The sequence below is a fragment of the Shewanella waksmanii genome (assembly GCF_043643685.1).
GTDB lineage: Bacteria > Pseudomonadota > Gammaproteobacteria > Enterobacterales > Shewanellaceae > Shewanella > Shewanella waksmanii_A.
The window spans coordinates 1-57,671 of record NZ_JBHZSN010000013.1; the positions used below are offsets into that span (position 1 = coordinate 1).

The window sequence follows — 57,671 nt, forward strand, 5'->3', positions numbered from 1 at the left end:
GCAGCGCTGCTTGCCGTGTCAGTGGGAGCGCATTATAGGGAGCTGAAGTTTTTGTGCAAGCGCTTTTTGAAAGAAAAGTGATAATTTAACCCTGTTTGGCTATAAATCACCCTGACTTGCTATTTTTTACGCTTTATAATGGCAAATATCGCTATTTATAGGACTTTTACCATGTCGCAATCATTAAGAACGTACAAAGGCATTCGCCCAACCTTACACAATAATGTCTATATTGACCCAGCTTGTGTATTAGTCGGCGATATTACTATAGGTGACGATTCTAGTGTGTGGCCACTTGTTGCTGCACGAGGTGATGTTAACCATATAACTATTGGACAGCGTACCAATATACAAGATGGCACAGTTTTGCATGTCACCCGAACATCAGCTGCAAACCCTGTAGGTCACCCGCTAATTATTGGTGATGATGTCACCATTGGACACAAGGCCATGCTGCATGGTTGTCAGGTTGGTAATCGTATCTTAATCGGCATGGGCGCCATTATCTTGGACGGTGCAGTTATTGAAGATGATGTGATATTAGGCGCAGGGTCTTTAGTTCCACCAGGGAAAACCCTAGAAAAAGGATTTCTTTATGTGGGTAGCCCAGCAAAAAAAGCCCGCCCGCTTACCGATGCAGAAAAGGCCTTTTTGCCAGCGTCAGCTGAAAACTACGTCAAACTTAAAAATGAGTACATTGAAGAGACATTGGCTGAGCAACCAAGCTAATGACTATATTGGTAGTTGAGTGCACTCTACCTACTGAATAATTATTTGGCCTTTTTGATTGAACGCTTCTTGATTGATGAGGCGTTCAGCAAGCTCTTCCACATCAAAACGGCATTGTTCAAACATAGCCAGTGGCTCTTGGGTATTATCTATACCGCTTTGGGCAATCCATTGAGCTAGTTTAGTAAGAGCGACATAACACTCAATCTTCATCCCCATTTGTTGTGCTGTGAACATCACCAGTTGTTGGGCCTCAAGCCACTGCGCGTCATCATTAAACAAAATACTCTGGTTCATAACCTCTCCCAGTTAACTCAGCTGTAAACGCAATGACTGTAATACAGGATCAACTTCAGGCATCACCCCACGCCAAATTTCGAAGCTCTTTGCTGCTTGACCAACTAACATACCTAACCCGTCTGCGATTTTTTTTGCTTGGTGCTGCTGTGCCCATTGGTTAAATACCGTCGGTTCTTTGGCATACATCATGTCATAGCAGCATGTCTGCTTAGCAATAACCCATTGAGGTAACGATAATGACTGACCACTTAAACTGGCCGATGTTGAATTAATGATGATATCAAATGCGGTTCCAACCTCAGATAAATCATTGGCGCTCACCTCACCATAAGCAGAAAAGGTAGTTGCTAAATCTTCAGCTTTGCTCATTGTGCGATTATTTATCGTTAACGTAGCAATTCCAGCATTTAACAGCGCCATCACAGAGCCGCGAGCCGCACCTCCCGCCCCTAGCAATAATACTCGCTTGCCACTTATATCACCAAAATGGCGTTGTAGATCCATGACCAAACCATAACCATCAGTGGTGTCGCCAAGAATGTTACCGTCAGGCAACCGTACCAAGGTATTCACAGCGCCAGCCAATTCTGCTTCTTTGGTCAACTGGTCGCATAGGGCAAAGGCTTGCTCTTTAAAAGGTACCGTTACGTTAGCACCACAGCCACCAGCTTGCCAAAACTGGGCTAATGCGCCAGCAAAGTCATCAACAGGCGCGGCAATCTTGCCATAATCTAATTGCTGCTCAGTCTGTGCAGCAAACTGCATATGGATATCAGGCGATTTACTATGGGAAATTGGATTACCGAAAACGGCATATTTATCTGTCATTTTGATGCAGGCTTTAATGAAGAAGTGCTAGCGAGTCTACTGTGGTTTGATGACAGAAACAAACCCATATAGCGTAATTCAACCGCAGTTTTTTTCACTCGATAAGTTTGCCTCACAATCAAGATTCTTATACGGTGGCATCCATATCAACAAGGTCAGTAGTTAGACGTCATCATGAAATTGTTAAGCAAATTATTTAAACCAAAACCCACTTCGAAAACCGATTTGAATTCACAAAGAGACCCACAACAGTCTAATGCCTACGATCGTATTGGCGGAGAAAAAGTGGTTGCCGCCTTGGCTAAGCAATTTTATCAGCAGATGCAGACTCGCACCGAGGCCCAAGCCTTATTGGCGATGCATAAAGGTCCCATTGCTCATTCGGAACAAAAACTATTTGAATTCTTGAGCGGTTGGCTAGGCGGCCCACCACTATTTGAACGAAAGCATGGTCACCCCGCCCTAAAAGCACGGCATATGCCTTTTGCCATTGATGAACAAATGCGAGACCAATGGCTACTTTGTATGAAAGCCGCTATCGACATTGAGATCAGTGACCCGCAACATCAACAAGCTATTTATCAAGCCATTGCGCAGCTTGCCGATCATATGCGTAACCAATAAACCAGAATCCTGGTTTATTGGTTAGATTTTTTAAACAATTATGAGTTAGCCAACCAATCCTGAGGCTTTAGGTACTCTTCATACAACAACGCCTCAGGGCTACCCGCTTCGGGAGTATAGGCGTATTGCCAACGCACCAATGGTGGCATGGACATTAATATTGATTCTGTACGGCCACCGGTTTGTAAACCGAATAAGGTGCCGCGATCATAAACCAGGTTAAATTCCACATAACGGCCACGGCGATATAATTGGAACTCTCTTTCTCTGTCACCATAGGGAGTATCTTTGCGTCGCAGCACAATATCTTGGTACCCCGGCAAAAATCCATTACCAACCGCCTGCATGAACGCAAAACTGTCTTCAAAACCTAATTGGTTAAGATCATCAAAAAATAACCCACCTACACCTCGTGTCTCTTTACGGTGAGGCAAATAAAAATAGTCATCACACCATTTTTTATACTTGGGGTACACCTCATCGCCAAAAGGCTGACATAGGTCCTTGGCTTTTTGGTGCCACTCAATGACATCTTCTTTAAAAGGATAATAAGGCGTTAAATCAAACCCGCCACCAAACCACCAAACAGGATCAGCGCCCTCTTTTTGCGCAATAAAAAATCGTACATTGGCATGGGTTGTTGGAATATAGGGATTATTGGGGTGGATAACCAGTGACACCCCCATGGCTTCAAAGCTTCGCCCTGCAAGTTCTGGTCGATGGGCGGTCGCCGATGCAGGCATCGCAGCACCTTGAACATGGGAAAAGTTAACCCCTGCTTGCTCAAACACTTTACCTTGGGTCAGGACGCGACTGGTACCACCGCCGCCCTCTTCACGCTCCCATGAATCGGCAATAAATGTTGCCTCACCATCGAGCAGCTCTAATCCGGTGCAAATATTTTTCTGTAGCTGTAATAAATATGCTTTTACTTGTTGAATATCCGGCGCGCTCATAGTTTTTCCTTTTTCTAGCGTGCTGTTGAAATGCTTAACGCAGAACTTTACCTGTTAATACATCAATAATGGTGGAAGGTTTCGCTTCTTGACCTAACTCTCCAACCACAACCCCGTCAATAACGGCACCTAACTGCTCTATCACTTGTTGTTGTGATAATGCAGGGTCTTGGCCCGACAAATTTGCACTGGTAGACACCAAAGGTTTGCCATAAACACGGCAAAGTTCTGCGACACCTGGATGAGCAGAAACTCTGACCGCAATTGAGTTAAATTCACCACACAGCAGTGAATTGACACTAGGATTAACCGGCATGATAAACGTGTAGGGCCCAGGCCAGCGCTGCATAGCAGTCGCCAATCCCGCTTCTGGAATCGCATCTAAATCAACATAGGGATGCAGTTGCTCAAAGCTGCTAGCCACCAAAATTAAACCTTTCTGCCATGGGCGTTGCTTAATTTCTAATAATTTTTCAAGTGCATGCTGATTATCAGGATCACAGCCAAGACCATAAACTGCTTCTGTTGGGTAAGCGATAACACCACCCTGTTTTAATGTCTCGACTGCCTGATTCGGCTGCTGCAATAACATTATAAGCTACCTTCATGTGTGGTGACGCGTGATTGACGTCTTATTCGTTGAGGCAAATTATACAGAGATCACTAATACTCACAACGGTAGTTAGACTAAGGCGCTCTGTGTATGGCTTGCCCAGTTATAACGGACGCTTATATTTGCACTGCTTTTTGGGGCATTCAAGGCGGCTGCCAGCAGCCCCTTTGCGAATAACCAACAAACCAAACCCGCAATCGGGGCATGGCTCAGCAACTGGAGGGTAATTAATCAAGAACTTGCATTTAGGATAAGCACTGCAAGCATAAAAGCCTTTACCATAGCGACTCGTTCTATGCTCAATATGGCCTTTTTTACAGACAGGGCAATCAATCGCATCTGCATCACTTTGGTCGTGCTTTTCAATGTGTTTGCATTGCGGGTATTGAGTGCACCCAATAAAAATACCAAAGCGCCCAGACTTTACCGCTAACTCACTGCCGCATTCAGGACACTCAGATCCACCTATCACTTGGGTTTCAATAGATTCATGATGTACCAAAGGTCGAGTGTAGTCACAAACGGGGTAGTTATTACAACCAACAAAGCCACCATGTTTGCTATTTTTTACCGACAATTCACAGCCACATTTAGGACACAGCTCATACTCTTTTTCAAGCGCATGCTCATGGGAGCTAAACAGTTCATGATCAATTTTAGACATGGCGGTAATCCTAGCAACAAAGCCGTTTGAGTATGGCATTGATGATATTTTATCAAGCAATAACCCACGAGGGAACGAAATAGCACTAGGTTTCTTTTTTATATAAGGATATATTGTATACAAAAATAAAAAGGAGTTCTTATGTTTCGTCGTTCATTGCTCGCATTAGCGATTTGCAGTCCATTGATACTCTCAGGCACAGGTTGCAGCGCTACCGCTAACAAAAATGATGTACTGGTGAAAGCCGATGCCAACGTGCTCAACAGCGTTAGTCAACTATCACCAGAAAAACTATTTAGCAGTCAACAAGCCCTGATTAATAACACCACTTTCGAACAGATGTTATTAGTCATTAATGATCCTAGCAGCACCTTAGCCGAGCTAGATACAGCTCTGTATTATTTACGAGCTCATAGTTACTTTGCAGATATGGAAGCCATCACCACGCCCCAAGCAGAGCAATTAACTCAAGGGCTAGCTGCATTAATGGCCAAAAAGAATGTGGACGCCAGAACTCAGGAACACATCGCAGTAACGATTTACCGTTATTACGACAATAATGAACGTAGTGAACTACTGGCAACACTATTGCCAGCACTTGGTCTGCAACTTCAAGAGTTGGCAAACAGTGACAGCAATCAAGCCAATGATTACGCCCTTTGGGAGACGATACGCACTTATGGTTTGCTACTTAATACCGCCAGAAAAGATGCTGATGGCAGCTTAAATGCGCTACTCACTCAAAATAATGTTATCCAACCACTATTACGCTTTGCTGGCAGCGATTTGAGCATCAGACAACAGCAGGACTGGCCAAAAGCCAATAGTTATTGGGCATTAGCACTATATCGACTGGCATTGCCCGCTAGTGAAACCGAACAGCCCACAGCAGCAGAGAAAGCGATTGATGATGCTGTAAGGGAAATAGCCTTAGCCGACATCAAAAACCGTGGAAAAATAGCTAAAACCACTTACACGTTAGGCTTTCACGTCAACACATTTGCGGGGCAAGAAGCCTGCCTAGCACAAGATGATATCTGCGCTATTCCAAAGCAAGAGGCGGTTTTGCCTATTGAGCACCACTGTTCAGATAGCCTGTTTATCCTATCGCAAGACCTCAATGAGCAAGAGCTAGCAATCAGTTGTAAAAAACTCACCTCTCAAGAAGGTGATTTCCACCAGCTACTGCAAACCAATATGCAACCCACAGCCAATGACTTTAATGAAGCACTACGAGTCATCGCGTTTAAAAACTGGAGCCAGTACAACGCCTATGGTCAATTGCTGTTTGATATTCAGACCGATAATGGTGGTATGTACATAGAAGGAACACCGTCTAAACCAGGCAATCAAGCAACCTTTTTTGCCTTTAGACAGTTTTGGATTGCCCCCGAGTTTGCCATTTGGAATCTCAACCATGAATACGTCCATTACCTCGATGGCCACTTTGTAAAATATGGCGGCTTTGGCCATTTCCCATCAAAAATGGTGTGGTGGTCAGAAGGACTTGCTGAATACATTGCAAAAGGCGATGACAACCCATCGACTTTACGTGTGATCAAAGACAACATCGAACAAGCACCAGATCTTGAAACTATTTTCGCCACTGAATATAAAGATGGCGTTGATAGAACCTATAAGTGGAGCTACATGGCAGTGCGTTTTCTTGCAGAGCATTATCAACAAGATCTGATAAAGCTGAGTCAGTACTTAAAAACAGATTATTTTGAAGGATACGAGTTACTGCTAAAGGATCTCACCGCGCACCAAGACCAGTTTGCTAGCTGGTTAAAAGTGCAGGTAGACAACTTTGAAGATGCAGAGCAAAACAAGCCAAAAATTAACAAGATTAATCGCTATGCCTACCGCGATTACTTGATGCCAGAGCACTTAACAATTAATCCGCAGCACCAGCACTTCTAGAGCCGCAATGTTATAAGTAACGGGTCAACGACATCAAAAAAGGAGGCATCAGCCTCCTTTTTATTGTGTTAACTATGAGTGTAGCCTGCCATCAGGTTGCTCAAAAATCAGATCTTCCATTTGTTCATAGGCGGATTCATTACCTGGTGCATTAAACAACACCATCAAAATCACCCATTTCAGATCTTCTAAAACCAGGCTTGGCTCATCGAGCTCCATAACTCGGTCGATCACCATTTCGCGGGTCTCAACACTCAGCACTTTAATTTGTTCTAAGAACAACAAAAAGCCTCGGGATTCGACATCTAGCTTATCCATCTCAGCTTGAGTGTAAATACGAAATGAATGCTGATCATGATTACACAGATAAGGTTGATCGCTCTCTTGCAACGAAGCTAAGTGCTCCAACCAAGATAACGCTTTAATGATTTCCGATTGATGAAAGCCTGCCCGCGTTAACTCTTGGGTTAGCTCATCTTCATCTACCAGAAGTTCAACCTCACTATGGACATAGTTTTCAAATAGATACATGAGGATATCAAACATGGCTAGCTCCTCTTAAGTCTTATATAACCACCGGGTACAGCTGAAACCCAACCTTGTAGTTCAAGTTCAAGCATTTGCTCTAGTACTAGCTCTATCGTTTTTCCACTATGCTCAACTACAACATCTAATGGTGTAGTCTCATATCCTACACTAGCTAACAGCGGGGCAAATGGCAAATCAGAAGCTATTTCCTCCCCTATATGGTGACGCCGATGCAACTCTTCAAGGTGGGACAATGATAAAGTGTCGATCTCTTCAATAATATCGGCCACACCATCAACTAACTTAGCACCTTGCTTAATTAAATCGTGACATCCTTGGTGATAACCATCAAGAATATTGCCCGGCACAGCAAACACTTCCCTACCCTGTTCCATCGCCAATCGCGCTGTGATTAGTGAGCCACTCTTACGATTAGCTTCTATCACTACCGTGCCCAGACTCATGCCACTAATAATGCGATTGCGCTTGGGAAAATTACCCGCAAACGGTTTGGTACCTGGCCAAAACTCGCTAATAATACATCCCTCAACTTGAATGCCTTGATACAGGCTTTGGTGACGTTTGGGATATACCACATCTACCCCAGTCCCCAGCACTGCGGTGGTTGAATTGTGACTGTCTATGGCCGCTTGATGCGCGGCGCCATCAATACCAGCAGCCATTCCACTGGTTATTACAAACCCTTCAGCAGCTAAGCCTTTAGCCAGTTGATAACTGGTTTCACAACCACTGTGGCTTACCGCACGACTGCCGACAATAGCAATAGTTGGCCGAAGTAATAGCTCAGGATGGCCAATAACAAACAACATGCTTGGCGGGTCGGTAATTTGATTGAGTAAAGGTGGATAACAAGGGTGTGTAGGATAAAGAATATGGTGATGTGCATCACTAGCTTGCCAATCTAACGCCAATTGCTGACGTTTTTCATCAGGCACTAAGCCACGTTTGAGCAAAGATTCTGGCACCGGTAACGCATGTTGTTCATGCAATATTCGGTGCCTTAACTCAGCAACGTCCATGTTATGTAAAAGCTGTTTAATCCGAGCAGGTCCTAGCCCAGAAACCGATGAAACAACTAGCCAATCGACCAGTGGGTCAGTTATCTATTCACCTTGTAAGAAAGTAGGTTGTATGAGTTTGTCTTGCACTCGAACCGGTTTTTCGTTCACTAAAATCAAGCCTAAGCTAACGTTGTCAAATACCTTAAATACCATCAACTCACCACGATAAATGTCTGGCATCTTGATCGCATTGTCAGAAGAAACATAAGACAACATATCTTCGTAGGTGCTTCGGTCTTGAGGCTGAACGGGCTGGCCATCGCCATTGATTACCACGCCGACACCGTCACGATAGATGGAAAAAACATGTCCAGGTTGCACACCATCTTGAGTGCCGCGATCTAAATAAACAACATCTAACTTGCCCATTTCACGAACGTCTTTCTCCGATGCGAGCACGCTTGCTGGTTCAGCTAAATTCGCCGGCGTTGGCATAAAGTACGCCGACATTAACGCTTCATCTTCAATAGGTAACACTCGGTAACCTGCTTTGGTTTCCCTCAAGTTACTCAACAGCTTAATTTTCGACACAGGGCCAGACTCAATCACGCGTCCGCTTGCTGTCAACACGGCTTCTTGACCTAAGGATGCACCATCAGACTCTCGGGTGAATTCTCGCCCTGGGTAATAGACGCCCACTTTTTGGCCTAGCAGCATTTCACTTTGTACGTAAATAATGTCACCCATAACATGGTGTTTAGAGGGGCTTTCACCCCCTAACACCATAGGTTGCTCCGCCAGCCACTGACTATCTAACACACGGTTTTGCACAAGGTATGGGCTAATAAGTGATAAATCTACAGCGGGAATCGCGCCGCCTTTAGGCATTACCCGACCTTCCGGGCTTTTACGTATATGTGGTTTTACGACTAATCTTGGCTCACCATCGATAAACACAAGCGTTAGTACGTCGCCAGGGTAGATTAGGTGTGGATTTGCAATTTGAGGGTTAACTCCCCAAAGACTTGGCCAACGCCAAGGGTCATTGAGAAAATGTCCTGAAATATCCCAAAGTGTGTCACCTTTTTTCACCACGTAGTGATCAGGGTGACCAGACTTGAGGGTTATGGTATCAGCGAACAAGAAAGTACTATTGAGTATCAGTAAACCGAGTAAAAGTAGTCGTTTCATCGGGGTATCCATGCTGTTTGTTCCTTCCTCCTAAACCACTTTCCTAACAGAAAGCACACTCTTGATAAAACTAGTTTAGGGTTATATGGAGCTTTTGCTGTTATTGATAGCCACTAAGGATTAAAATTAACCTAATAGCTTAAGTCAGTATAACCAACTGGCACAGATTTGACAGACTTGTTAAGAGTTTATATATGAGTTTACTAAAAGTATTAAGATTTCCAGATGAGCGATTGAGAACCGTCGCTAAACCGATCACCGAGTTTAACGCTGCGTTACAAACTCAAATCGATGATATGTTCGAAACCATGTACGAAGAAAAGGGGATTGGACTAGCTGCATCGCAAGTCGATTATCACCACCAATTAATCGTAATGGATCTACAAGATGAAGTAGAACGTCCAAAAGTTTTCATTAACTTAGAAATCATTGAAAAGCGTGGCGAATTCACCAACGAAGAAGGCTGCCTTTCTGTGCCGGGTATCTATGCAAAAGTAGATCGTGCAGAGTTTGTGACCATTAAAGCGCTCGATCGTGATGGCAATGAATTCACCCTTGAAGCTGGCGGGCTATTTGCCATTTGCTTGCAGCATGAACTGGATCATCTTAACGGTAAGCTGTTTGTTGACTATTTATCGCCTCTTAAGCGTCAACGCATTAAACAAAAGCTCGAAAAAGCTGCACGACTAGAAGCCAAACAAGGGTAAGCGATTTGAAACCACTAAATATCATCTTTGCCGGTACACCTGATTTTGCAGCTCGGCACCTACAGGCGCTTATTGAATCAGAGCACAATGTTATCGGAGTCTATTCACAACCCGATCGCCCTGCTGGCAGAGGTAAAAAGCTACAAGCTAGCCCAGTAAAACAACTCGCTTTAGCCCATGATATTGCAGTGTATCAGCCCAAGAGTTTGCGCGATGCCGATGCTCAAGCACAGCTTGCTAGTTTAAACGCCGACATTATGGTCGTGGTCGCTTATGGCTTAATATTGCCACAAGTGGTGTTAGACACGCCGAAACTTGGGTGCATCAATGTCCATGGCTCAATACTGCCTCGCTGGCGCGGTGCCGCACCGATTCAACGCGCTTTATGGGCAGGCGATAGCCACACAGGTGTCACCATAATGCAAATGGATATTGGTTTAGATACTGGTGACATGCTGCTAAAGACATCACTGCCGATTGAGGATACTGATACCTCAGCCAGTTTATATGAAAAACTGGCTGCACAAGGCCCAGATGCACTTATTGACGCACTTGCAGGTCTTGCACAAGGAACATTAACCGCCGAAGCTCAAGATGAAGCGCAAGCCAACTACGCAGAAAAACTCAGTAAAGAGGAAGCGCAAATCGATTGGCATAAGCCTGCAATAAGCTTGTGGCGAGAAATTCGCGCCTTTAATCCATGGCCAGCCAGTCATTTCAGTCATCAAGGCGCGACAATCAAAGTGTGGCAAGCCAGTATAAGTAGCACCACAACTGACGCTGAGCCAGGCACCATTATCAGCGCCGATAAACAAGGGCTTTGTGTTGCAACAGCCGACGGTGTGTTGTGCATCGAAAACATGCAGTTACCGGGTAAAAAGGCCATGGCTGTAGCAGATATTTTAAACTCTCGTGCCGAGTGGTTTACCCCTGGGACCCGCTTCATTGACGGAGCTGATGCCTAATGAATATTCGCGCACTGGCTGCTCGAGTCGTATTTCAAGTTTTAGAAAAAGGTCTGTCCTTGTCTGTTGCTCTGCCAGAGCAACAACAAAAGCTAGATAATAGTAAGGATAAGGCGCTGCTTGCTGAGCTGTGCTATGGGGTAATGCGACAACTACCTCAGCTTGATAAACTGGTGAGTGACTGCATGAGCAAGCCACTAAAAGGCAAGCAACGCATTGTCCACCAGCTGTTGTTGGTCGGCTGCTATCAACTTTATTTTACCCGAATTCCCAGCCATGCTGCGATATCAGAAACTGCAGAAGCCTGCCGCAAGCTAAAATTTGAAGGCTTGGTTAAAGTGGTTAACGGCGTATTGCGCACCATACAGCGCCAAGACAAACCCTTACCTACAGATAATGATACCTTAGCTTTTAATACTCCTGCTTGGATTATCAAAAAGCTCAAAGCTGCCTACCCAGACACTTGGCAACATGTGATCGAGCAAAGTCATCAACGCCCACCTATGTGGCTGCGTAATAATGCCCGCAAACAAAGCCGCGATACCTATTTGTCCATGCTAAGTGAAGCGGAAATAGCGGCGACTGCCGGGGCGAGTCACAATGCTATTTTGCTTGAACAAGCCAAAGATGTCGCTCAACTACCACAATTCGACCAAGGTGCAGCATCGGTACAAGATGGCGCTGCGCAGTGGGCTGCTCAGCTACTTGACCCGCAAGATAATGAACTCATCTTAGATGCTTGCGCTGCGCCAGGCGGTAAAAGCTGTCATATTCTAGAATCCGCCAATAACATCGATTTAGTGGCAGTTGATTTTGATGCCAAGCGATTAGAGCGAGTTAAGCAAAACCTGCAACGTTTATCATTGCAAGCTCAGGTGATTCATGGCGATGCAGCCGCCATTGATACATGGTGGCAAGGTGATAAGTTTGATCGGATTTTGCTTGATGCGCCTTGCTCGGCAACCGGCGTCATTCGTCGTCACCCCGATATCAAGTGGTTAAGAAAACAAAATGATATTGATGCGCTGGCTCAATTACAGTCACAAATTTTAGATCATTGCTGGCAGTGGCTTAAACCCGGTGGCACACTGTTATATGCAACTTGTTCAATCTTACCGCAAGAAAATGCGCAACAAGTCAGTGCATTTTTAGCGAGAACACCCGATGCTAGCTTGGTCACGATTGAGCAACAAAGCGACCCATTAACAGTGGGTTGGCAAATTGTCCCTGGGCAGGACAATATGGATGGATTCTATTACGCACGCCTAAAGAAAGGATAACGCGCAAGCATGAAAATTATCATTTTAGGGGCAGGTCAAGTTGGTGGCACCTTAGCTGAAAACTTGGTCGGCGAAAATAACGATATCACCATTGTCGATAGTAACCGTGACAGGCTACGTTCCTTGCAAGACAAATATGACTTACGAGTGATATGTGGCCATGGTGCGCACCCAAACGTACTTAAAGACGCCGGTGCTGAAGATGCCGATATGCTTATCGCCGTTACCAACAGTGATGAATGTAATATGGCCTCGTGCCAAATTGCCTATTCGTTGTTCGGTACGCCCACTAAAATTGCCCGAATCCGATCTGAGCAATACCTTGCACTGAAAGATAAGCTATTCATCAATAGTGAAATCAAACAAAGTGACAGTCGCCCGCGGGGGGGCTTTGTCATTGATGAGCTTATTGCCCCAGAACAGCTTGTGACCTCATATATTCGCCGTCTCGTTGAATATCCAGGTGCATTACAAGTACTGGAGTTTGCTGAAGGCCGACTAAGCTTAGTCGCCGTCCGCGCCTATTATGGCGGGCCACTCGTTGGCAATGCCCTCGCTGCGCTGCGAGAGCATATGCCGAATATTGATACCCGAGTAGCCGCTATTTTCCGGCAAGGGCGACCTATCATGCCCCGCGGTACCACTATTATTGAAGCCGATGACGAAGTGTTCTTCGTTGCCGATAGCCGCCACGTGCGTGCCGTCATGAGTGAAATGCAAAAACTCGATAACTCCTACCGCAATATCATGATTGCGGGTGGCGGTAATATTGGTCTGGGCTTGGCAAAGCAATTACAACGTAATCACTCAGTGAAACTGATTGAACACCGCCAAGAGCGTGCAGAAGCCCTCAGTGAAAAGCTTGAAAATACCACAGTGTTTTGCGGTGACGCCTCAGACCAAGAGTTATTGCTTGAAGAGCACATAGATCAAACTGATGTGTTTATTGCCGTCACTAACGATGATGAAGCTAACATCATGGCAGCCCTGCTTGCGAAGCGAATGGGCGCCAAGAAAGTCATGGTGCTCATTCAACGTGAAGCCTATGTCGATATCGTCCAAGAAGCCAACATTGATATTGCCATTTCACCACAACAAGCGACCATTTCCGCGCTATTAACCCATATTCGTCAAGGCGATATTTGTAACGTCTATTCATTAAGACGTGGCGCAGCTGAAGCCATTGAAGCAATTGCGCATGGTGACTCCAATACTTCTAAAGTCGTCGGCAAGCAGGTCAGCGAAATCAAACTACCGCCCGGCACCACTATTGGCGCGATTGTTCGTGATGAAGAAGTACTGATGGCACATGATAAAACCGTGATCGAGCAAGGTGATCATGTGGTGCTATTTTTAGTCAATAAGAAATTTGTCGGCGAAGTAGAGAAGCTGTTCCAGCCGAGCGCCTTCTTCTTTTAGGCAGCTAATTCTTTAGTCATAGTGCAGTAACCTGCCACAAAGGATTGAGGGTGTAAGCATGCTAAACATTCGGCCACTGTTATTTATTTTGGGAGTGTTTCTCTCAACCTTAACCGTGTTTATGTTTGTACCGCTAGGCTTTGCGCTGTTTTACAACGAAGAAACTGCTGGCGCTTTTATGATCTCTTCTCTTGTCTGTGGCACCTGCGCTAGTGCCTGCATGCACCAAGGACATAACCGCAACCTTAAGCTCAACATTCGCGATATGTTCCTGCTTACTAGCCTCACCTGGTTTATCGTCAGCCTTTTTGCCGCGATGCCGTTCACCTTGTATCACGGCATCAACTATACCGATGCGTTTTTCGAGACCATGTCAGGTATCACTACCACTGGTTCTACCGTCCTATCTGGGCTAGATACCATGGATCACAGCATCTTGGTGTGGCGCTCTTTGCTGCAATGGATGGGGGGGATCGGTTTTATTGTGATGGCTGTTGCGGTATTGCCATTTTTAAATGTTGGTGGCATGCGGCTATTTAGAACCGAATCTTCTGAATGGGGTGAAAAAGCCATCCCTCGAACCCAGAATTTAGCTAAGCAACTGTTTTATATTTATATTGTACTAACCGTGTTATGCGGTCTTGCTTACCACTTAGCTGGCATGAATTGGTTTCAAGCAATTAACCATGCCATGACAACGTTATCGACCGGTGGTTACTCAACATCAGATAGCTCTATGGCCGCTTTTAGCCCGCAAGCGCATTGGGTTGGCACCATTTTTATGGCGGCTGGCGGCCTACCTTTATTGCTTTTTGTTCAAAGCATAAGCCAGAGATCGATGCGCGTTTGGCAAGACCAGCAGGTAAAAGGGTTTATTATTTTTATCTCGCTGGTCTCTTGCACCTTAGCGCTATGGTTATGGCATGGTCATCAAATGAGTATTGCTGATGCATTGCGATTAGCTAGCTTTAATGTGGTATCGGTTGTCACCACCACAGGTTATGGGCTAACCGACTATACTGCGTGGGGCGCCTTAGCCAACGTTGCCTTCTTATTTCTTATGTTTGTCGGCAGTTGTTCTGGCTCAACCTCTGGCGGCATCAAGATATTCCGTTTCCAAATCGCCTTGTCGATAATGAAAGAGCAACTAAAACAACAGTTTCATCCAAATGGCGTTTTTCGCGAACGCTACAACGGTAGAGTAATCAATGAAGATATCGTACGTTCATTAGTTACCTTTATCTTATTGTTTTTGCTAGTTATCGTTTTGCTTTCTATTATATTAGTCTCCACTGGTTTGGATCCAACCACCAGCTTCTCTGGTGCCATCACGGCGGTCACCAATGTGGGGCCAGGCTTAGGAAACGTGATTGGTCCAGCTGGAAACTTCTCCACTCTACCCGATGTGGCAAAATGGGCACTCGCTATCGGCATGTTATTAGGACGGCTGGAGATCCTCACCGTCGCAGTGCTGTTTCATCCCAGTTTTTGGAAGTATTGATTAGGCCGCATTACCCACGCGGCCCAACGGCAGGCTTAAAAGCGCACTAATGATTTTTCATCTTGGCATTTAGCATTCCCCACCTGCTTACTAATAAACAGCTCGGCATACTGTTTAAAGCAACTTGGCGCATTCAATGCGGAGAAATGCACCCCATCTGTAATCTTGATAAATGAAAGCTCACCACGTTTTGCCAGCTGCTCACTATGGGCTATTGCTCCATCTAAGTGGGTTTTAGGATCTAGGCTACCGTGAATCACCAAAGTTCTAGGTAACGATGTCGGTAACGCGGCATAAAATGCATCTTTATCATAAGTTGGCATACTGTTTTCGGCAATCAAGCTAGGTAAAGGACTGGTGAATAACAGATCAGTTTGCTCTTGATTAACCTCGGCCTTAGTTAGTTTCGGTCTTAGGTTGTTTTCTGACGCCGTGATGACCTGCACTAATGGGATCGACGAACCAAAATTGCCATATCCTGGGTTAAATTGGCCATAGTATGACTCAACATCAGCAATGGCTTGAACCAGCGGTTCTATATCATTTTCAGATAGACGCTGAATAATATCAGGCAGACGATTTCTAATATGTGGGACATCAAGCATAGTGCCTAAGGTATTGGTTAAGCTTACTTGAGGTAATTGGTTTGAATAGTCATTTAAGTTGTTTGATGTGGTGATTAATTTAGACAACTTTTGCTTTAATGATTGAGATTTAACCCCATTACATCCACTCGGTTTATCACATTTAGCTATTAAGGCTTCGCCAACCATGTTGACCACATGCGAACGTTGGCTTAAATCAAATTGCCCGTCGTCTTGCATAGGAACTAAGGAGTCTAAAATAATTCCATCAACATTAAATCCTTGCAACTGGCTCGCTCTAAGCACTAATTGTGTACCATAGGAAACAGAATAGATAAAAGTTTGCCCTTGGCCAGAAAATTTGGTGATGAGCTGCTGAAGATCTTTTGCAGCATGGGTGATATTAAAGGCTTTAACGTATTGCGGTGCTGAGTACATTTGTGAAAAGCACTGTCCCCACTCTTCCCCAACCAGCACTTTGCCCCCTACTGAATCAACATGCTCACCTTGGCAAATCGCGCTAGAAAAGCCTGTCCCGCGGTGGTCAGCTACAAAGATATCAAAGTTAGCGAAACTGGCTCTAAAAGTATCGATAATGGAATAAAAGCTTGCTCCTGATTCACCTGGTCCCCCCGCCACAAGCCAAACCTGGCCTTGTGAGTGTTTTAATGCGGGAAACTGCCGCACAAACAACTCTAAGGTACCGCTATCTTGCTTCTCATAAACTAAAGGTACTTCGATTGTTGTACATAAAGAACCCGTTAACTCTGCAAATTGATTGGCATCTTTACACGCAACAAACTCACTAGCCCAACTTCCTTTTAAAAAAAGAAAACATATTAAAAATATGATTTTTCTCATTGTTATCCCTGCCCTGATTGACGCAATAGCTAGCCACTAAAACTTAATTCCAGTTCAATAACATAGCATCAATTAAGGGAGGTTACTTGGCGAAAAAAGTAAAAAGAGATAACTGATGGAGATGAGTCAAAAACCGGCGAATTACCGCTCAACCTAACCAAACAACAGATGATAAAACTAACCAAGCGGCGCTTGATATGCACCGCGACTTACATAATTTTACTGAATCAGGTCATGCTGCTTTGCAAACTGACGCAATTGTGCCACATCTCCGTTAACTAGAATGGGCATAGCTAACTCAATTAATGCGACTTCCCAATCCCACCAACAAAGCTCCAGCAAGGTTTGTCTATCCTGTTGGTTATAGCGCTGTTTAACCACTTTGGCAGGATTACCGACTGCAATGCTATATGGTGGTATATCAGATGCCACAACAGACTGCGTGCCGACAATTGCGCCATCTCCAATGTTTACACCCGGCATCACAGTTACATTCATGCCTAACCACACATCGTTGCCAATAAGCGTGTCACCATATTGCTTGAATGGGTAGTCTGTAATAGCAAGTTGCTCTGCCCATTTGCCGCCAAAAATCGCAAACGGAAAACTAGTTACCCCAGCAGTCGCATGGTTAGCATCCGCCATAATAAACTTTACCCCATGGGCAAATGCACAGAATTTACCTATGTGTAACGACGTACCTGAAAAGCCAAAATTGTATAATACGTTGTCAGATAAAAACTGGCTAGGGTCATTGAAATCGCTGTAATAACTGTAATCACCAGCGGTGACATTAGTAACCTCACTGGCCGCAATAAGCGGTTTAAGCAATAAAGTATTTTCAAAACCATCAATGGGATAGAGTTTATTACTGTCCAAGGTTCGCTCCTATTTTTGTCATGCTATCAGCGTCAGTATAAGCCATACCTTGCAAGACAGTAGACGCTATGCGTTTGATGTTTACTGGATTTGTTATCGAGTGGAAATACAGAAAGGCGGTCAGTTGTGTGGCGTTTTGTGGCAGTCATCCACTGCCACAAATAAATCAGTGCTAGTCAGCTAGGCTCACTAAATGATCGGCATAGACTTTGACATCTTCCCAATCGGTGTAATCAATAATCGCCTTTGGGTCGGTTGGCCCATCGGTAATTTTCATGATGAGTTGAATCATCATGCGGTCATACCAACGCCATGATGGGTAATCAACCTTACCTGCTATCACTTTGACATCTTGTGGTGTCCAAGGTGAAAGCTCAATAAATTTCTGTAGATATTTATTGTTTTCCGGTACTCGCTTTTCAGGATTACGAGCAACCACATTAACACTAAAGAAACTGTTGGGTTTCGCTTTAATGTGCTGTTGATACTGCTTAACAAATTCAAATACCGACTTATGATAACTGCCGTAAAGCACACAAGCACCTAATGCAATCACATCATACTTTTGCCAGTCGATATCAGCCGCTTGGTCAATATGAATGATATCGCAACCAATGCTTTGTGATTGTAAATGCTCGGCCATTGCACGGGCAATTTTTGCAGTGTGGCCACCACGCGAATAATAAAGTATCAGCACTGATTTCATTGAAAGCTCATTCGGATAGATTTAAACCAACCGCCATTGTTGCAGTTGCAGCTAAAATAAACCGCTGAATCGATCACAATTTACTAATTCACTGCCGAGATATACAAGCAAGTGCTAAATAAAAGCGGACTCGATCATACTATTAGCAACTCAAATTGTGTTCACTTAACCGCAGCAGTATCATTATTAAATTAAATTGCTCAATTAGATTAACCTAATCAACCAAAAAGTGAGTTTATCCGATGCAAAAAGAGATTGATGTCAATGAAATGGTGACCAATGCCCAAAGCGCGGCAAAGTGGCTAAAAGCAATTGCTAATCCCTATCGGTTAATGATCTTGTGCCAACTGCTTGATAATGAGTTGAGTGTTACTGAACTAAATGCCTCTATTCCTTTGAGTCAATCAGCATTATCGCAACATTTAGCGGTACTTAGAGCGGAAGATTTAGTGGCTACTCGTAAAAGTTCACAAGTCGTTTATTACACGTTGAAAAACGAGCAAGTAACTGATGTTATTTCAATTCTATATGAAAAGTACTGCGCAAAATAACTCGTTGGCTCACCAAGTTATCATTTGGTGAGCCGATTTCAATTAGCGTTCGCTAAAAGCCTGTCCAAAGCTATCTACACTATCCCAATCTGTAAATTCATATGTGCCACTGGTGTCAGTCGGCCCTTTAGTGATCCACATAATCAATCTAATCATGCTGCGATCAAACAAACGATACTTAGGGTAATCAATCTTACCGGCAAATACGCCTAACTGCTGGGGCTCCCACAAAGACAACTGTAAGAACTTTTTCATGTAAGGATTGGTATCTGGTGTATTTTTCTCTGGCTTACGCGCAACCACATTAACAGTAAAGAAAGCGTTCTTTTTGCTATTTAACACCGCACGATGACGATTGACGTACTGATATAGTGCAGGACGGTGCTTACCATAGCGAATACTGGCACCGATCAAAACTTTATCATAGTAAGACAGATTGATTGCGTGGGCATCATCTAACGCAACCAAAGTGACCTTGCTGCCATTGTCTGTACATATCTGCTGTAAGCGGTCACAAATCACCTTGGTTTGACCGTCAACACTAGAGTAAATAATTAATGTATTGCTCATCAATTCTTCCAAAAAGTTGGCGTAAAGAGAACCAAAAGCGTGAACACCTCTAGACGCCCAAAAATCATTGCCACAACCAACACCCACTTAGCACCATCACCAATACTGGCATAATTACTGGCAACCTCTCCCAAACCTGGGCCTAAATTATTTAAACACGCTGCAGTAGCACTAAATGCAGTAATATTATCTAACCCCATGGCCATTAGTATCAGCATACACACTACAAAAACTAACGCATAAGCTGAGAAAAATCCCCATACCGCATCAATGACACGATCAGGCAACGCTTTGCCGCCAATCCGGATTGAGAACATGCCTCGCGGATGAACTAGTCGCTTTAACTCTCGTGAACCTTGCAGCAACAACAAGATCATCCGCATGACCTTTATGCCACCAGCTGTTGAGCCACCACAACCACCAATAAAACTCGAGAAGATCAGCAGCATAGGTAGAAACAATGGCCACATGTGAAAACTCTCAGTACCAAAGCCAGCGGTAGTGGATATAGAAACCGCCTGAAATAAAGCAAAATCCAAGGTTTCTTCAGCACTATCATAAATGCCTGAGTGATATAGCGTCACAAAGCAGATTGCGGTAAGGATTAACTGAATGGCAATTAGTACTTTAAACTCGGCGTCTCGAAAGTAAACTTTGAGATTTAATCCTCGGCGCGTAAACGCAGCAAAGTGCAAACTAAAGTTGAGTGCTGCAATCAACAAAAACACCACGCAAACCATATTGATAGCAGTGCTATCAAAGTAGCCCATGCTGGCATCATGGGTTGAGAAACCGCCAATAGCGATGGTAGAAAATGAGTGACAGATGGCATCAAACACATCCATCCCCGCCACCCAATAGGCGAACGCACAAGCCACTGTTAACGCAAAATAGATATACCACAGCGCTTTGGCCGTTTCGGCTATTCGCGGGGTCATCTTACTGTCTTTTACCGGCCCAGGCATTTCTGCTCGATACAGCTGCATCCCCCCAATACCCAACACAGGCAAGATGGCCACAGCTAAGACAATAATCCCCATGCCACCTAACCATTGTAATAAGTGGCGGTAAAACAAAATGGCTTTAGGCAATGAATCCAAGCCAACTAATACCGTGGCTCCGGTGGTCGTTAACGCTGAAAACGACTCAAAAAAACTGTCTGTGAGACTCAGATTAGGCTGACTGGAGAAGATAAATGGCACTGCACCTATTGATCCCAGAACACACCAAAACAATACCACTAATAAGAAACCCTCACGGGTGCGCAGATCTTCTTTGGAATGACGATTGGGATACCAAAGGAGAAACCCTAATAGCAAGCTTAGGAAAAATGCCTGAATGAAGGCAGTACCACCACCATCTTTATAGATCACTGCCACTAATGCCGAGGGCAGCAGCGAGATAGAAAACAAGCCCATAAGGAGACCCGTTATTCGTATTATCGTTCTGTATTGCATTAGGGCTTATTCAACTCATCCATATAAGCAAGGCTTGCTCTGCCAGATACTACTGGCGACACGTCAGGGTATTTTCGCACAAATCATTCACCCAGCACAGTGAATAGTGATATATCACCCATCGTAGTAATTCTAAGCCAGCCATCAAGACTGTCAGCAGCTCATCTCACAACGATAACGGCTGTCTTACTGGGGTAATTTCACCTGTAACTTTCCTTGGCTAATAGTAGCAAGATCCTGATTAAGCGTAGATAAATTAGCTTTTGGAATGGCAATAGTTAATAAAATATCGTTTGAGAAAACACGATCTTCAATGATGGCATTCGCTTTCGAAACAAAGTGCTCAATATCTTTAAGCTGGGCATAATCACATGCTAACTCAACACGGTAGCGGATTTGCTTCAAGGTGGTAGGCAGCAGCTTTACCGCTTGTTTAATCCCGGAACTATAGGCTCTAACTAAACCACCAACTCCTAATTTGGTGCCACCAAAATAGCGAATCACCACGGCACCGATTTCACCAATTTCTGCACCTTGCAATGACGCTAGCATTGGCCTCCCAGCACTACCTGCTGGTTCGCCATCATCGCTAGAACCGATGGCAACCTGATCATCTGGCGCTGCTAAAACATACGCATAGCAATAGTGGTTTGCACCTGGGTAAAGCTCTTTGAGGTTAGCAAGTACACACTTAAAAGATTCGTCGCTATCACAATGAAATAGCACTGTGATGAATCGACTATGCTTAATTTCCTCTTCAAACGTGTAAGTTTGCTCAGGAATCAAATAACTCTCTGCCAATGATTAGCCTTTATATAATTTATAGCCTTGATAGTCCTTCACTCAAAATGGACGACCAAATTAAAAAGCGGTCATACACTGACCGCTAACTCAATTGATAGGCCAACAGACCTAATCATTAAGCCCCAAATCTCGGGTCATATTTTCAACGCTATCGTGGTGCACTATCACATTATCTTCAATACGGATCCCGCCAAATGGGCGTAACTTATCAACCGTATCCCATAGCACCATTTGTTTACGGTGATCGGCCTTCAATGGTGCTAACAATGAATCAATAATATATAAACCCGGCTCAATGGTGAGCACTTGATTAACATCAAGGGTACGGGTACAGCGCAAAAATGGGTGAGCATCTGGTGGCGCGATATGTGTTCCACGCTCATCATGGAGAAAGCCGCCCATGTCATGTACCTGTAAGCCCAGCATATGACCTAAACCATGGGGAAAGAATACCGACGTAACCCCTGATTCAATCAAGTCGGTTGTCGAGCCTGTCGCTAAATTGAAATCAATCAATACCTGCGCCAACTTATGATGAGTTGCAAGGTGTAAATCAACGTACTTCACACCCGGGCGCATCATGGCAATGATTTCCCGTTGCAAAACATCAATCGCGGTAATGAGTTCACCAAACAGGTTTTTCTCAAAAGCATAAGTACGAGTAATATCTGCTGCATACCCGTGGAAACTCGCGCCAGCATCAATCAAAAATGAGTGGCGTTCTGAAGGAGCCTGATGTGCTAATGCGGTATAGTGCAATATAGCTGCGTTTTCATTGAGCGCCACTATGTTGCCATAGGGCATCTGATTTTCACTCTGATCCGTAGCAGACAAATATTGCTGTTGAATCTCAAATTCATTAGCACCGGCATAAAATGCACTTTTTGCCGCTAAATGGCCTTTAACAGCAATCTGATTCGCCATGCGTAAACACTCAAGTTCATATTGTGTTTTACTTGCACGGTGAAAATGCAGGTAACTCATTACCGCTTCTGGGTTTCGGGATTTAAACCCAAGCACTTCAGCAACATCAATGTGCTCACCAATATAGGCCCATTGACTGACATCACTCGGCAACAAGTCGGCGACTTTGTCGGCTTTAGTTAATAACTTAATTTCAACTTGTTCGGTCCAGAACTCAGTAGGGACATCGGCTACTTTGTGCCAGAAATCTTCTGGACGATAAAAAATCAGCTGAGGCTTATCCGCTCCATTGACCAATAACCAACAATGGGGATTATCAATAACAGGTAACCAAGCTTTAAAATGTGGATTAACCTTAAACGGGTAGTCCATATCGTCCAAAAATTGCCGATGAGGCTGACCAGAGTGTATCACTAGGCCGGCGATATTCTCTCTCGCGCACACCTCGGCGACTCGACGATTCAACTCTGCGACATGTGCAGGATACAGTGCTGCTAAGTTTTCCATGGCTGGTTCCCTGTTTTAATTTTTATATGTCGGTACCGTTTTAGCTGTCATATTGATACCCAACTCAGTTTGCTAAAGTCTAACATAAAGGCGAATTTCTCGGCTAACACAAGAAAATTAAACAACCGTTTAAATTGGGTGTTGAAATTTTTTCAAATTCAACGCACACTGTCTGGCAACTGGTCAAATGATGGCCTGCTGTGAGAAAGCCTTACCCAAATATAATCATAAGCTGATTGGGTATCACGCAAAAAGGAAGCAAGCAATGATCTACCAAAGCCCTACCATTCAAGTTGAAATGCTTGAAAATAATATAGCTAAACTATGCTTTAACTCGCCCGGCTCAGTAAATAAGTTTGATCGAGAAACCTTAGACTCGCTCAACTCAGCCTTAGACAGCATTTTGGCTCAACAAAGCGAAATAAAAGCGGTATTAGTCACCTCAGCAAAAGACACTTTTATTGTAGGTGCAGATATCACTGAGTTCTTAGGTTTGTTTGCCCAAGAAGAGACTGTACTGCATGAATGGATCGTTGAAGCGAACAAGGTATTCAATAAACTTGAAGATCTACCTTTCCCAACGATTTCAGCGGTCAAAGGATTCGCTTTAGGCGGCGGTTGTGAAGCCGTGCTTGCTACTGACTTCCGAATTGCCGATACAAGTGCCCGCATCGGTCTTCCAGAAACAAAACTAGGATTAATTCCAGGCTTTGGCGGCACCGTTCGTTTACCAAGAGTCATCGGTGCTGATAACGCCCTTGAGTGGATAACAACCGGTAAAGAGCAACGTCCAGATAAAGCACTACAAGTAGGCGCAATTGATGCTGTTGTTGAGCCAGAAGCGCTAGAAGCAGCGGCAATTCAAATGCTAATCGACGCTCTATCGGGTCAGCTAGACTGGCAAGCTCGCCGCGCCAAAAAGCAAGTACCGCTAACCTTACCTAAACTTGAAGCGATGATGTCATTTGCCACTGCCAAAGGTATGGTATTCAAAGTTGCTGGCAAGCACTATCCTGCGCCAATGGCTGCCGTTGATGTTATTGAAAAAGCCGCCCAAGGCGATCGCAGCGATGCCCTACTCGTTGAGCATCAAGCTTTCATCAAATTGGCTAAAACAGAAGTAGCCCAATCTCTCATTGGTATTTTCTTAAATGACCAACTAGTAAAAGGAAAAGCGAAGAAAGCCAGTAAACAAGCACAAGCAGTAAACAATGCTGCGGTTCTAGGTGCAGGTATTATGGGTGGCGGCATCGCCTATCAAAGTGCTAGTAAAGGTACGCCGATTGTCATGAAAGATATCGCCCAACCTGCACTAGAACTTGGTCTAAATGAAGCATCTAAGCTGTTAGCTGCACAAATTAAACGTGGCCGCTCTACGCCAGCCAAAATGGCGAAGGTGTTAAACAACATCACAGCGACATTGGACTATAGCGCCATCAAGCAAGCCGATGTTGTTGTTGAAGCTGTGGTAGAACATCCTAAAGTTAAAGCGACCGTATTGGCTGAGGTTGAACAGCATGTGGCTGAAGACGCCATTATTACCTCTAACACTTCGACCATCTCAATTAACTTATTGGCTAAGAGCCTACAAAAGCCTGAACGTTTTTGTGGTATGCACTTCTTTAACCCGGTGCACAAAATGCCATTAGTAGAAGTCATCCGCGGTGAAAACAGCAGTGAAGAAACCATCGCTTCTGTGGTTGCCTATGCGAGTAAGATGGGCAAGACCCCTATCGTTGTTAATGACTGCCCAGGCTTCTTTGTTAACCGTGTTCTGTTCCCATATTTTGCCGGCTTCAGTGGTTTGCTTGCTGATGGTGCAGATTTCAAAGCCATTGATAAAGTGATGGAAAAACAGTTTGGCTGGCCAATGGGACCTGCTTACCTGTTAGATGTAGTCGGCTTGGATACCGGTCATCATGCACAAGCAGTAATGGCAGAAGGCTTCCCAGACCGTATGGGTAAAACAGGCAAAGATGCGATTGATGTGATGTTTGAAGCTGAGCGCTTCGGTCAGAAAAATGATAAGGGTTTCTACCAATATTCAATTGACCGCCGCGGTAAGCCTAAGAAAGAGTTGGATCCTGTCGCGTACGAATTACTTGGCAATGCCTTTGGTGAATTAAAAGAGTTCAGCAGTGAAGAAATCATTGCACGTACTATGATTCCAATGGTCATTGAAACTGTACGTTGTTTAGAAGAAGGCATCATTGCATCCCCAGCTGAGGCCGATATGGGACTGGTATATGGTTTAGGTTTCCCACCATTTAGAGGGGGCGTATTCCGCTATATCGATACCATGGGTGTAGCTAACTTCGTCGCATTAGCCGATAAATACGCTCACTTAGGTGGCCTCTATCAGGTTACAGATAAAATGCGCGAGCTCGCTAATAACAACGGTAGTTACTACCCAGCCTAACAGCCCAGAAGGATCACCAAAATGAAACAAGCAGTAATTGTAGATTGCATCCGTACTCCAATGGGCCGCTCAAAGGCCGGAGTATTTAGAAACGTACGTGCTGAGACATTATCAGCAGAGCTAATGAAAGCGCTACTGGTAAGAAACCCACAACTAGACCCAAATACCATTGAAGATGTGATTTGGGGCTGTGTGCAACAAACCTTAGAGCAAGGCTTTAACATTGCCCGTAACGCAGCACTTCTTGCTGGCATTCCTAAGCAAGCTGGCGCGGTAACGGTTAACCGTCTTTGTGGTTCCTCAATGGAAGCCATTCACCAAGCGGCTAGAGCAATTATGACGGGGATGGGCGACACGTTTATCGTCGGTGGTGTTGAACATATGGGTCATGTGCCGATGAATCACGGTGTGGACTTTCACCCTGGCCTTGCCAATAACGTTGCCAAAGCATCTGGAATGATGGGACTCACCGCTGAGATGCTTGGAAAGATGCATGGTATTACCCGTCAGCAACAAGATGAGTTTGCCGTTCGCTCTCACCAGCGTGCTCACGCAGCCACTGTTGAAGGCCGCTTTGCTAATGAAATTCATGCCATTGAAGGTCATGACGCAAATGGCGCACTGATTAAGGTTGCCCATGACGAAGTCATTCGCCCAGAAACATCGCTAGAGTCACTTGCTGGACTACGCCCAGTGTTTGACCCAGCCAACGGTACGGTCACAGCCGGTACATCCTCTGCGTTATCAGATGGCGCTTCAGCCATGTTAGTCATGGAAGAAGAGAAAGCCAAAGCGCTAGGGTTACCAATTCGTGCGCGAATTCGCTCTATGGCGGTTGCAGGTTGTGATGCTGCAATTATGGGTTATGGTCCTGTTCCTGCGACGCAAAAAGCACTACAGCGTGCTGGACTCAGCGTGGCAGATCTCGATGTGATTGAACTCAACGAAGCCTTTGCAGCGCAATCATTACCTTGTGTGAAAGATTTAGGTTTGTTGGATGTTGTCGATGAGAAGATCAATCTAAACGGCGGCGCAATTGCCCTTGGTCATCCACTAGGCTGCTCTGGCGCACGTATCTCTACGACCCTAATTAACCTGATGGAAAGTAAAGATGCAACCTTAGGTCTAGCAACAATGTGTATAGGTCTAGGTCAAGGTATCGCAACGGTATTTGAAAGAACTTAAGCGTTAGTAAGTTTTGAATAAGGGTGCCATAAAGGCACCCTTTTTTCTTGCTTAAGGTTAATGTTTCACGTGAAACATCGGCAATGATATGATCAGTCTACTCTGTATTTGCTCAGGCCAGAATTTATGACCCCCGCTATAGACTATTTAACACGTGCGAAAGTAAAGTTCGATATCCATAGTTATCAGCACGATGAAACAGCCAAATCATATGGCCTTGAAGCAGCCGAAAAACTCAATCTTGATGTCAGTTGTGTTTTTAAAACCTTAGTCGTACAACTCGATAGTGGTACTTTGGCAGTAGCCATTATTCCTGTACACCGTAAACTCAACCTCAAAGCGATAGCGAAAATTCTAGCAACTAAGAAAGTCACCATGGCGCCAGCACCACAGGTTTTACGCTCTACTGGCTATGTGCTTGGAGGTGTGAGTCCGTTAGGACAAAAGAAACAACTCACAACAGTATTAGATGCAAGTGCCATTGAACAACAGACGATTTATGTCAGTGGTGGAAAGCGAGGCCTGGACATCAGTTTGTCGCCAACAGATTTAGTTAAATTAACTCGAGCAAAGACAGCAGAAATAGCAAACTAAACCCGATGTTTCACGTGAAACATGTTAAACGACCTATCTCACAAAAGTTGTGATGACGCTTGGATTAGCGCTTGCTCTCGCGTAATATTAGCCACTTCTGTTACACCCACCAAGGTTCGTAAGTATGACCGATCAATTTTCTCAAGCGCAGCACCAATTAGATGCTTTAGGTTTACGTTGTCCAGAACCTGTAATGATGGTGCGCAAATCAGTGAGAAAAATGGCTGACGGCGAAACACTGTTGATAATTGCCGATGATCCAGCAACAACCAGAGATATCCCAAGCTTCTGCGAATTCATGGACCATACCTTAGTTGCTAGCCAAACAGAAGCTACCCCCTACCAATACCTGATAAAGAAAGGGCTTTAATCAGGATTTAAGTTGCTGATAGCATTCGCTATAGCCGACTCGTCACTACACCTTTAGCCCTATTGCCAGTTACGATTCCGAGGTTTACACTGAGGTCAACTGAGTAAAAGGAGAGCTACCATGGCAAGTCTGTTAGGCATCAGCAATAAGACCGTAAAAAAAGGCCCCATGCTTGAAACAAATAGTGCACTCGTCACTACCGCATCGGGCGTTGCGCAGGATATATTTGGTCGCCCCGGAAAACGACAAGTCACTGTGATGTCAGTAGAGCAATGGCAACTCGCCTGCGACAGTATTCAAGTCGAACTACCATGGACAACACGACGAGCAAACTTGCTGGTCGAAGGTCTCAGTTTTAGCCAGCAAGATTTAGGTAAAACCTTAAAGATTGGCGATCTACAATTATTGATTACCGGCGAAACCGATCCTTGCAAAAAAATGGAAATAGCCCAGCCTGGACTAGAAAAAGCCCTGCAGCCTGACTGGCGCGGCGGCGTAACTTGTCGGGTAATAAACGATGCCACTATCACCATTGGTGACACAGTCAGTTTATAAATCCCACCTTTATAATCAATGCAACAAGCAGCCTTAGAGCTGCTTTTTTTTATTAATACCAATCGGTATAAAGATGTGATCGCTCAGCGAAAATTAGCGCTTCTGAGACAAGGTCATTAAATGCTCCTCGGTAACTGCTCCTGCGGTACTCTACCTCCTATATCCCTATCGTCGTGCATTAATGACATTCACCACATCTGACCTCCAGGGATGGAGGAAATGTCTTATGACTGTCTGGAACAGTCCAGACCATGTGGTTTGCAACGAATGAAGGGCATAGTGACTCTACGTTCAAGTTCGTTTACACAGTATCAGAAGCGCTAAAACTCGCCCTTTGGGAGCTTTTTGGGCTGCCTACTTCTTCGTTGAATAACTTCTCAATAGAACCATTACTTAAATTATTCGTCTCGAACTCGTTAGCCAAAAATAGCTCTGAGTAGATCACTTTCTTATGCCGATTGGTATAAAGTAATGTAACAGAATAGTTGTTTTCCTGCTGCCGAAATTATGCGATAAATAACCCCTAGTCACAGGGCTCATTCAGTTGCGTAGTTTTGATTTCCATCGACTAACCAGCAAGAAACTCTAGGGAGCCTGCGTACCACTCACAGGTACCAATACAATTATAAAAACAACTAGCAGGGAAAAACATGCTAAAACAAAAACTCACACCGCTTTGCGCTGCAATAGCTTTAAGCTTAAGCAGTGCCGCCTATGCTGATTCGTCAACGACGGACTCACCAAAATGGCAAGTTAATGCACCTCAAGATGCCCCACTACAACAAGTCAGTGTCGATGTTACTGAAGGAACATGGATGAATGTCAGCGCTAGTCCCGATGGCAAACACATCGTGTTTGACTTACTGGGTGACATTTATAAGATGCCAATATCAGGTGGCGAAGCTAAGCCCCTTGCCAGCGGAATTGCTTGGCAAATGCAACCTGTGTATAGCCCAGATGGCAAGTACATTGCCTTCACCTCTGATGAAGATGGTGGTGATAACATTTGGATTATGGAAGCAGACGGCAGTAACCCTCGCCCAGTGACTGAGGAAACATTCCGCCTTCTTAACAGTCCTGCATGGAGTCCAGATTCACAATATCTTGTGGCACGCAAGCACTTCACTGGTAGTCGTAGTCTAGGAGCTGGTGAAGTCTGGTTATACCATGTAGCTGGTGGCGACGGAGTAAAACTGACTGAGCGCCCCAATGAGCAGAAAGACCTCGGTGAACCCGCCTACTCTCCTGATGGCCGTTATATTTACTTTAGCCAAGATGCTACACCAGGAAAAACCTTTCATTACTCAAAGGACTCGGTAAAAGGTATCTACAAAATTAAGCGCTACGATACCCAAACTGGCGATATCGAAGTACTTATTGAAGGTACAGGTGGAGCAATTAGACCAACGCCTAGCCCTGACGGTAAAAAGCTTGCTTATATCAAGCGTGATGGTTTCCAGTCCACTCTCTACCTCCTTGACTTAAAGTCAGGCGCCACAGAAAAACTGTACGACAAGCTAGATCGTGACATGCAGGAAACCTGGGCCATTCATGGGGTTTATCCCACCATGAGTTGGACCGCAGACAATGAACAAATCGTATTCTGGGCAGGCGGTAAGATCAACAAGCTGGATGTTGAATCAAAGCAAGTCGAGAATATTCCTTTCGCTGTCAAAACCCAACGCGATGTCCAACCTTCTGTTCGCTTTACGCAAAACTTAGACAAAGATAAGTTTGACGTGAAGATGTTACGCATGGCGCAAGTATCACCCGATGGTAAAAAGGTTGTCTACGAAGCCTTAGGTAAACTATGGGTTAAGAGCCTGCCTGATGGTTCAGTAAAACGCCTTACACGACTCGATAGTGATTTACGTGAGCTCTACCCACAATGGTCAAGAGACGGTAAGCAATTGGTGTTTGCTACTTGGGATGACCAAGACCAAGGTAGTATTAGGGTAATGACGTTACGCAATAAGCGTGTCAAAACGCTTACCCAAGAGCCCGGTAAATATGTCGAACCCACCTTCTCTCCTGATGGTAAAACGGTGGTATACCGCAAAGCGAAAGGCGGTAATATTACTCCAACAACATGGTCTCAAGAGCCTGGCTTATATCGGGTTACGACCAAAGGCACAGATACCTTTAAGTTAACCTCAAAAGGATATCAGCCTCAATTTGGCGGAGATAATGAGCGCGTGTACTTTATGGATTATGGTGAAACGCCACAGTTATCGTCCATCAACATGCACGGCTTCCAACCTCAAGTACATTACACTAGCAAACACGCCACTGAGTTTCGTGTATCACCAGATGGTGAACATCTTGCTTTTGCCGAGCGCTTTAGAGTTTATGTAACCCCATTTGCCAAACATGGTGAAACGGTACAAATCGGACCAAAAGCCAGTAACTTGCCGGTCAGCCAATTAAGTACAAGAGCAGGTGAAAGTATCAGTTGGAATAACAAGAGTAACCAACTGTACTGGACTTTAGGCCCTGAACTTTATCAGGTTGCTGTAGACACCAATTACCAAGCACAAGCTGACAAAGCTGCGCCTCAAATCACTGAAATTGGTTTTAGCCAAGATGCAGATGTTCCACGTGGAACAGTTGCTTTTGTTGGCGGCCAAGTTATCACCATGGAACAAGATAAAGTTATCAACAATGGCGTTGTCGTTGTTAAAGATAACAAAATTATTGCTGTGGGTGATGCAGCCACTGACATTCCAAGCGATGCCAAGGTTATCGACATTAAAGGCAAAACCATCATGCCTGGCTTGTTCGACGCTCATGCTCATGGCGCTCAAGGTGATGATGAAATCATCCCACAGCAAAACTGGCAACTCTATTCGAACTTATCCTTAGGTGTCACGGCTATTCATGATCCATCTAACGATACCACCGAAATCTTCGCGGCTGCAGAGCAACAAAAAGCCGGCAATATTGTAGGACCACGTATTTTCTCTACTGGTACTATTCTATATGGCGCGAATGCCCCAGGTTATACCTCGCATATCGACTCATTAGATGATGCGAAATTCCACTTAGAGCGTTTGAAAAAAGTGGGCGCGTTTAGCGTTAAAAGCTATAACCAACCTCGACGCAATCAACGTCAACAAGTGATCACCGCCGCCAGAGAATTGGAGATGATGGTTGTACCTGAAGGTGGTAGTTTGCTGCAACATAACCTCACTATGATTGCTGACGGCCATACAACCATCGAGCACTCTCTACCAACGGGCGTCATCTACGAGGATATCAAGCAGTTCTGGAGTCAAACTGAAGTCGCTTACACTCCGACATTGGTCGTCGCCTATGGCGGTATTTCAGGTGAAAACTATTGGTATGATAAAACCGATGTTTGGGCTCACCCTCGTTTGTCTATGTATGTACCAAGTGACAGACTAGAAGCTCGTTCAATGCGTCGCCCTAAAGCACCAGATGCTCACTACAACCATTTCAATGTTGCTCGTGTTGCTAACGAAATGAATGAGCTGGGAATCAAACCTAACATAGGAGCCCATGGCCAACGTGAAGGTTTAGCTGCACATTGGGAAATGTGGATGTTTGCTCAAGGTGGCATGAGCAACCTTGAAGTATTGAAAACAGCCACTATCAACCCAGCCAAAACATTCGGTATGGATCACCAAATCGGTTCACTTAAAGCGGGCAAACTTGCCGACCTTATTGTGATTGATGGTGACCCACTCACAGACATACGCCAAACTGATCGGGTTACATACACTATGGTCAACGGCAAGCTTTATGATGCAGAATCGATGAATGAGCTTAATGGCGACGAAAAACAACGTAAAAAGTTTTTCTTTGAATCAGAGTAACCCTAAGCAAATTTTGATTTGAGAAAAATTATTTTTTGATCGAATTTTCAAGGTTAAATAAAAAGGCATGTTCCACGTGGAACATGCCTTTTTTACGATGAAAAGAGTATTATCTACCTATCGAAAAATCTAATTACTATTGTAACAAAAACAATCGGTTGTATGATCATTAACCATACCTACCGCCTGCATAAACGCATAACAGATAGTTGGCCCAACAAAATTAAATCCAGCTTTTTTAAGCGCTTTTGACATCGCTTCCGATTCTGCAGTCTGCGCTGGCACTTCGGCCATCGATGTAAACTCATTCTTAATCGGTTTACCGCCTACGAAGCTCCATAAAAACTCACTGAAATCGACACCTTGCTTTTCTAACTCAATAAAAGCGCGAGCATTACCAATAATAGAATTTACCTTCAGCCGATTACGAACAATGCCTGGATTTTGCATCAAGCTTTCAACTTTCTCTTCATCATATGTGGCAATAACATAAGGGTCAAATTGTGCAAACGCTGCTTCGTAATTTTGCTGTTTCTTTAGGATAGTTATCCAAGATAACCCCGCTTGCTGTCCATCTAAACACAGCTTAGCAAACAGCTCCTGCTTATCGTAAACCGGCTTACCCCATACATTGTCATGGTAGGCTTGATAAATTGGGTCATTGCCAACCCAAGCACATCGCGTAATATCCATCAGAAAATCCAGTTTTTTCACTATAGAGTTAGAAAATAACCTACATAAGCGTAATTCTACAAGGTATAATCGAAACCATTTTCTATCACCAGCCGACAGTAGTAGACATGACGACGAAACACGATATTAAAACGTTCCAGGGTTTTATCTTAACCCTACAGGAATATTGGGCGCAGCAAGGTTGCGCAATTGTTCAACCACTGGATATGGAAGTCGGCGCGGGCACTTTTCACCCAATGACTTTTCTTCGCTCTCTAGGCCCGGAGCCAATGAGCAGTGCTTACGTGCAACCATGCCGTCGTCCTACTGATGGTCGTTATGGTGATAACCCGAACCGCTTGCAACACTATTATCAATTCCAAGTGGTATTAAAGCCTTCTCCTTCTAACATTCAAGAGTTGTACCTTGGCTCATTAGAAGCCCTTGGGGTCGATATGGGTGTCCACGATGTACGCTTCGTAGAAGATAACTGGGAATCTCCAACCTTAGGTGCATGGGGACTAGGTTGGGAAGTGTGGCTAAACGGTATGGAAGTGTCGCAATTTACTTACTTTCAACAAGTTGGCGGACTGGAGTGTAGCCCTGTTACAGGCGAAATCACATACGGCCTAGAACGTTTGGCGATGTACATTCAAGAAGTTGATAGTGTTTACGACTTAGTATGGACTGATGGCCCTATGGGCAAAATCATGTACGGCGATATTTTCCATCAAAATGAAGTGGAACAGTCAACGTATAACTTCGAACACGCCAATGTTGAAGTCCTTTTCAAACAGTTTGAAGACTGTGAAAAAGCTTGTAATGAGCTACTAGCGCTAGAAACACCATTGCCATTACCTGCCTATGAACAAGTGATGAAAGCTTCCCATGCATTTAATTTACTTGATGCACGCCACGCTATCTCTGTGACTGAGCGCCAGCGTTATATTCTTCGCGTCAGAACCATGGCTAAAGCCGTTGCTGAATCCTATTATCAAGCGCGTGAAGCTCTAGGCTTCCCAATGTGTAAGTAGAGGTACCCATAATGAAATTTGAAAACTTACTCATTGAAGTAGGCACTGAAGAACTACCACCAAAAGCGCTAAGAAACTTAGCTGAATCTTTCCTGGCTAATTTTAGTGATGAACTGAACAAAGCAGAGTTGAGCTTTGAAGCTGCCCATTGGTATGCCGCCCCTCGCCGCTTGGCGATTAAAGTTGACCAGTTAGTGGTTGCACAAGCCGATAAAGTCGTCGAAAAACGCGGACCTGCTGTAGCACAAGCTTTTGACGCTGATGGTAACCCAACCAAAGCGGCAATGGGCTGGGCACGAGGTAACGGCATCTCGGTTGAGCAGGCAGAACGCTTAGTCACCGACAAAGGCGAATGGCTACTCCACAAGGCTAAGGTCGTGGGCGTTGAAACCCAGAGTCTAGTTGCTGAGATGGCCAAACGTGCTCTCGATAAACTCCCTATTCCTAAACCTATGCGTTGGGGTAGCAGCAAAACCCAGTTCATTCGTCCAGTACACACAGTAACAATGCTGTTTGGCAGCGAGCTTATCGGAGGTGAGTTACTTGGTGTCAAATCAGCAAGAACCATTCGTGGCCACCGTTTTATGGGTGTCGACACCTTTGAATTAGACCATGCAGACAACTACCTTGAGTCGCTAAAAGAGCAAGGCAAGGTAATTGCCGATTATGAAGCGCGTAAGCGTTTAATTAAAGCGGATGCTCAGGCTGTTGCTTCAAAAATTGGTGGCGTAGCTGAACTGGAAGATGACCTTTTAGAAGAAGTCGCTTCACTCGTAGAATGGCCAGTGGTGCTATCAGCAAACTTTGAAGAAAAGTTTCTTGATGTACCCGCAGAAGCCTTGGTTTATACCATGAAAGGCGATCAAAAATACTTCCCAGTGTTTGATACTAATGGGGCTCTTTTACCGCACTTTATTTTTGTTACCAACATTGAGTCTAAGGACCCACAACAAATTATTGCCGGTAACGAAAAAGTGGTTCGCCCTCGCCTAGCTGATGCAGAGTTCTTCTTTAAAACAGACAAAAAAGACAGCTTAGAATCACGCCTAAACAGCCTTGAAACTGTGGTATTCCAAAAGCAACTTGGCACCATTAAGCAACGTGTTGAGCGCATTTCTACTTTAGCGAGCTTTATCGCTAACAGCATTGGCGCAAACCAAGAACAAGCTGCCCGTGCTGGTTTGCTGTCAAAATCAGATCTGATGACCAATATGGTTATGGAGTTCACCGACCTTCAGGGCACCATGGGCATGCACTACGCACGCTTAAACGGTGAAGCTGAATCTGTCGCTGTCGCACTTGCTGAGCAATACAAGCCGAAATTCTCTGGTGACACTGTGCCAACAGCACCTATTTCAGTGTGTGTTGCTTTGGCAGAGAAGCTAGACACTTTGGTGGGTATCTTTGGTATTGGCCAAGCCCCTAAAGGCGCAGCTGATCCTTTTGCACTTCGACGCGCCGCTATTGGTGTACTTCGTATCTGCCTAGAGAATAACTTACCGCTTGATTTAGTTGACTTAATCGCTGAGGCTCAAGCATTGCATGGTGACAATCTCACCAATGCAGATGTGGCAGAGCAAGTGCTTGAATTCTTCATGGGCCGTTTCAGAGCTTGGTACCAAGATCAGGATGTCAGCGTTGATGTTATTCTTGCTGTTTTAGCTCGTCGCCCAACAGCCCCTGCTGACTTTGAAAGCCGCATTAAAGCCGTTGCTCACTTTAGAACATTAGAGCAAGCAACTGCGTTGGCCGCAGCAAATAAACGGGTGTCGAATATTCTTGCTAAAGTTGACGGTGAATTGCCATCAACAATTAACGACAGCTTACTACAAGAATCAGCAGAACAAGCATTAGCTGCACAACTTGCAGAACTGGCGCCGCAATTAGCACCGCTTTTCGCCGCAGCAGAATACCAGCAAGCCCTGCAATTGCTCGCTGGATTGCGTGACACCGTTGATACTTTCTTCGAAGATGTCATGGTTATGGCTGATGATGAGGCCTTAAAGCAGAACCGTTTGGCATTGCTAGCAAGTTTACGTGAGCAGTTCCTGCATGTAGCTGATATTTCATTGCTACAATAACTTGTATCACCTCATAAAAATGCACCTTCGGGTGCATTTTTTGTTGCTACTAATGGTTGTTTTTCTCTAGCAGTCACTCCAAACTAATTACCACCATCTTTAAAAAGAGAATGCCCCTTGGGTAACCCGATTGTTTATCGCCTTGGTGAACGCGCCTTAGTGCTTGATCCAGCGCCTTCATTGCCTATTGATATCGAAAAGCAACGTAAATTGTGCTGGCTAGCAACACAATGTCGAGCCGCCAAAGAAGTCGAGTCCGCCATACCAGGTATGAATAACCTTACCCTGATCTGCAAAAGCTCAGCTACTGTAAACTACTGGCTGCAACATCTTGCTAATTTATGGCAACAAGCAGAAACCGAAAGCTTATCAACTAACCATCACGTTATCGAAGTGAAATATGGCGGTCAGTACGGTATCGATCTCGATGCTGTAGCCCGTTTACATCAATTATCGACTCAAGAAGTCATTGAGATTCATAGCGCCGCCAATTATCAGGTGTGCTTTTTAGGCTTCATGCCTGGTTTCGCCTATTTAACCGGCCTAGATAGCCGCATTATGACTCCTAGGCTCGCAACACCGCGCTCCAAAGTTCCAGCTGGAAGTGTGGCGATAGGGGGAGAACAGACCGGCATCTATCCATCTGACAGTCCCGGAGGTTGGCAAATAATCGGCCACAGTGATGTCACTCTGTTTGACCCTAACGCCGCGTCTCCTAGCCTATTGCAACCCGGCGATACCTTATCTTTTACCGCAATCAAACACAGCTCCGGGAGCATACATGCTGCAAATTGATGAGGTTATCGGCCTAGCCAGTGTCCAAGATTTGGGGCGAATTGGTTTCGGCCATTTAGGCGTCGCTCAATGTGGTGCCCAAGACAAACCAGCACTATTACTGGCTAACAAGTTACTGCAAAACCAAGATAACACCGCAGCCATTGAGTTTAGCTCGCGGTTAGTAGTGACCTTTAACCAAGATTGTTGGTTTAGCATTTGTGGCGCACCATTTATCGCCAATATTGGTGAGCGCACCATTTGGCATGGGTGGCGTAATAAAGCTTATCAAGGTGAAACCCTGACAATAAATGGCCCCAAAAACGGCTGTTTTGGCTACTTAGCCATTGCTGGAGGCTTTAAGCTACCTCATGTAATGGCAAGTTCAAGTACCGATATAAATAATGGTTTTGGTGGTTTCCAGGGACGCGTCTTACAAGCAGGTGATCAACTAGCTATTCACACGACCAGCGAGACAATCACTAAACCCGTTGGTGCTGTCATCAGAGAAAACAATCAGCTAATTAGAGTGCTGCCTGGTCCAGAGTTACAGCACTTTACCAATGAAAGTCGTAAAGCGTTTTGGCAGCAACAATGGCAAGTTAGTACACCGAGCAATCGAATGGGATACCGACTAAGCGGAACAGCACTAGTCACACATAAGCCAATAGAAATGCGCTCTCATGGTGTGCTTCCAGGCGTAGTGCAAGTACCGCCAAGTGGTGAGCCTATTGTATTGATGGCCGATGCACAAACAACCGGTGGTTACCCACGAATTGCGACGGTTATCGAAGCTGATTTATGGAAACTAGCACAAACTCAGGTGGGTAAAACCATCCAGTTTGAACACGTGAGTCCAGCGCAAGCCAATGAAGCTAATGAAGAATGGCAACGATACTTTTATCGATTACAAAGGGCGATGGGTCACCATGACTAAGGCAAATTACCTGATTGATATTAACGCTGATCTGGGCGAAGGGTTCAACTTTGACCAGCAGTTAATGGCATTAATCACCTCGGCCAACATAGCTTGTGGTGGACATGCTGGTGATACCACCAGCATGCGCCAAACGGTAAAATGGGCTAAAGATTACGGTGTACGTATCGGTGCTCACCCAAGCTACCCTGACAAAGTAAACTTCGGTCGTCAGGCTGTACAACTAACAAAATCAGCACTAACCGCTTCACTCACCGAGCAGATCACCGATCTTATAAAAGTTTGTGATGAGCTAGACTGCCAGCTTGAATACATCAAACCCCATGGCGCGCTCTACAACAAGGTTGCCGTGGATACCACTGAAGCCTCAGTGTTAATCAACACCATAAAATCGATAAACCCTAAACTGGCATTAATGACATTAGCGGGCAGTCCTTTAGTTGACTTAGCGAAGCAACATAATATTGAAGTAATTGAAGAAGCTTTTGCCGATAGACGTTATTTAGCAACTGGCCAATTGAGCCCGCGCAGTCAACAAGGGGCAGTGATAGAAGATGTCGAACAAGTACTAGCCCAAGCCATGGCTATCGCCCGTGGCCAAGCTATCGCCACCCTTGATAATCACACTTATCAGATCAACGCACAATCACTCTGTCTTCATGGCGATAACCAACATGCACTGTGCAGTGCAAGGTTAATTTGCCAACATCTTCGCCCTAAATAGTTGATACAAAAAAGCCCCAGACTAAGCTGAGGCTTTTTAAGCGCGAGCGCTACCTACACTATACGTCTAAGTTAGCAACGTTAAGTGCATTTGACTCGATAAAGTCGCGACGAGGCTCAACTTGATCTCCCATCAAACAGGTAAACAGTTGATCAGCGGCGATAGCGTCTTCAATGGTTACTTTCAACATGCGACGCGACTCAGGATCCATCGTAGTTTCCCACAGCTGCTCAGGGTTCATCTCACCCAATCCTTTATAGCGTTGGATGTAAAGACCACGTTTAGAGTCGTTCATTAACCAGTTTAGCGCTTCAACGAAAGAAGAAACTTCTTTCACTCGTTCGCCACGCTTAACGTAACCACCCTCTTCAATCAAACCATCGAGTGCTGCTGACAGTTTTGTCATGCGCTCATAATCGCTAGAGTTGAGGAAGTCATAAGAGAATAGGTAGTGAGTATCAATACCGTGTTTACGAATAGTCACTTTAGGCAAATAAACCTGACGCTCAGCATCAAGGAACGGTTCTGCGCTAAAGATAAAGCCGCCTGATTCAACTTCTGTCAACGCAGCAACATAATTATCGCACCACTGTTTAACTTTAGCTTCATCAGCCATCAACTCATTGGTCAATGCTGGCTGATACAACATACGCTCAGTCAACATGAGTGGGAAACGTTGTTCTAGTCGTTCAAAAATCGCTTCAACTTCACGGTACTGGTATACCAACTTCTCTAATGGTGCACCTGACATTGCTGGCGCATCTTGCGACGCATGAATTTCACCACCATCTAACGCTAAGTTTGTTAGGTATTCAGTTAACGCAGGATCATCTTTTAAATACTGTTCCTGCTTACCTTTCTTCACTTTATAAAGTGGAGGCTGAGCAATATACACAAAACCACGTTCAATCAGTTCAGGCATTTGACGGAAGAAGAAGGTCAACAGCAAAGTACGAATGTGCGAGCCGTCGACGTCCGCATCGGTCATGATAACGATGTTGTGATAACGAGTTTTATCAGGATCATATTCATCGCGACCGATACCACAGCCCAGTGCGGTGATCAGTGTAGCCACTTCTTGTGACGATAACATTTTATCGAAACGGGCTTTTTCAACATTCAAGATCTTACCTTTAAGTGGCAAAATCGCTTGGTTTTTACGATTACGACCCTGCTTAGCACTACCGCCCGCAGAGTCACCCTCCACTATGTAAATTTCAGATAATGCAGGATCTTTCTCTTGGCAATCAGCTAGCTTACCTGGCAAACCACCTAAATCTAGCGCACCTTTACGACGTGTCATTTCACGGGCTTTACGAGCCGCTTCACGTGCTCGGGCAGCATCAATGATTTTGCCAACAATCAACTTAGCTTCAACAGGGTTTTCTAGTAGGTAATCACCTAACTTCTCACCCATTGTTTGCTCAACCGCTGACTTAACTTCACTAGAAACCAATTTGTCTTTGGTTTGTGAGCTAAATTTAGGATCAGGTACTTTAACCGAGATAACCGCAGTTAAGCCTTCACGAGCATCATCACCAGTTGCGTTGGTTTTGCCTTTCTTATTGAAGCCTTCACGCTCCATATAAGCGTTTAGGTTACGGGTTAGCGCACTACGGAAGCCCGCCAAGTGCGTACCACCATCGCGCTGAGGAATGTTGTTAGTAAAACAGAAGATATTTTCTTGGAAGCCGTCATTCCACTGCATCGCCACTTCAACCGTAATACCATCATCACGTTCTTGGTTAAAGTGGAAAATTTCTTTATTCACAGAGGTTTTGTTTACGTTTAAGTATTCAACAAAGGCACTAATACCACCGTCATACTTAAAAAACTCATCTTTGTTATCACGCTCGTCAACAAGACGAATACCCACACCTGAGTTTAGGAACGATAACTCACGAACACGCTTTGCTAAAATATCAAAGTGGAACATGGTATCAGAGAAGGTCTCATGGCTAGGCCAGAAACGGATAACCGTACCAGTAGTTGTTGAGTCACCTACTGGTTTAATCGGCTCTTGTGGCTCACCCATGGTGTAAAACTGCTCGTAGATTTTACCATCACGGCGAATCGTCAACTGCAGCTTTTCAGATAGGGCGTTTACTACTGAAACACCGACTCCGTGCAAACCACCGGATACTTTATAGGAGTTGTCATCAAACTTACCACCGGCATGCAATACGGTCATAATCACTTCTGCAGCAGACACACCTTCTTCAGGGTGAATAGCAACAGGGATACCACGACCATCATCTGACACTGACACTGAGTTATCGGCATGAATGGTAATGGTGATATCACTACAATGACCAGCTAATGCTTCATCGATAGAGTTATCGACCACTTCGAATACCATGTGATGCAGACCCGTACCATCGTCGGTGTCACCAATATACATCCCCGGTCTCTTTCTTACCGCATCAAGGCCTTTAAGTACCTTAATGCTCGAAGAATCGTAACTATTCTCTGACATATTATTCTCTCGTCGATTATTCAATTACCGTGACACGCCCATGTTCCACATGAAACACCTTTGTTGGCGGCGTATTCAACGAATCTACTATTGCTGCTGGTTCAATTGCCGTTACCAAGATCTGTGCACCAGTATCTGATAACTGTTGAAGTAACAATTGCCTGTGCTTTGCATCCAATTCCGATGGCAAATCATCCACCAGATAAATACTATTTTTATCTATTTGTTGTTTTAGCAACTTTCCCTGTGCGATACGCAGTGCACACACTAAGAGCTTTAACTGCCCGCGAGACAATGCATCCTGCACAGGTAGTGTTCCAACTCGTAACCTAAGGTCCGCTTTATGTGGTCCACTACTGGTATGTCCCGCTGCGAGATCTCGGGAATATTGCGCCTGTAATAACTGCTGATAATCAGTTTTACTGTCCCAGCCTCGCGTAAAGGAAACTTTAACATCTATTTGTGGTAAAAACTCTTCGATTATACCCTTAAGTCGTTCATTTAACGAGTCTACATATCGTTTTCTAATCTCAGTAACCGTTTGTGCATATCGCACCAACTCTTTGTCCCAAAATTGAATTTGCTCATAACTCGATTCATTCTTAAGTAGTTGATTTCTTTGTTTTAAAATTCGCTTAACATTCACCCACGCGTGATGAAAGCTATTGTCAGAATGAAACGCGCCCCAATCAATAAACTGGCGGCGTGATTTAGGGCCTTCAAAAAGCAAAGAAAAACTTTCTGGGGTGATCACTTGAATGGGTAAAGTCTCAGCTAATGTCGCCAGTCTTTTAACACGATCCCCGTTAATTTTAACTTCCGACTCACCGCTCCTTAAACGTCGAAAACCAATTTTATAATCCCGAGTATCATTAACTAAATTGGCAAACAAGGTGAGCTTATCTTGATGATTTTGGATCACTCGTTGCGATAAATGGCTACGAAAAGAACGCCCCATACCCAAGAAATAAACCGCTTCTAGAATACTCGTTTTACCGCTGCCATTGTGGCCATATATCAAATTGATTCCACTTCCAAGCTGTAGGCTAGCAGAATCGATATTACGAAAGGTTTCTATATGAAGACGAGTAAGACTCATTACATCTCGATACTAGTCACTAAAAATTACTTGGTACGGCAACGGAGTTGCCGTACCTAAAATTTAGAGACGCATAGGCATCACCACGTACATAGAATCTTCTTCAACGTGGTTTTCAATTAAGGCACTGGAGTTACCGTCAATTAATGTAATACGCACATCATCTGATGGTAGGTTGTTAAGTACATCGAGGAGGTAGCTGACGTTAAAGCCAATTTCAAGCGGACTATTTTCATATTCCACATCTAAAATTTCTTCCGCTTCTTCCTGCTCAGGGTTGTTCGCAGTAATTTTGATGAGATTATTCTCTAACTGCACCCGTACACCACGGAATTTCTCATTAGACAATATCGATGCACGCAGCAGCGCTTGCTTTAGGTGATTACGGCTTGCGATAACCACCTTATCACCGCCTTTTGGTAATACGCGGCGATAATCAGGAAAACGTCCATCAACTAATTTACTGGTAAATACGGCATGGGCAGTCGTGGCGCGAATGGCACTATCACCAATAGCAACCGTTACGTCTAAATCTTCACCTTCAAACAAACGTTGCAACTCAATCACACCTTTACGAGGCACAATAACTTGTTTTTCTGGCAACGCATCTTCAATAGTACGATGACTTAATGCTAGACGGTGACCATCTGTGGCAATGGCACGTAAAATATTGTTTTCAGTTTCAAACAACAAACCGTTGAGATAATAACGCACATCTTGGTTCGCCATAGAAAACTGCGTAGCATCAATCAGCGACTTTAACGTCCCCTGCTTAATGGTGAACTCTATCTCGGCTTGGAACGCTTCAACATTGGGGTATTCTTCAGCGGGCAAGGTCGCAAGTGTAAATCGACTACGACCAGATCGTAACAGCAAGCGGTTTTCTTGCTGTTCGATTTTTAATTCAACTTGATCGGGTAGCGACTTAACAATATCGAGAAACTTTTTTGCCGGTACGGTTGTTTTACCTTCAACCACGTCGCCTTCAAGTGGTGCTTGGCCAACCAATTCAACTTCTAAATCAGTACCAGTTAACTTTAGTGAGTGACCACTTACTTCAACCAAAAGGTTTGCCAGAATAGGCAAGTTATGTCTTCTCTCCACCGCTCCACTCACAAGTTGAAGCGGCTTTAATAGGGCATCCCTATCAATTGAAAATTTCATGAGTTTCAATTTCCCAGATTTATGAAGATAACGTTCGTATCAAGTTAGCATAATCTTCTTTAATGTCATGACTTTCTTCACGCAATTGCGCAATTTTACGACAAGCGTGTAACACAGTCGTATGGTCACGACCACCAAACGCATCACCAATTTCAGGTAAGCTTTGGTTAGTGAGCTCTTTTGATAATGCCATAGCCATCTGTCTTGGCCTTGCCACACTGCGAGAACGACGTTTTGACAGCATATCTGCCATTTTAATCTTGTAGTATTCAGCAACGGTCTTTTGAATATTATCAATCGTGACCAGTTTTTCCTGTAATGCCAAAAGATCTCGTAACGCTTCACGAACAAAGTCAATCGTAATCGGCCTACCCGTGAAGTTAGCATTAGCAATCACACGGTTCAATGCCCCTTCCAGTTCACGTACATTAGAGCGTAAACGTTTAGCAATGAAAAATGCCACTTCATCAGGTAGATTAATGCCACTTTCCTGGGCCTTACGCATCAAGATCGCCACTCGAGTTTCTAACTCTGGTGGTTCAATCGCAACCGTTAACCCCCAACCAAATCGAGACTTTAAGCGATCTTCAACACCGTCGATTTCTTTTGGGTAGCGATCAGAAGTCAAAATGATCTGATGATTACCTTCTAGTAGAGCATTAAAGGTATGGAAAAACTCTTCTTGAGAACGATCTTTATTGGCAAAGAACTGAATATCATCAATAAACAGAGCATCGACACTGCGATAATAGCGCTTAAACTCTTCAATGGCGTTGTTCTGAAGTGCCTTTACCATATCTTGCACAAAACGTTCTGAATGCATGTACACGACTTTGGCATTAGGGTTGTTTTTGATGATGCCATTACCAACAGCATGTAATAAGTGGGTCTTACCTAAGCCGGTACCACCATATAGAAATAGTGGGTTATAGGCGCCACCAGGATTTTCAGAAACCTGTAGCGCGGCAGCTTTACCTAATTGGTTAGATTTACCCTCAACAAAATTATCAAATTGATAGGTTGGATTGATATTGCTGCGATGATTAGCGCTGGCAGGCGCATCACTACCACTATTAAAGCTGGGCTTATTGGTTGATTTAGCAGACACAGGCGTAGCAGGTTTACTTGCCGCGGCGGGTGCAGTGGTACTTGCAGTCGGTCGACTACCTATGTCAAAACGCAGTTTGGGTGCATCACTGCCCATTTGTTCAGTGAAAAACTGGTTAATAATATTAATATATTTGTCTCTAACCCAATCTAAAACAAAGCGATTAGGCGCATAAAGGACAAGAGTATCTCCATCCATTTCGGCTTGTAATGGTCTGATCCACATACTGAATTGTTGAGCAGATAGCTCATCTTGTAGTCGTCCAATACATTGCTGCCAAAGTGAAACCGCCACGTACTTATCCCCAAAAGATCATACAAAGACAGCTATTCTATAGTGAGAAAGCGAGGATCGCTATCCTTAAAATAGATTTATCCCCAGTTAGATCATCTTTATTTCATTGCGCAGATCAAAAAGGATCAATCACGATCAATTATTTTAGTGAAACCTGCAAACAGCGCTTTATTAAGCGATCCAGATCGATCTATAATTAGCGCCTTTCGATCAGGCTAAAGTCAACTAGATCCACAAGATGTAGTGTCCATTCACAGAGTTATCCACATATTGTGGTGCAAAAGTGGAATCTGATAGGAAATTTTATCGGCAGATTTTGTGCACTTGTCGGTTTTGCTTATTGACGAGCATAATTAAAGTGATTACAATTCGGCCTCTTTTTTGCCCTTACCTCTAAGTTTTAGAGATAAGGATTGTTAACTACTACAAAGACGGATTGCCACAATGAGTAAACGTACTTTTCAACCAAGCAACCTGAAGCGCAAGCGTTCTCACGGCTTCCGCGCTCGCATGGCGACAGCAAATGGCCGTAAGGTATTGGCTCGCCGCCGTGCCAAGGGTCGTGCTCGCCTTTCTGCTTAATTTATTAAGTAGAAGACTCAGGTGACTAGCTACACCTTTACGCGGGAGTTACGTCTGTTAACTCCCGCGCAATTTAAATCTGTATTCTCCAATCCCATCAAAGCTTCTTCAGCTGAAATTACTTTACTTGCTATACCAAACTCAGAGCAGCATCCACGTATTGGATTAACTGTTGCTAAACGTTTTGTAAAGAAAGCCGCTCAGCGAAACAGAATAAAGCGTATAATTCGTGATAACTTTCGACGTCATCAACATGAGTTGCCGCCGATAGATATCGTTGTTCTGGTCAGAAATGGTGTCGTTGATATGGAAAATGCAGAGTTACACAAACTGGTAGAAAAGCTATGGCGAAAAATTTCTCGCCGCTACAATGGCTAACAATCACGTTAATTCGTGGTTATCAAACTTTTATCAGTCCCATGATGGGGCCGAAGTGTCGCTTTCACCCTACATGTTCGCATTACGCAATTGAAGCAATTCAAGTGCACGGATTTGTGAAAGGGAGTTGGTTTGCAGTGAAACGCGTATTAAAATGTCACCCTTTGCATCCGGGCGGAGAAGACCCCGTCCCCCAAAAAAACAACAGGTGTAATAAATAGGCTATGGAATCTCAACGCAATATATTGCTTATTGGTTTGCTATTTGTCAGCTTCTTGCTGTGGCAACAATGGCAGGCAGATAAAGCTCCACAACCCGTTGCAACTGAAAGCTCAGTCGCAGCTTCTAACCCTACAGATTCTTACAGCGCTGATGTACCAGACGCCGATGCAGGTTTGCCTGCTGCGGTTACAGCCTCAAAAGAGTTAATTACTGTTACCACTGATCAGTTAAAAATTAAGATCAACCCTATGGGTGGTGACATTGTTTACTCTGCGCTTATTGAGCACAAGAAAGAGCTCGATAGTGATGAATCATTTGTTTTGCTTGAGCAAAGCAAAGATATTGAATATATCGCTCAAAGCGGTCTAATTGGACGTAACGGCATCGACAGCAGTGCTCGTGGTCGCGCCCACTTTGACAGTGCATCACGCGATTACACTATGGCTGAAGGCCAAGATACTTTAGAAGTACCACTTACTTATGTCGCAGATAACGGCGTGACATACACTAAAGTATTTATCTTACACCGTGGCCAATTTAATATTGATGTTGATTACCGCATCAACAACACCTCTTCTGAGCCACTGCAAGTACAAATGTACGGTCAGATCAAGCATAGTATCAAGAAGAGCGAAAGCAGCATGATGATGCCAACTTATCGTGGTGCAGCGTTCTCGACACAAGATACTCGCTATGAAAAGTATAGCTTTGAAGATATGGCGGATCGTAACCTAGATAAGCGTACACTAGGTGGTTGGGCAGCGATGCTACAACACTACTTTGTATCAGCTTGGGTTCCACCTGCAAATGATCAAAACATCATTTTCTCTAGCATCAGTGCTGGTGGTCTAGCCAACATTGGTTTCCGCGGTGCGGTCTATGACATCGCCCCAGGTGAGAGCCGCGAAATTGGTGCACAGTTCTACGTTGGACCAAAAGATCAAGCCGCACTATCTGCGCTATCTGATTCACTTAACCTAGTTGTTGATTATGGCTTCCTATGGTGGTTAGCTGTCCCAATTTATAAACTATTGATGTTCTTCCAATCTCTAGTGACTAACTGGGGTATCGCTATTATCCTTATTACGCTAACCGTTCGTGGTATCTTGTACCCACTAACTAAAGCGCAATATACCTCTATGGCGAAAATGCGTAACCTGCAGCCTAAGTTACAGGACTTGAAAGAGCGCTTTGGTGATGACCGTCAAAAGATGGGTCAAGCCATGATGGAGCTATACAAGAAGGAAAAAGTTAACCCTATGGGCGGCTGTCTTCCTATCTTGCTACAGATGCCAATTTTCATCGCACTATATTGGGTACTACTAGAAAGTGTTGAATTACGTCATGCACCATTTATGCTTTGGATTGATGACCTTTCAGTTCAAGATCCATATTATGTGATGCCACTGCTAATGGGTGCATCAATGTGGGTAATGCAGAAAATGCAGCCTATGGCCCCAACAATGGATCCAATGCAAGTGAAAATGATGCAGTGGATGCCAGTGGTCTTTACGGTATTCTTCCTATGGTTCCCAGCTGGTCTAGTTCTATACTGGTTAGTAGGTAACTTAGTCGCCATTGCACAGCAAAAAATCATTTATGCTGCACTGGAGAAAAAAGGCTTAAAATAAGCTTTTAGAGCTCGATACAAAAGCGGCTTGATACCTAGGTATTAGCCGCTTTTCTGTTTTAATCAATTGCATATACGTACAACTTAGGAATCACACTCATGACAACGGATACCATTGTGGCACAGGCGACAGCACCAGGACGTGGCGGTGTAGGCATTATTCGTATATCTGGCGATAAGGCCAGTGATGTCGCCATGGCAGTGTTAGGTCACCTACCTAAAACCCGTTACGCAGACTATTGTGATTTCAAACATCAAAATGGCGATGTGATTGATCAAGGCATAGCCCTGTTCTTCAAAGGTCCGAACTCTTTTACCGGTGAAGATGTTTTAGAGCTTCAAGGACACGGCGGGCAAATCGTACTCGATATGCTTATCAAACGCGTCATGGAAGTGGATGGAATACGTATCGCCAAACCCGGAGAGTTTAGCGAACAGGCTTTCATGAATGATAAGCTCGACTTAACTCAAGCAGAAGCCATTGCAGACCTGATTGATGCAACAAGCGAACAAGCCGCTAAAAGCGCCCTACAATCGATGCAGGGAGAGTTTTCGACTCAAGTCCATGACCTTGTCGAAAAAGTCACTAATTTACGCTTATACGTAGAAGCTGCTATCGATTTTCCTGACGAAGAAGTTGATTTTCTCTCTGATGGCAAAATAGCGGGTTCCCTCAATGGCATAATTGAGCAGCTTGACGATGTGCAACGCAGCGCTAAGCAAGGCGCCATTATTCGTGAAGGCATGAAAGTGGTCATTGCTGGCCGCCCTAATGCGGGTAAATCAAGTTTACTCAATGCATTGGCGGGTAAAGAGTCCGCCATTGTGACCGAAATTGCCGGAACAACACGCGACGTATTAAGAGAGCACATCCATCTCGATGGTATGCCATTGCATATCATCGATACCGCAGGTTTGCGTGATACAACAGATACTGTTGAGCAGATAGGTATTGAGCGAGCCTGGGCTGAAATCAATAGCGCCGATCAAGTGCTATTTATGGTCGATGGCACCACTACTGATGCAGTTGATCCCCACGATATCTGGCCTGATTTTATCGATCGACTACCAAACAACTTAGGTGTAACGGTAGTGCGTAACAAAGCTGACTTAACCGGTGAGCCGATGGCATCAAGTCATGAAGCAGGTCAGCATATCTTTAGATTGTCAGCCAAGACAGGCAAAGGCGTAGATGAACTAAAAGATCACCTTAAATCGCTGATGGGTTATCAAAGTAACTTAGAAGGCGGATTCATTGCTCGTCGCCGCCATTTAGAAGCCCTCGATCTCGCAACCAGTCATTTACTGTTAGGCAAAGAGCAGCTGGAAGTGTATCAAGCTGGTGAATTGCTTGCAGAAGAGCTACGCATGACCCAGCTCGCGCTATCGGAGATCACCGGTAAATTTACCTCAGATGATTTACTTGGCAAGATCTTCAGTTCTTTCTGTATTGGGAAGTAAAGTGGGCAAATAACGGAAAATAACAGCAAACAACAATAGGTAACCCTTTGATCTTATTGAGCTGATATTTGCTGTTTGTTTCTATCCATTGCCGTTAGTTGCTAGATCTAGTCCCCATTTGGACCCCATGACATGCTATAAGCACCGATTGGGGCCCAAATGGAGTCCAAAATGAAAATTTCTATTCAAAAACGAACACTTAGAGCTGACGGCACACGCTCATTACGCTTAGTTTACGACCATGGCTACACCACAAACACACTAGGTGGACGCCAAAATAAACGTAAACGCAGCTACGAAACTTTAGACCTGTACGTTCACGACAAACCTAAAACCCCCACCCAGCGCCAACACAACAAAGAACACATGCTTCTCGCCGAAACCATTAAGAGTAAACGACTGGTTGAGTGGCAATCCCAAAAGCATGGTTTTGAGGATCGAACCAAGCGTTCAGCTAGCTTCATTGATTACTTTCAACGGCAAATTGACATCAAAGAACAAACCACCTCAACCTCCAACCACTCGATCTGGCTTTCAGCTCGTAAGCACCTGCTGTTCTACTGCGGGAAACATGATCTTAGCTTTGATGAGCTAGATAAAGACTGGTTAGACGGGTTTAAGTATTACCTAACCAATGAAGCGAAAACCAAAAGTGATGAGCCTTTGTCTCGCAACACACAAAGCTCCTACTTCAATAAAGTTCGGGCGGCGATCAACGAAGCACATCGTGAAGGCATTATTCGTGATAATCCACTATCACAAGTAACCAGCATCAAAGCAAAAACGACTCAGCGTGTTTACCTAACTCTTGATGAAGTCAACGCTCTGGCTCAAACGGAGTGTCGCTATCCTATTCTCAAACGTGCATTTCTTTTCTCCTGTTCAACAGGTATGCGTTGGTGCGACATTCAAAAGCTCACCTGGTCAGAAATAGAGACATTTCAAGAGCACAAACGAATTATCTTCGACCAGAGCAAGCTCTCTCACGGCGATGCTAAGAGCCTTCAGTATTTAGATATACCAAAGTCAGCTGAAACTCTTCTGGGTAGCCCTAAAGCTTCTCACGAGCGCGTATTCAAGGGATTAAAGTACTCTTCATACATGAACGTTGAATTGCTTAGATGGAGCCTGGCTGCTGGGATCAGTAAACACGTTACATTCCACAGCGGTCGCCATACCTTTGCCGTGATCCAACTGAGCAGAGGAGTGGATATTTACTCAGTGTCTCGATTGCTCGGCCATAGCGAACTCAAAACAACCGAGATCTACGCTGACATCATTGAACAACGCCGAATGGAAGCCATGCTTACATTTCCCGATATTTTTACTTCTTCTGGAAAGGACTCAGCAGCCTAGAACTTGAACATTCTCAATTATGTTGGTGATGGTGACATTGCTCACTATCGCCGCATAAAGGTGTGAGCGGCGCTTGGCTAAACTTGAGCGAAGCGAAACCGTCAAGCGTTTAATCCTTATTTGTTATGTGCGTGACAAGGAACCACGAATAGATAAGATGGTGGAGCATGGGGGAGTTGAACCCCCGCGACGCACTTCTAGGGACCTACAGTTTGCACTTTCTGCCAGCTACTCGCTCGGATTAGAATCTGCTACCCGCTGCTCCAGTAACGCCACGATTCCACCTTTCACGTTTTTCATAAAGTTGCCCTTATTATTGCCTGTTTCGTTCTTCTCTACTTGCACCGTTGTTACCTCGGGAGCTGTCAACGAGAGTTCTAATCCAAGCGAAGCCTCAACATCAATGTTAGCTGTAAGTACTGTTCCTAAACCGTTAAATTAATGGGACTTTACCACATCTAGGGTAAGGTAAAAGCAGATTAAATCGACCGTTTGAGGCGTTGTTGTAACTTAACGCACGACTAACTCATCATAGATGAAAGCACATAACACCCCAATTTATGGTCACAGGATCGGGTAGTTAGCGATTTTTAACATTTCAAAGGCTCCCTTTACTGCGTCCTCTGACTCGTCAAAGCCTCGGTGCCAGCGAATCTTTACGTTCTGGTGGCAAGCCCAAGCGACCAGCTTCTTAAACTCGCGCCATTTATTATTTTTTGCACAACACTCAGCAAATTGGTTCACGAGTAAGTACGTATCACCCCCCACGCTATGCTTTGAAAGCTCAAACGCTTTTTTATAGTGCCCTAAAGCTGACCGATGATCACCTTCTCGGTAAAAATATGTAGCGAACATCCATTCAACCATCCATTGCAAAGTATCACCGTGTCCAGCTTCATCAATACTACGCCGATAATCTTGAATATCTGTAAGTGATAACTTTGAGGACTTTCTCTGCTTCCCTCCATCCATGTAATACTGCATAAAACTTGTTTGCTTTAAGTCAGGCGTTAGTCGCAATTGCCTCAAGATCATGGATAGAAAAAAAGGATCCAAATTTCGCCTTAGAATCTTAATTTCTGAGAGCGACAAAGAGGCTCCATTTGATTTAATCATGATCGGCTGGATTAACTTTGCGTTATGGGCTGATTGCTCTGAATAGAGTCGCCAGTACGCATCAACTTCTTGGTGCCAGAAGTCATAGTAACACTGAGAAGTTAAAGGCCCGGCTCTGAACAAACCAATAGATATATGCTGCTTAAGCTTTAGGTTGAATCGAACCATTCTGCGATTTTGAGCCTTCATTTGCAGAACTAACCGTTGAGCGTAGTCACTCCCAAAAGCCGTGTTTATCTGCTGAAAAATGTCTGTCGACAATCGGGATAGAAAAAGAATACATCTGAAATTGTGAAGATCTTCAGGGCTCAGCTCTCTGCGATACCTTTCATCAGAACAATTTGCCATTTGCTCAACTGAGCATTCTAAATTGCTAGATATCTCCCCCCAGCTGGGTAGTCGATTACGATTAAACCAACGAGATACATTTTCCAGGTTCTGCTTCGCCCTACCATCTGCATCTGATGGGTTATGAAACCGACTTTGACTTGTTCCACATTTCTCATAAACCCAACGCCAGGCTCTCTCTAAGGGCCAGCAAACTTGATCTCCCGTAAACAGCGGCAACCACCAATCAATTTCATTGGGAGCTTTTAAGCGGCTTACAGCTGCACCATACATCAACGCATACTTATGCGCAGACTTAATAACAAGATCAGCTAAACGGTATTCAATAAGCCATTTGACCGTTTCCTGCTTTGAAAGATAAGTACCTTCATCACTAAGCGTGACTCTGTAGGACAGATACAAATCTCTCGCACTTGCTAGAAGTGCTTCACTAACCCGCGGATCTTGAGTCGCTTCATACACCAAGCCAATAAAGTAACCTTCAAGCTCTTCAAGGTTTTTTTCAAGATCACCATCCTCTTTAGCTAATCTGTTTAGCTTAGTTTGGATATTTTTTTTCTTTGCTTCGTCATCCAGTATCACTGATTGACTGTGTTTCTGTGCCAACAAGCCTGTGCTGTTGAAGACAAACTTTACCGCTTCACCAAGAGTTGGGAAGGAATGCCTAGTCATCGTCGTCATCATATTCATCCATCAAGTCTTTCTCCTTCTGGCAGTCATAACACAGCTCGCCAGTGATCCCCCATGGCCCATCTTCTCCGGTAAAGTACAGAGTGCACAAGCACTCTGCACATTGAATCTGGTTTTCGTACATATTAACTCCAAACCAAATATCAACTACTTACCTTTAGCATTTCCACGACCACCACCTGATTTTTGACCAGTCGTAGATGGCCAATTTCCACCTGGTCCTGGATGTGATGATTGAGGACGGCCACCTGATTTACTTGAACCTTTTGACATGATGTTACTCCTTTAATGATGTTGATTTACTCACATCAAGCGCAAAACAAACTCTGCACTGACAGTACAAATCTAATCAAAAAGTTCATTGGTAACACCGGGCTTTTTGGCGACGTTAATTTTCAAAGGGATTCAGCGGCCTAAGGCCGCTGCTATGAAGATATTACTTGCGAGAGGTAGTGGCGACATAGTTTGCTGCCCTTTTTTCAATCTCATGGTGAGATGCAACACGCTGCTGTTCTACCCAGCTCATTATGGCTTGGCGCTCAAATCGAAGATGCTTACCAAGCTTGAAAAATGGTATTTCCGCTGAGCTAGTCAGCTTGTACAACTGATTTGTAGACAAACCGAGTAGTACTGCACATTCATCAACGGTTAGAATGTCCTTTCCAAGCAACTCCACCTTTTGCTGCTGCAAACGCTGCTCTAATACAACCCGTTCTACATGGTCGATTTTAGCCAAAATGGACTGGAGAAGGACCTGTTCATTGCTTGTCATAACTCCCCCTCCATGTCACTGCGCTGGGAAATGTGGGAAAACTTGGAAACGGATTACGCATCGGCGGTCAGCTCCTCTAGTTCTTGGATAATTTGAGCTGGAGTAAAAGCAAAAAACCTTTCCAACTTACCGTTCACTTTTACTCGTAGTGTCCCCCTGGCTCCCTCGTTTGATTCAAACCAGCGTCGTTGAACCAAAGGAGTCAGCTGGCTGATGTATTGCTTGCGCAGCTGGAGATCACGAATAAACACATTTTTATGAATCAGCCACTGGATCTCATCTCCATCTCGTCGGAAGTACCCCGTGTTTGATGATCTTCCGCTGGATATCTCACTTAACTGCTTTTCCCATTTGGCGAGAGCCCGCTTCAATGCCATAAGCACTTCAAACTCTTCGTGATTTTGAGTGTGCCCTCTGGCTGCAATCCAGCGCTGAAAAATGCTATGCACAGAGAATAAGGACTCTTCTTCGCTCCACGGTACGAGTTTGTGTCGAGAGGCCAGTGAGAGCGCAACGGCAACCAAGCAAAAGCGATGTAGAACTCTGAGGACTTGAGCTGACATGCAGCTTTCCTTCCAGCGCTGCATCAACCTATCCGTTTCCGATCTTAACAACAGTTCCAGATCTGGCTGCTTTACTATCAAGCACATCCAAGCTGGAAATAACGAACCATAGTGCTTTTTCGTTGCCTCCTCCAAATGTTTGGCAAACTCATGAGAGTCATTAAATCGGTGAACACTAGAAAAACAGCCATATTTTTCCGTCAGCGGTATCTCCACTATTCTGACCAATTGGCCTGCGGCGGGCTTTTTGCCTATTTCTTCCAGCAAATCGATCAAACCAACTTCACCAGTGCTGAGCACCAAGGTTCGCCACTTTGCTTGTTTGCCTAAAGCCCCTGTGATTAACGATCTCAACTTTCCATCACCATTCACAATTTGGTAAGCCGCTGTATCTAAATTTTCACCTCTTGCCATACCAATCTCATCGAGCGGCAGCATGACATCGTTATAATTGGCTGATACAGATTCGATACCATTATTCGTGCTATGCCAAGTCTTCTTGTATGAATGGGAGCCGTAAACTGACGAGCCAACATAAATAGCACCTGACTTCCCCTGACTTGACGAGCCCATTAAATGAAATACCGAGCTTTCCCCTCCAGAAGGCGCTAATAGGGGGGCGGCAAGTGCGACTCCAACAGTAAATATCAAGGTTGGATTTCCGCTCAAAAGACAGCCGATCTCTTGTTGCCAGTGATCTATGCTACCTTTTACTTCAAAATTACTATCAACAATTGCTCCAGCATAAAAATATGGCTCCTCGGATGCACCAAAAGTGGCTTCAGTCGTCACGAATACATCGTCATGCCAGCCTGTATTAAATGCACTGATGCCAGATGGCGCTTGTTTTATCTGTTGGCGTAAGTAGCGCAATACAAGGCCCCAGTTGTATTTATCATCTTCTAGCCAAAAGCCGCGATCAAAGAGCTCCTCACGCAATGTGTTACTTGCGCTACCTAAAATTCGATTTGCAGGTACAACCAACCGGACAGGAACAAGATCCATATTCACAAACTCAATACAGGCACCGTAACCTGATTTTTTATCTTGTGCCCTAACTCGTGCTACGACTGAAAGTTCAGAGCTAATAGCCAACCAACCTTCTTCTTTGTCACAGTACTCCAGTACCTTATCTTTGTTTCGATACATACCAAGCCCTCATCACAAGCTCAAAAGCCACTTCTGAACATCTGCAAGGCGAAACCTCACACTTCTAGCGCCTGGTGAAAGCGTAACGGGCGTGGGGAAGGAACCGTTTTTTACGTAGCGGCGAATGGTTGCCTGCGATAGCTGAGTCAACTGGCAGACTTCTTGATAACTTAATAGCTGACCTGATTGCTTTTGCTCGTTCATAGAAACTCCTGTCGATATAAGAACTAACAGGGGTATTTTTGAGGATTTGACTTGAAAAAGCGCGCGGTGCTCAAGCCCAAATTAGGCACTTATAGCGCTGGTGTTTGAGCTTAGAGTGTGCCTGCTAGAAATAAGCACTGTGCGTTCGGTAACCCACCCAAGCGCCGCACTATTGGCAGTGGCTAACGCCTAGTAGTTAGAGACTCACTTTCACATGTGAAAGTAGCAAAATATGAAACTTTGAACGGATAGAACAACCAAGTGTACCGCTTTTGTCTGGTACACCTAAAACGGTACAGCTCAACCCAGTATTACATATAAGCAACTGTTATAGATAAGTTTTTACTAATTACCATATTACAAAACTGTACCGATTTGGCGAAAACGGTACACCTTCTCCGGCCAGAGAAAATGCTAACTTTAGATACCCAGCAGGCGAAAGTTTGCACTCATCATTAATGTTAACGGCATCAGGAGAAGTCTAAGTTCTCCCTACTCTTCGTATCAGAACATCTTACTTCCACACCTAAACGATATAGAACATCCGGAAAACTTTACAGTGCTTGCGTTGCTACTGGCATCTAAGTTTTTCCAGAATTGTCGTCAACTGGCACCTGTTAGCTAGCATACTTAATGCTATTTTTCAGATTTTCAGCCTAGCCCGCCTGTCAGACTTTCACAGGCAGGCTAGGGTTGCCGTGGTGGGTTTACATGTACTTAACTCTGCGGTTGTCGAATGCAGGCATCGTTCCTTCAAGCACATCAACCACCTTGTTGTTGATTATGCGGCACTCAATAGCCCCTGGTGTATATGTGATGTTATGACCATCTGTTCGGTCAAACTCGCAGTGGATTATCTGCTCTGCATCACAGACGACGGCAAGGTTTGGATTGTGTGTAACCATAATGATCTGTCGCTTTTGTTTTGCTTCAGTCAACACTGGCACAAGTAAGCTAACAATTGTTTCATTATCCAAGTTTTCTTCTGGTTGGTCTAAGATAATGGGAGTATTCCCTTTATCTACAAGCAGATAGAAAATCAGCAGTAATGCACCTCTTTGCCCTGGTGACAGTTGCCCAATTTGCGCATCTTGGAACATTAGTGTGTACCTTGGCTCAAGGTAATCTAGCCCAAAAATGAGATTATAAACTTCATTTGCTGTACGATCCTTACGTAGCAATGAGGCTATGCCTGCGTCGTCCTTAGCCGCACTCTCAAGCTTTTGGTGCAACTCCTGAACAAAGCAGATAAGGGACTCTTCGTTATCAAGATCGTGCCGATCCATTAGCTCTTTCATGACTGACAGGCTCTCAGACTCGCCTCTAAACTCTCCCGACGCTTGTTTCACGATGGAGAATAGCTTGTGTGAAATTTGATCCGAAGTACTGCTGAGTTCAGCTCTAAACTGCAATTTATATTCATCACGGATCAGGGCGTTATTCTGAATAAGAGATTGAACTGGCTCAAAAAGAGCCTCACGATTTAACTTTTGCTCATCAAGAACCCTGAATATTTGGCGCGTTAAACCCTGTCGTTTCTCATGTAGTTCCTTCCTTTGAGCTGGAAGCTGATCCAATTGAGTTTTTCTATGTTTAACACCCTCAAAAGTATCTGGTTCACCCTTGGTTCCTACTAGTGCTGTTTTCTTTTCTTCCCAAACTTTAAGTTGCTCTTTATATTGCTGATATGCTTGTTGTGGCGCATTTAGTTGTGCGCTTAATGGAGCTTTCTTCTCTGTAAGTGATTGCTTCTTAGCATCAAGCGATGATTGACTTTCTTTTAGCTCATTATCACGTGTGGTGCTAGCAACTTCGAAGTCTGAAATTGCTTTTTCATTAATATCTAGCTTAATTAAGTTCCCGACATCTAAGCCTAAAACTTTGGCATCAGAATTAAACTCAGAACTAAATTGGCTCACTGCGCGTTTGACAATTTCAAAGCCTGCTCTGATGTTCTTACATGATTTTTTCTTTGCTGCTAGCTTTGTTATCTCTTCTCGGTTTGATTCTTGCTGATGTTGTAATGCTTCAAGCTCCCGGTTAATAGCAGCCAGTTGTCCAGCTACTTCTTGCTGTTCAGCTGTCAAGTCACTCGCCGGTTCTGCAACTTCTTCTGGCCTAACCTTCGTTAGTTCTTCAAGTAGCCTTTCTTTTTGAGCCAGTAGTTCTTCGAGTGCTTTTCTAGCTTCACTGGTCATCTGGCTTTCAACAAATGCAATCTGCTCATTTACCTTGTGTAGTTCGCTGCGATAGCTTTCGAGTTGGCTTCGAAGTGAGCTTTCTTGCTGCTCGATAAGCTGGTCAAAGTCATGAGCACCCAAACGTATAGAATCATCAGCATGTGAAAAAATTACAGATCTCAACTCTTTCTCGAAAGCATCTGACTGGCCAGAAACATGTGCATTACATAACTCTTCAAAGTGCCCCTGAGGAATATACTTTACGAGTTCAACATTTTCAGTTGCTGGGTTTTCATTAAGATTTTTCGCCAGTTCCTCTTCATCACCCCATGTTACTTTTGCATTGAAGTGACATGCTGGTTCACCTGTTTTCCCTCGGAATCGATTCTTTTTCAAGAAAGAAAAATGATGACTCTGTTTCGAGTTACCAAGCAGTGCCGCAATATCTGCTAATGCACTTTTACCACTACCTTTATTACCAATAATTGCTACTAAATCATGGTTTAAATGTAATTCTGTTTGGTCAAGCCAGGTATCTGCAAGTGGTGCCGCCCCAGATTTGCTGACTTCTAGCTTTTCGATGAAACGGCTTCTGTTTTCACTTA

General features: G+C 44.4%; 53 protein-coding genes (1 of these 53 running past the window's edge). 26 read left to right on the plus strand and 27 right to left on the minus strand.

Translation table 11 applies throughout. The annotated features are described in order from the left end of the window. Positions 1-171: 171 nt before the first annotated feature. Entirely contained in the window at positions 172-729 is a 558-nt protein-coding gene (locus ACHUFW_RS17655; RefSeq protein ID WP_394204859.1) for a gamma carbonic anhydrase family protein, read from the plus strand. 30 nt (positions 730-759) lie between these two features. On the opposite strand, the gene ACHUFW_RS17660 is transcribed toward ACHUFW_RS17655, so the two are convergent. Both ACHUFW_RS17660 and aroE read right to left on the minus strand, forming a co-directional pair. Beyond that, positions 760-1,026: a DUF1488 family protein gene (locus ACHUFW_RS17660; RefSeq protein ID WP_394204861.1), complete on the minus strand. Its 267-nt coding sequence runs from the start codon at positions 1,024-1,026 to the stop codon at positions 760-762. 12 nt (positions 1,027-1,038) lie between these two features. Beyond that, positions 1,039-1,857: a shikimate dehydrogenase gene (gene aroE / locus ACHUFW_RS17665; RefSeq protein WP_394204863.1), complete on the minus strand. Its 819-nt coding sequence runs from the start codon at positions 1,855-1,857 to the stop codon at positions 1,039-1,041. A gap of 174 nt (positions 1,858-2,031) precedes the next feature. Here aroE and ACHUFW_RS17670 point away from each other — a divergent pair, with 174 nt between their 5' ends. After that, a complete protein-coding gene (locus tag ACHUFW_RS17670) occupies positions 2,032-2,481 on the plus strand; it encodes a group II truncated hemoglobin (protein WP_394204865.1) in 450 nt (149 codons plus the stop codon). A 38-nt stretch (positions 2,482-2,519) separates the two neighbouring features. Here the strand turns inward: ACHUFW_RS17670 and hemF are convergent, their stop codons facing one another. The 3 genes from hemF to ACHUFW_RS17685 form a co-directional block, all read right to left on the minus strand. Then, positions 2,520-3,437 carry an oxygen-dependent coproporphyrinogen oxidase gene (gene hemF / locus ACHUFW_RS17675; protein WP_394204867.1) on the minus strand — a complete coding sequence of 306 codons (918 nt, stop codon included), beginning with the start codon at positions 3,435-3,437 and terminating at the stop codon, positions 2,520-2,522. A 34-nt stretch (positions 3,438-3,471) separates the two neighbouring features. Continuing rightward, the gene (gene tsaC, locus ACHUFW_RS17680; protein WP_394204869.1) at positions 3,472-4,029 is read right to left on the minus strand and encodes an L-threonylcarbamoyladenylate synthase type 1 TsaC; all 558 of its coding nucleotides are present in this window, start codon (positions 4,027-4,029) and stop codon (positions 3,472-3,474) included. A 124-nt stretch (positions 4,030-4,153) separates the two neighbouring features. Next, entirely contained in the window at positions 4,154-4,714 is a 561-nt protein-coding gene (locus ACHUFW_RS17685; RefSeq protein WP_394204871.1) for a DNA topoisomerase family protein, read from the minus strand. A gap of 141 nt (positions 4,715-4,855) precedes the next feature. On the opposite strand from ACHUFW_RS17685, the gene ACHUFW_RS17690 reads away from it, so the two are divergent. After that, positions 4,856-6,637, plus strand: coding sequence for a collagenase (locus tag ACHUFW_RS17690; RefSeq protein WP_394204873.1), 1,782 nt, complete (start codon positions 4,856-4,858; stop codon positions 6,635-6,637). A 72-nt stretch (positions 6,638-6,709) separates the two neighbouring features. Here the strand turns inward: ACHUFW_RS17690 and ACHUFW_RS17695 are convergent, their stop codons facing one another. The 3 genes from ACHUFW_RS17695 to ACHUFW_RS17705 form a co-directional block, all read right to left on the minus strand. Then, the gene (locus ACHUFW_RS17695) at positions 6,710-7,183 is read right to left on the minus strand and encodes a DUF494 family protein (RefSeq protein ID WP_394204875.1); all 474 of its coding nucleotides are present in this window, start codon (positions 7,181-7,183) and stop codon (positions 6,710-6,712) included. Positions 7,184-7,185: 2 nt separating this feature from the next. Continuing rightward, a complete protein-coding gene (gene dprA / locus ACHUFW_RS17700) occupies positions 7,186-8,175 on the minus strand; it encodes a DNA-processing protein DprA (protein ID WP_463602313.1) in 990 nt (329 codons plus the stop codon). A 114-nt stretch (positions 8,176-8,289) separates the two neighbouring features. Then, positions 8,290-9,390: a LysM peptidoglycan-binding domain-containing protein gene (locus ACHUFW_RS17705; RefSeq protein ID WP_394204878.1), complete on the minus strand. Its 1,101-nt coding sequence runs from the start codon at positions 9,388-9,390 to the stop codon at positions 8,290-8,292. Between the two features lie 182 nt (positions 9,391-9,572). On the opposite strand from ACHUFW_RS17705, the gene def reads away from it, so the two are divergent. Genes def through ACHUFW_RS17730 form a run of 5 tightly spaced genes read left to right on the plus strand, consistent with a single transcriptional unit; the run spans position 9,573 to position 15,250 of the window. Continuing rightward, entirely contained in the window at positions 9,573-10,085 is a 513-nt protein-coding gene (def, locus tag ACHUFW_RS17710) for a peptide deformylase (protein ID WP_394204880.1), read from the plus strand. Positions 10,086-10,090: 5 nt separating this feature from the next. Next, entirely contained in the window at positions 10,091-11,050 is a 960-nt protein-coding gene (gene fmt / locus ACHUFW_RS17715; RefSeq protein WP_394204882.1) for a methionyl-tRNA formyltransferase, read from the plus strand. Further along, a complete protein-coding gene (gene rsmB, locus ACHUFW_RS17720) occupies positions 11,050-12,330 on the plus strand; it encodes a 16S rRNA (cytosine(967)-C(5))-methyltransferase RsmB (RefSeq protein ID WP_394204884.1) in 1,281 nt (426 codons plus the stop codon). Before fmt ends, rsmB begins: the two co-directional genes overlap by 1 nt. A 9-nt stretch (positions 12,331-12,339) precedes the next feature. Next, positions 12,340-13,749: a Trk system potassium transporter TrkA gene (gene trkA, locus ACHUFW_RS17725; RefSeq protein WP_394204886.1), complete on the plus strand. Its 1,410-nt coding sequence runs from the start codon at positions 12,340-12,342 to the stop codon at positions 13,747-13,749. A gap of 58 nt (positions 13,750-13,807) precedes the next feature. Further along, positions 13,808-15,250, plus strand: a complete 1,443-nt coding sequence (locus ACHUFW_RS17730; RefSeq protein ID WP_394204887.1) for a TrkH family potassium uptake protein — start codon at positions 13,808-13,810, stop codon at positions 15,248-15,250. A 35-nt stretch (positions 15,251-15,285) separates the two neighbouring features. Here ACHUFW_RS17730 and ACHUFW_RS17735 read toward each other — a convergent pair whose 3' ends face one another. From ACHUFW_RS17735 to hemG (ACHUFW_RS17745), 3 genes are all read right to left on the minus strand, one after another. Beyond that, on the minus strand, positions 15,286-16,695 hold the full coding sequence (locus ACHUFW_RS17735; RefSeq protein ID WP_394204889.1) for an alpha/beta fold hydrolase: 1,410 nt from the start codon (positions 16,693-16,695) through the stop codon (positions 15,286-15,288). 219 nt (positions 16,696-16,914) lie between these two features. Further along, on the minus strand, positions 16,915-17,574 hold the full coding sequence (locus ACHUFW_RS17740; RefSeq protein ID WP_394204890.1) for a CatB-related O-acetyltransferase: 660 nt from the start codon (positions 17,572-17,574) through the stop codon (positions 16,915-16,917). A 172-nt stretch (positions 17,575-17,746) separates the two neighbouring features. Further along, positions 17,747-18,280, minus strand: a complete 534-nt coding sequence (gene hemG, locus ACHUFW_RS17745; protein WP_394204892.1) for a menaquinone-dependent protoporphyrinogen IX dehydrogenase — start codon at positions 18,278-18,280, stop codon at positions 17,747-17,749. 242 nt (positions 18,281-18,522) lie between these two features. Here hemG (ACHUFW_RS17745) and ACHUFW_RS17750 point away from each other — a divergent pair, with 242 nt between their 5' ends. Next, positions 18,523-18,831: an ArsR/SmtB family transcription factor gene (locus tag ACHUFW_RS17750; RefSeq protein ID WP_394204894.1), complete on the plus strand. Its 309-nt coding sequence runs from the start codon at positions 18,523-18,525 to the stop codon at positions 18,829-18,831. A 42-nt stretch (positions 18,832-18,873) separates the two neighbouring features. Here ACHUFW_RS17750 and hemG (ACHUFW_RS17755) read toward each other — a convergent pair whose 3' ends face one another. The 4 genes from hemG (ACHUFW_RS17755) to pepQ all read right to left on the minus strand — a co-directional run bounded on the left by hemG (ACHUFW_RS17755) (position 18,874) and on the right by pepQ (position 23,093). Beyond that, complete coding sequence (gene hemG / locus ACHUFW_RS17755; RefSeq protein ID WP_394204896.1) at positions 18,874-19,401, minus strand: menaquinone-dependent protoporphyrinogen IX dehydrogenase; 528 nt, start codon at positions 19,399-19,401, stop codon at positions 18,874-18,876. After that, positions 19,401-20,858 carry a TrkH family potassium uptake protein gene (locus ACHUFW_RS17760; protein WP_394204898.1) on the minus strand — a complete coding sequence of 486 codons (1,458 nt, stop codon included), beginning with the start codon at positions 20,856-20,858 and terminating at the stop codon, positions 19,401-19,403. The genes hemG (ACHUFW_RS17755) and ACHUFW_RS17760 overlap by 1 nt, the downstream gene beginning before the upstream one ends. Before the next feature lie 186 nt (positions 20,859-21,044). Then, complete coding sequence (locus ACHUFW_RS17765) at positions 21,045-21,659, minus strand: YigZ family protein (protein ID WP_394204899.1); 615 nt, start codon at positions 21,657-21,659, stop codon at positions 21,045-21,047. A 111-nt stretch (positions 21,660-21,770) separates the two neighbouring features. Further along, positions 21,771-23,093, minus strand: coding sequence for a Xaa-Pro dipeptidase (pepQ, locus tag ACHUFW_RS17770; protein ID WP_394204900.1), 1,323 nt, complete (start codon positions 23,091-23,093; stop codon positions 21,771-21,773). Between the two features lie 265 nt (positions 23,094-23,358). Between pepQ and fadB the strand changes: the two genes are divergently transcribed. The 6 genes from fadB (at position 23,359) to ACHUFW_RS17800 (ending at position 32,052) form a co-directional block, all read left to right on the plus strand. Next, the gene (gene fadB / locus ACHUFW_RS17775) at positions 23,359-25,512 is read left to right on the plus strand and encodes a fatty acid oxidation complex subunit alpha FadB (RefSeq protein WP_394204902.1); all 2,154 of its coding nucleotides are present in this window, start codon (positions 23,359-23,361) and stop codon (positions 25,510-25,512) included. 21 nt (positions 25,513-25,533) lie between these two features. Then, the gene (gene fadA / locus ACHUFW_RS17780) at positions 25,534-26,697 is read left to right on the plus strand and encodes an acetyl-CoA C-acyltransferase FadA (protein WP_394204904.1); all 1,164 of its coding nucleotides are present in this window, start codon (positions 25,534-25,536) and stop codon (positions 26,695-26,697) included. Between the two features lie 126 nt (positions 26,698-26,823). Beyond that, a complete protein-coding gene (gene ybaK, locus ACHUFW_RS17785) occupies positions 26,824-27,291 on the plus strand; it encodes a Cys-tRNA(Pro) deacylase (RefSeq protein WP_394204906.1) in 468 nt (155 codons plus the stop codon). 124 nt (positions 27,292-27,415) lie between these two features. Next, entirely contained in the window at positions 27,416-27,661 is a 246-nt protein-coding gene (gene tusA, locus ACHUFW_RS17790; RefSeq protein ID WP_394204908.1) for a sulfurtransferase TusA, read from the plus strand. Positions 27,662-27,781: 120 nt separating this feature from the next. Then, positions 27,782-28,216, plus strand: coding sequence for an MOSC domain-containing protein (locus tag ACHUFW_RS17795; protein ID WP_394204909.1), 435 nt, complete (start codon positions 27,782-27,784; stop codon positions 28,214-28,216). A gap of 650 nt (positions 28,217-28,866) precedes the next feature. Next, positions 28,867-32,052: an amidohydrolase family protein gene (locus tag ACHUFW_RS17800; RefSeq protein ID WP_394204911.1), complete on the plus strand. Its 3,186-nt coding sequence runs from the start codon at positions 28,867-28,869 to the stop codon at positions 32,050-32,052. Positions 32,053-32,181: 129 nt separating this feature from the next. Here the strand turns inward: ACHUFW_RS17800 and ACHUFW_RS17805 are convergent, their stop codons facing one another. Further along, the gene (locus ACHUFW_RS17805; protein ID WP_394204913.1) at positions 32,182-32,745 is read right to left on the minus strand and encodes a DNA-3-methyladenine glycosylase I; all 564 of its coding nucleotides are present in this window, start codon (positions 32,743-32,745) and stop codon (positions 32,182-32,184) included. 107 nt (positions 32,746-32,852) lie between these two features. On the opposite strand from ACHUFW_RS17805, the gene glyQ reads away from it, so the two are divergent. From glyQ to pxpA, 5 genes are all read left to right on the plus strand, one after another. Next, positions 32,853-33,758 carry a glycine--tRNA ligase subunit alpha gene (glyQ, locus tag ACHUFW_RS17810; protein ID WP_394204915.1) on the plus strand — a complete coding sequence of 302 codons (906 nt, stop codon included), beginning with the start codon at positions 32,853-32,855 and terminating at the stop codon, positions 33,756-33,758. Between the two features lie 11 nt (positions 33,759-33,769). Beyond that, entirely contained in the window at positions 33,770-35,839 is a 2,070-nt protein-coding gene (gene glyS, locus ACHUFW_RS17815) for a glycine--tRNA ligase subunit beta (RefSeq protein WP_394204917.1), read from the plus strand. A gap of 117 nt (positions 35,840-35,956) precedes the next feature. Continuing rightward, on the plus strand, positions 35,957-36,634 hold the full coding sequence (pxpB, locus tag ACHUFW_RS17820; protein WP_394204918.1) for a 5-oxoprolinase subunit PxpB: 678 nt from the start codon (positions 35,957-35,959) through the stop codon (positions 36,632-36,634). Beyond that, positions 36,621-37,550, plus strand: coding sequence for a 5-oxoprolinase subunit C family protein (locus ACHUFW_RS17825; RefSeq protein ID WP_394204920.1), 930 nt, complete (start codon positions 36,621-36,623; stop codon positions 37,548-37,550). Before pxpB ends, ACHUFW_RS17825 begins: the two co-directional genes overlap by 14 nt. After that, complete coding sequence (gene pxpA, locus ACHUFW_RS17830; RefSeq protein WP_394204921.1) at positions 37,543-38,274, plus strand: 5-oxoprolinase subunit PxpA; 732 nt, start codon at positions 37,543-37,545, stop codon at positions 38,272-38,274. Before ACHUFW_RS17825 ends, pxpA begins: the two co-directional genes overlap by 8 nt. Positions 38,275-38,332: 58 nt before the next feature. On the opposite strand, the gene gyrB is transcribed toward pxpA, so the two are convergent. The 4 genes from gyrB to dnaA form a co-directional block, all read right to left on the minus strand. Further along, positions 38,333-40,750, minus strand: coding sequence for a DNA topoisomerase (ATP-hydrolyzing) subunit B (gyrB, locus tag ACHUFW_RS17835; RefSeq protein WP_394204923.1), 2,418 nt, complete (start codon positions 40,748-40,750; stop codon positions 38,333-38,335). A 16-nt stretch (positions 40,751-40,766) separates the two neighbouring features. Continuing rightward, positions 40,767-41,849 (minus strand): DNA replication/repair protein RecF, encoded by a 1,083-nt coding sequence (recF, locus tag ACHUFW_RS17840; protein ID WP_394204925.1) that lies wholly within the window; start codon positions 41,847-41,849, stop codon positions 40,767-40,769. Between the two features lie 63 nt (positions 41,850-41,912). Continuing rightward, complete coding sequence (gene dnaN, locus ACHUFW_RS17845) at positions 41,913-43,013, minus strand: DNA polymerase III subunit beta (RefSeq protein ID WP_394204927.1); 1,101 nt, start codon at positions 43,011-43,013, stop codon at positions 41,913-41,915. 19 nt (positions 43,014-43,032) lie between these two features. Beyond that, complete coding sequence (gene dnaA, locus ACHUFW_RS17850; protein ID WP_394204928.1) at positions 43,033-44,415, minus strand: chromosomal replication initiator protein DnaA; 1,383 nt, start codon at positions 44,413-44,415, stop codon at positions 43,033-43,035. Between the two features lie 444 nt (positions 44,416-44,859). Here dnaA and rpmH point away from each other — a divergent pair, with 444 nt between their 5' ends. From rpmH to ACHUFW_RS17880, 6 genes are all read left to right on the plus strand, one after another. Next, positions 44,860-44,997: a 50S ribosomal protein L34 gene (gene rpmH / locus ACHUFW_RS17855; RefSeq protein WP_011758135.1), complete on the plus strand. Its 138-nt coding sequence runs from the start codon at positions 44,860-44,862 to the stop codon at positions 44,995-44,997. 21 nt (positions 44,998-45,018) lie between these two features. Further along, complete coding sequence (rnpA, locus tag ACHUFW_RS17860) at positions 45,019-45,375, plus strand: ribonuclease P protein component (RefSeq protein WP_394204929.1); 357 nt, start codon at positions 45,019-45,021, stop codon at positions 45,373-45,375. Next, positions 45,342-45,596 (plus strand): membrane protein insertion efficiency factor YidD, encoded by a 255-nt coding sequence (gene yidD / locus ACHUFW_RS17865; protein WP_394204931.1) that lies wholly within the window; start codon positions 45,342-45,344, stop codon positions 45,594-45,596. The genes rnpA and yidD overlap by 34 nt, the downstream gene beginning before the upstream one ends. Before the next feature lie 3 nt (positions 45,597-45,599). After that, positions 45,600-47,228: a membrane protein insertase YidC gene (gene yidC, locus ACHUFW_RS17870; RefSeq protein WP_394204932.1), complete on the plus strand. Its 1,629-nt coding sequence runs from the start codon at positions 45,600-45,602 to the stop codon at positions 47,226-47,228. Positions 47,229-47,326: 98 nt separating this feature from the next. After that, on the plus strand, positions 47,327-48,688 hold the full coding sequence (gene mnmE, locus ACHUFW_RS17875) for a tRNA uridine-5-carboxymethylaminomethyl(34) synthesis GTPase MnmE (RefSeq protein WP_394204934.1): 1,362 nt from the start codon (positions 47,327-47,329) through the stop codon (positions 48,686-48,688). A gap of 171 nt (positions 48,689-48,859) precedes the next feature. Then, entirely contained in the window at positions 48,860-50,044 is a 1,185-nt protein-coding gene (locus tag ACHUFW_RS17880) for a site-specific integrase (protein WP_394204936.1), read from the plus strand. A 564-nt stretch (positions 50,045-50,608) separates the two neighbouring features. Here the strand turns inward: ACHUFW_RS17880 and ACHUFW_RS17885 are convergent. The 7 genes from ACHUFW_RS17885 to ACHUFW_RS17915 form a co-directional block, all read right to left on the minus strand. Continuing rightward, positions 50,609-52,192: a hypothetical protein gene (locus ACHUFW_RS17885; RefSeq protein WP_394204938.1), complete on the minus strand. Its 1,584-nt coding sequence runs from the start codon at positions 52,190-52,192 to the stop codon at positions 50,609-50,611. After that, positions 52,173-52,322, minus strand: a complete 150-nt coding sequence (locus tag ACHUFW_RS17890; protein WP_164977653.1) for a hypothetical protein — start codon at positions 52,320-52,322, stop codon at positions 52,173-52,175. The genes ACHUFW_RS17885 and ACHUFW_RS17890 overlap by 20 nt, the downstream gene beginning before the upstream one ends. Before the next feature lie 23 nt (positions 52,323-52,345). Then, the gene (locus ACHUFW_RS17895; protein ID WP_017055473.1) at positions 52,346-52,471 is read right to left on the minus strand and encodes a hypothetical protein; all 126 of its coding nucleotides are present in this window, start codon (positions 52,469-52,471) and stop codon (positions 52,346-52,348) included. A gap of 163 nt (positions 52,472-52,634) precedes the next feature. After that, a complete protein-coding gene (locus ACHUFW_RS17900) occupies positions 52,635-52,970 on the minus strand; it encodes a helix-turn-helix domain-containing protein (RefSeq protein ID WP_394204941.1) in 336 nt (111 codons plus the stop codon). A gap of 53 nt (positions 52,971-53,023) precedes the next feature. Then, on the minus strand, positions 53,024-54,682 hold the full coding sequence (locus tag ACHUFW_RS17905; RefSeq protein WP_394204943.1) for a DUF927 domain-containing protein: 1,659 nt from the start codon (positions 54,680-54,682) through the stop codon (positions 53,024-53,026). Between the two features lie 12 nt (positions 54,683-54,694). Then, positions 54,695-54,886, minus strand: a complete 192-nt coding sequence (locus ACHUFW_RS17910) for a helix-turn-helix transcriptional regulator (protein ID WP_394204945.1) — start codon at positions 54,884-54,886, stop codon at positions 54,695-54,697. Positions 54,887-55,593: 707 nt separating this feature from the next. Beyond that, positions 55,594-57,671, minus strand: the 3' portion of a protein-coding gene (locus tag ACHUFW_RS17915; RefSeq protein WP_394204946.1) for a TrlF family AAA-like ATPase. Its footprint extends 997 nt past the window's final position; the window shows 2,078 of its 3,075 coding nt (coding positions 998-3,075); its start codon lies off the right edge, out of view — the gene reads right to left on this strand; the stop codon is at positions 55,594-55,596.

What these genes read in the sequence shown, in the direction of transcription:
- fadB (WP_394204902.1), top strand. Translation starts at nt 23,359, where the DNA reads ATGATCTACCAAAGCCCTACCATTCAAGTTGAAATGCTTGAAAATAAT.
- ACHUFW_RS17760 (WP_394204898.1), bottom strand. Translation starts at nt 20,858, where the DNA reads ATGCAATACAGAACGATAATACGAATAACGGGTCTCCTTATGGGCTTG.
- ACHUFW_RS17880 (WP_394204936.1), top strand. Translation starts at nt 48,860, where the DNA reads ATGAAAATTTCTATTCAAAAACGAACACTTAGAGCTGACGGCACACGC.
- ACHUFW_RS17890 (WP_164977653.1), bottom strand. Translation starts at nt 52,322, where the DNA reads ATGTACGAAAACCAGATTCAATGTGCAGAGTGCTTGTGCACTCTGTAC.
- hemF (WP_394204867.1), bottom strand. Translation starts at nt 3,437, where the DNA reads ATGAGCGCGCCGGATATTCAACAAGTAAAAGCATATTTATTACAGCTA.
- ACHUFW_RS17900 (WP_394204941.1), bottom strand. Translation starts at nt 52,970, where the DNA reads ATGACAAGCAATGAACAGGTCCTTCTCCAGTCCATTTTGGCTAAAATC.
- pepQ (WP_394204900.1), bottom strand. Translation starts at nt 23,093, where the DNA reads ATGGAAAACTTAGCAGCACTGTATCCTGCACATGTCGCAGAGTTGAAT.
- ACHUFW_RS17735 (WP_394204889.1), bottom strand. Translation starts at nt 16,695, where the DNA reads ATGAGAAAAATCATATTTTTAATATGTTTTCTTTTTTTAAAAGGAAGT.
- tsaC (WP_394204869.1), bottom strand. Translation starts at nt 4,029, where the DNA reads ATGTTATTGCAGCAGCCGAATCAGGCAGTCGAGACATTAAAACAGGGT.
- rsmB (WP_394204884.1), top strand. Translation starts at nt 11,050, where the DNA reads ATGAATATTCGCGCACTGGCTGCTCGAGTCGTATTTCAAGTTTTAGAA.
- fadA (WP_394204904.1), top strand. Translation starts at nt 25,534, where the DNA reads ATGAAACAAGCAGTAATTGTAGATTGCATCCGTACTCCAATGGGCCGC.
- mnmE (WP_394204934.1), top strand. Translation starts at nt 47,327, where the DNA reads ATGACAACGGATACCATTGTGGCACAGGCGACAGCACCAGGACGTGGC.
- ACHUFW_RS17795 (WP_394204909.1), top strand. Translation starts at nt 27,782, where the DNA reads ATGGCAAGTCTGTTAGGCATCAGCAATAAGACCGTAAAAAAAGGCCCC.
- yidD (WP_394204931.1), top strand. Translation starts at nt 45,342, where the DNA reads ATGGCGAAAAATTTCTCGCCGCTACAATGGCTAACAATCACGTTAATT.
- ACHUFW_RS17660 (WP_394204861.1), bottom strand. Translation starts at nt 1,026, where the DNA reads ATGAACCAGAGTATTTTGTTTAATGATGACGCGCAGTGGCTTGAGGCC.
- tusA (WP_394204908.1), top strand. Translation starts at nt 27,416, where the DNA reads ATGACCGATCAATTTTCTCAAGCGCAGCACCAATTAGATGCTTTAGGT.
- pxpA (WP_394204921.1), top strand. Translation starts at nt 37,543, where the DNA reads ATGACTAAGGCAAATTACCTGATTGATATTAACGCTGATCTGGGCGAA.
- ACHUFW_RS17825 (WP_394204920.1), top strand. Translation starts at nt 36,621, where the DNA reads ATGCTGCAAATTGATGAGGTTATCGGCCTAGCCAGTGTCCAAGATTTG.
- ACHUFW_RS17705 (WP_394204878.1), bottom strand. Translation starts at nt 9,390, where the DNA reads ATGGATACCCCGATGAAACGACTACTTTTACTCGGTTTACTGATACTC.
- recF (WP_394204925.1), bottom strand. Translation starts at nt 41,849, where the DNA reads ATGAGTCTTACTCGTCTTCATATAGAAACCTTTCGTAATATCGATTCT.
- dnaN (WP_394204927.1), bottom strand. Translation starts at nt 43,013, where the DNA reads ATGAAATTTTCAATTGATAGGGATGCCCTATTAAAGCCGCTTCAACTT.
- ACHUFW_RS17910 (WP_394204945.1), bottom strand. Translation starts at nt 54,886, where the DNA reads ATGAACGAGCAAAAGCAATCAGGTCAGCTATTAAGTTATCAAGAAGTC.
- ACHUFW_RS17905 (WP_394204943.1), bottom strand. Translation starts at nt 54,682, where the DNA reads ATGTATCGAAACAAAGATAAGGTACTGGAGTACTGTGACAAAGAAGAA.
- ACHUFW_RS17695 (WP_394204875.1), bottom strand. Translation starts at nt 7,183, where the DNA reads ATGTTTGATATCCTCATGTATCTATTTGAAAACTATGTCCATAGTGAG.
- rpmH (WP_011758135.1), top strand. Translation starts at nt 44,860, where the DNA reads ATGAGTAAACGTACTTTTCAACCAAGCAACCTGAAGCGCAAGCGTTCT.
- def (WP_394204880.1), top strand. Translation starts at nt 9,573, where the DNA reads ATGAGTTTACTAAAAGTATTAAGATTTCCAGATGAGCGATTGAGAACC.
- ACHUFW_RS17670 (WP_394204865.1), top strand. Translation starts at nt 2,032, where the DNA reads ATGAAATTGTTAAGCAAATTATTTAAACCAAAACCCACTTCGAAAACC.
- gyrB (WP_394204923.1), bottom strand. Translation starts at nt 40,750, where the DNA reads ATGTCAGAGAATAGTTACGATTCTTCGAGCATTAAGGTACTTAAAGGC.
- aroE (WP_394204863.1), bottom strand. Translation starts at nt 1,857, where the DNA reads ATGACAGATAAATATGCCGTTTTCGGTAATCCAATTTCCCATAGTAAA.
- ACHUFW_RS17800 (WP_394204911.1), top strand. Translation starts at nt 28,867, where the DNA reads ATGCTAAAACAAAAACTCACACCGCTTTGCGCTGCAATAGCTTTAAGC.
- ACHUFW_RS17685 (WP_394204871.1), bottom strand. Translation starts at nt 4,714, where the DNA reads ATGTCTAAAATTGATCATGAACTGTTTAGCTCCCATGAGCATGCGCTT.
- ACHUFW_RS17750 (WP_394204894.1), top strand. Translation starts at nt 18,523, where the DNA reads ATGCAAAAAGAGATTGATGTCAATGAAATGGTGACCAATGCCCAAAGC.
- ACHUFW_RS17655 (WP_394204859.1), top strand. Translation starts at nt 172, where the DNA reads ATGTCGCAATCATTAAGAACGTACAAAGGCATTCGCCCAACCTTACAC.
- ACHUFW_RS17885 (WP_394204938.1), bottom strand. Translation starts at nt 52,192, where the DNA reads ATGATGACGACGATGACTAGGCATTCCTTCCCAACTCTTGGTGAAGCG.
- trkA (WP_394204886.1), top strand. Translation starts at nt 12,340, where the DNA reads ATGAAAATTATCATTTTAGGGGCAGGTCAAGTTGGTGGCACCTTAGCT.
- ACHUFW_RS17805 (WP_394204913.1), bottom strand. Translation starts at nt 32,745, where the DNA reads ATGGATATTACGCGATGTGCTTGGGTTGGCAATGACCCAATTTATCAA.
- glyQ (WP_394204915.1), top strand. Translation starts at nt 32,853, where the DNA reads ATGACGACGAAACACGATATTAAAACGTTCCAGGGTTTTATCTTAACC.
- ybaK (WP_394204906.1), top strand. Translation starts at nt 26,824, where the DNA reads ATGACCCCCGCTATAGACTATTTAACACGTGCGAAAGTAAAGTTCGAT.
- yidC (WP_394204932.1), top strand. Translation starts at nt 45,600, where the DNA reads ATGGAATCTCAACGCAATATATTGCTTATTGGTTTGCTATTTGTCAGC.
- ACHUFW_RS17730 (WP_394204887.1), top strand. Translation starts at nt 13,808, where the DNA reads ATGCTAAACATTCGGCCACTGTTATTTATTTTGGGAGTGTTTCTCTCA.
- ACHUFW_RS17690 (WP_394204873.1), top strand. Translation starts at nt 4,856, where the DNA reads ATGTTTCGTCGTTCATTGCTCGCATTAGCGATTTGCAGTCCATTGATA.
- ACHUFW_RS17895 (WP_017055473.1), bottom strand. Translation starts at nt 52,471, where the DNA reads ATGTCAAAAGGTTCAAGTAAATCAGGTGGCCGTCCTCAATCATCACAT.
- hemG (WP_394204896.1), bottom strand. Translation starts at nt 19,401, where the DNA reads ATGAGCAATACATTAATTATTTACTCTAGTGTTGACGGTCAAACCAAG.
- hemG (WP_394204892.1), bottom strand. Translation starts at nt 18,280, where the DNA reads ATGAAATCAGTGCTGATACTTTATTATTCGCGTGGTGGCCACACTGCA.
- glyS (WP_394204917.1), top strand. Translation starts at nt 33,770, where the DNA reads ATGAAATTTGAAAACTTACTCATTGAAGTAGGCACTGAAGAACTACCA.